The organism is Paenibacillus sp. RS8 (assembly GCF_041956825.1).
In the GTDB taxonomy this organism is placed as follows: Bacteria; Bacillota; Bacilli; order Paenibacillales; family Paenibacillaceae; genus Paenibacillus_AQ.
This window is the reverse complement of record NZ_CP168131.1, coordinates 230,687-288,357: the sequence shown is the minus strand read 5'-3', so window position 1 is coordinate 288,357 and position 57,671 is coordinate 230,687. Positions and strand designations below refer to the sequence as shown.

Genomic DNA, 57,671 nt, shown 5'->3' with positions numbered 1-57,671 from the left:
CCTTTTCTTCTATATTTCTCATCAATCACGTAACCTATAGTAACCTCGCCTTTTTCATTCGGATACCCTTTAAGAATAATGAACCCGATAATGCATTGATCTTTCTGATGAATGATTGCCCAATTGGTCAACCATAGGTAATGCTCTGGTTCCTGCCGCACTTTTTTGAGCCGTATCTTCATTGCATATTGCATGTCATCGTCAAGCTCGGCACTAATGGCGTTTAAACCCAAATGTTGCTGAAGTTCCGCGTAGTTATCTGTGGCTAGTGAAAGCTCTGCAGCATTTAAAGGCGCCAAATCGATCCGTTGGCTTCCAAGCTTCATAGTTCCCCCTCCAATCTTTGTGAATGATAGAATGCGCATTTCACATTTTAATCCATTTATAAGCAGGCAGCAATTATTAACATTTTCTATTCAAATATAAGAAAGTTTAAGTTTCACACCATACTTTATGCCTTATAATTCCCGCTGAAATGCTTGGCGGCCTCTTATATCCCCGGCACCGTCCCGGCTTCTGCCGCATATGCTGTAGCAGGGCGTTTGAGCAAAGGAGACATGAAGGTGCAGAATAAAATAACTAAAGTCCTGCAGCACATGGCCCATACGCACGAACAGATGGCGCGGATTCTAGACGCAGAGCGCCACGTGGCTGTCCGTATGTCGCAAATTGTCCACGATCTGCCAGATGCAGATCCCGATTTTGACGGTATCAGCGGGATGATCGAAAGCTCAACTCAGGTAAACAAGAATATTATTGCTTACTTGAACGCACTTGCAGATCTGGAAGAAGCGATGGCTGAAGGGGTAGGCAGAGTAATTAAGGAACTGAACGGTCAAGACGAAGAGTAACGCTATAGGAGCAGGAGGCGGATGATGAGCAGAGAACAAGCATATCTGCAAATGCTGGAGTCGACCGCCACTATCCAGTGGAACATTGCAATGATTCTGGAAGCTAAGGCGGTTGAAGCTGAAAAGGTAAAGCAGTGGGCACAGCATCATATCCATGCTAGAGCTTTCGAATCCCACGGTGAGCAGCTAAAGGAATCCCTCTCTATTCACGAAGTCATCGTGGAGATGGTTGAAGGGCTGACCAAACTGGAGAATGGACTCTACAGCAATTTAAAAGCAGTGTTGGGCAGTGGTGAAGATGATGGCGGCGGAGAAGGTTTTGGTGACATGTCAGGTGATGGGTTTAGTTTTGGGGAAGACAGCAAATGAGCGGGGACCGTCTCTCTGAACATGCCGTCAAGCTGGAGATGATCCGCTCCATTTCGCGCAGTCAGGCTGCATTGGCGGCCATCTTGGAGAGCATCGCCGAATTGACGGGGCAATCTGAGCTGACGGCCCGTAAATTGAGCGACAATATTAGAATCCTAAGTGGGTATCAGAGCGCGATGTGCCGGATGATGTCCGGGATTTCACTGCATCAACCGAAACGGGGAATTCCTGCTGCGCCCTGGCTGAGCAAGGCATACGCCGTAGGAACCTCCAGAGATCATGGAGCACAGGAGGAATAGAAGCATGAAGAAAAAAAGCCTTAGAACATTACGTTCGGGCAGAACCCGCAGACGTACATTGCTGCTCTCGCGTAAAACGAAAGTTCGTAGAGGTCTAGCCCGCAAACCTCGCAGAGGGCATGCTCGGAAAATCGTTCGTTACGGTAAGACGAAGAAAGGCCTTTTGGTACGTAAGAAAAGAAGGCTCCGCCGAAAGCTTGTTCGAAAGGTAAGAGTTATTCACGCACCGGTACATGTAGTGCCGGCTGTCGAGGCTCCACCTGCTCCACAGGTTATTCCGCTCCCCCCGGACCTGGGCGTTTCGCCGGAAACGCCACCGGCAGACGCCTATCAGCAGGGCTACACCGAAGCATACAACGTGGGGTTCGACGCCGGTTTCGCCAAGGGCTTCGAGGACGGGCATAAACTGGAGTTTAATTAAGCAGCAGGTGAATTAAGAGGAAGGGACCCGGAGATCTAATCTATGACGCGTTATACTGATCTTTCGTGTCCCTCAACTTAGAGGGACTGCTTCCTCTCTGGAATCATCCTACTATCGGAATTTGTCTCCGAATATGATAGACTTCTAAAACGAGAATCTATTTAAACGGTTTTCAGATGTCGATAAGAAAGAGGGGATAGCAGGATGCAAGTAGGAAATGGGATCAGAAAAGCTAGACAGGAAGAGATAGAAGAGATTATGGAATTGATCTCAAAATGTGTACAAGTTATGCAGGCCGCTGGAAGCGACCAGTGGGATGAGCGCTATCCGAATAGAGAGATTATCGAACTGGATATCGCGCAGGGTACCTTATATGTATGTGAAGAGGATCAGGCTATCGCAGGTATTCTTGTATTGGATGAGAATGCTTCTGAGGAATATAAGAAGATCGAGTGGAAGCAAAATCAAGGGCCACATCTGATTATGCATCGTTTAGCAGTCCATCCACAGATTCAGGGTAAAGGGATTGCGACTAGGTTAATTGCTTTTGCAGAGGATTACGCAGCACGTAATGGTTACACAAGTATTCGGTTAGATACTTATGCCAAGAATACTAGAGCACTTGAAATTTATCCTCGCCTTGGTTATGACCATAGAGGTGAAGTGGATTTTCCAAACCGCACGGCGAACTTTCCAGTATTCGAGAAGGTGCTGAAACCGGAACAGCGTCCGGATTCTTCAACATAAACAAGCTGGTTGTGTACTAGAACGATGACTGCGTCTAGGATAGCTGGCGGTAAATAGATGCACAAAGAAAATGCTCCTATGGAGATGGTTGGGTGATCCCTCCATTTCTACATAGGAGCGTTTTTGTGTTTATAAGATTATGGAGATTTTCATTAACGGCAGGTCTGGTATCGTGGGTCAGTATTTTTTTGATCTCGGTTAAGGATGAGCAGTCTATTTCCTGATACGCCGATTAGATAACGAACGTTAACGATATCTTCATCGCTCATATCATCTATCGACAGAACTGCTGTAAGGCGTATTCTTGTTGATGTGCGACCCGTAACGGTGAGTCTTCTTGGGATAAAAGCAATGGTTCCTGTATCTCCCGATATTACGTAGAGTCTGTTGTTTCTAGAAACGGTTTGTAAATTACAGAACATGGTGTTGCTCATTGTAATACCCCAGTATTTTCTAAAATATGAAATGACCTTCGCTCTGGTGCTGAATCTAACCGGCAGACGATAATAATCAGCACCGTCAACGCGGATCACTCTACGGGAATCGGCAGAATCGTAGACCTCGAACCATGCTTTTTCAGCAGCGGTAATGAATGCTTGCAACTCACTTGGGGTTTGAGAAATTGTTGGCATTTGATCTCCTCCTCGCTATTACTTTATTAAAAGCGCGGCTATCGGTTCGGGTAATAGGACGAGTATAAAAAGCGGAATTAATGAGTTATTAGAATAATAGTGCGGAAAACCAAAGTTTGAGTTAGGTTTTATAACATAAACAAGGGGTGAATTATTTATATTTACGTAAAAACATCTAAATTTAAGTTTTGTGTTATTTTAAATAACTTGTGTTGACACTAAACCTGTCTTTGTTTTATGATTGTTTTATTCAAATTTGGAATAGAATAGTTTCTTTTCGTATATCCTTAATAATTGGTTTAAGGGTCTCTACCGGGAACCGTAAATTTCTGGCTACGAAAATATGCTAAGGCATATTTTTGTGGCCTTTTTCTGTTACATCGTGGAGCGGCAAACGAATGAATAATGAGGGGGAGAAGCACAATGGGGAACATCCTAATTAAAAATGCTGAAATCATTACCATGAATAAGCAGGAGGATATGCTTGTCGGGGATGTTCGAATTAAGGACGATATCATCGTAGAGATCGGCACTGACCTGATCCCGAAGGGAGAGGAAAAGGTAATCAATGCCACAAACCGGACCTTAATCCCCGGTTTTGTTCAGACACATATTCATTTATGCCAGACGTTATTCCGTGGGAAGGGAGATGATCTGGAGCTTATGGATTGGCTGCGTAAACGGATTTGGCCGTTAGAAGCTGCGCATGATGAAGAATCCCTTTATTATTCGGCGATGCTTGGTATTGGGGAACTGATCTCCAGCGGAACCACTACGATTGTTGATATGGAGACTGTCCATCATACGGACTATGCTTTTCAGGCTATTGCTAAAAGTGGAATTCGGGCATTGTCCGGCAAGGTGATGATGGATCAAAAAGGAGGAGATGTGCCTGAAGCACTGCAAGAAGACACTGCTTCTTCTTTGCAGGAAAGTGTGGATTTGCTTGAAAAATGGAATGGCTATGGCAATGGCCGAATTCAATATGCGTTCTCTCCGCGTTTTGTAATATCCTGCACCGAGCCCTTATTAACCGAGGTACGAGTTCTCTCCGCAAGGTATGATGTGAAGGTCCATACCCATGCTTCTGAGAACTTAGGGGAAATTGAGATTGTGCAGGCGATGACCGGAATGCGTAACATCGTCTACCTGGACCATCTAGGATTAGCTAATGAGCGCTTAATACTGGCGCACTGTGTTTGGCTGGATGCTGAGGAGCGGCGCATATTGCGAGATCGCGGAGTCCATGTAAGTCATTGCCCCGGTTCAAATCTGAAACTAGCCTCTGGAATTGCAGATACACCGGGGATGCTCCATGATCATGTGTCACTAAGTCTAGGTGCTGACGGTGCACCGTGCAATAATAATCTAGATATGTTTAATGAAATGCGCCTTGCGGCAATTATTCAGAAGCCTCAACATGGACCTACGACGATGGATGCGAGAAGTGTATTTCGTATGGCAACTATAGGCGGGGCAAAAGCGGTAGGAATGGAAGAGAAGATCGGTAGTATTGAGGTAGGTAAAAAGGCAGACCTAGTGCTTTTGAATCTCTTCAATTTCCACACCTTCCCCTCCTACGACGTTGATCCTATCTCTAGAATTGTATATTCCGCTACCCGGGCGGATGTGGAAACTACGATTATCGATGGGGAGATCGTGATGGAAAGAGGTCTGTTGAAGACTGTAGATAAAGAAATTGTTCTGAATGAAGCGAACCGTTCTATTAAAAGATTGCTTAAGCATACTTCAATCGTCTAAAGATTGATCAACTCAGAGTTAACAGGGATGTTCCAAAGCCGAAGGGCGGTGGGGCATCTCTTTTTTTAGTGGTAAATAATTCTACCATTTTGATAAAAAAAGTAAGTATTGTTATACTAGAACAGCCTGATATTTTACAAAATAATAGAATATATTTAATATTTCGAACAAATGAACATGTAAGAGGGGATTATTCGTGAAAAAGCAAGGGCAGGATCGTGCCCATTTCTTTATCGTTGTTATATTGTTATGGTTAAAGCTGTTGTTTTTGAGAGTGTTGTTCTTTGATAGAATTGCTTGGGAATGGATTGCAGCGGATGTAGCGCCAGTCCTTTTTATCATGGGGATTTTAACAGTGCTTACGCCATCTAGGGTGAGAACAACCGTCTATTGGATATTTAATGGTTTTTTATCGCTGTTGCTGTTCGCAGCTAGTGTGTATTTTAATCACTTTGGTTCTGTTCCAACCTATCTAGCCTTATCCGAAATTAATCAGGTATTTCAAGTGAAGGCAAGCGTAGAATCTACTATAAAGAGTATTGATTACTTATTCTTCGCGGATTTTGTTATCTTCGCCATCTACGGCTTGATTCGCAGATGGAGACAAGGAAAAGCCTACCCGCGTGAACGCTATAGTTACCGGAAGACAGGATTAGTACAGGTGCTGGTGATTCTGGTATCCATTATTGGAGGTTTTTCTTTATCGGCATATTCTGTTCACTCTGCTCGGGGGATTACGAATGAGCTTGTACAGGCAGAAACTGCCGGATTTATAAATTATGAGGTCGTTGCAGCGATTAAGATTAAAGAAGATAACAATCTTATTGGAACGGGAGATATTAAGGATACGATCGCGAAGGTTGATGCGCTGCAATCTTCCTATCCATATAGTGACAAGCCAGCGGGTACGACTCCTGATTATTTTGGCTCACAAAAGGGTAAAAATGTAATTGTGCTACAATTAGAAGCTTTTCAAAATTTCCCATTGCATCAATCCCTGGATGGGCAAGAATTGACGCCAGTCATGAATAAGTTAGCAGATGAGGGCTTTTATTTCCCTCATGTCTATCAGCAGATTGGTCCAGGGAATACATCTGATGCGGAATTCATGAGCAATACGTCAATTTATCCGATTGGTACGTTGGCCATGTCTACCGGATTCGGGGACAGAGAATTGCCAAGCTTACCACGTCTGCTAAGGGATAAAGGATATGAGGCGTACACCTTTCATGTGAATAAAGTAGGCTTTTGGAATCGGAATGAGCTTTACCCGGCGCTTGGTTTTAACGGCTATTATGATAAAGATTATTTTACGAATGATCATTTTAATGCGTTCGGTGCTTCCGATGAACAGCTGTATATTACGGGTGTCGAGAAATTGGCAGAGCTAAAGAAGAAAGGTACTCCTTTTTACGCGCAGATGGTGACAGCATCGAGTCATCATCCTTTCAAAATCCCTGATTCCTTTAAGAAAATCACTGTGCCTGATAATTTGAAGGATACGATGCTTGGTGATTATTTGACTGCTATAAACTATACTGATTATGCCATAGGTACTTTAATAGAAGGTTTGAAAGAAAATGGATTGTGGGATAACACTGTTCTGGTTATGTATGGTGATCACTTTGGCCTTCAGCCTCAGGATGTTCCGCCGGAGCAAGTGGAAAGCGCACTTGGTGTTCCATATGATTCCCGGATCAGCCGCTTTAATATTCCACTCATTGTGCGTGTGCCGGGAATGGAGCAAGGGAAGGTAGTAGAGCGTACGGGAGGACAACTAGATATCCTTCCTACGATAGCTAATTTAATGGGCGTTTCACTACAACAAGAAGGATTTACAGCATTTGGTCATGACCTGCTCAACATTGATCGTAATGTGTTAGGCATGAGGTATTATTTGCCTTCCGGCTCCTTCTTTAATGATGACATTCTCTATGTCCCTGGAAAAGGATTTGCAGATGGTGAAGCTGTGTCGCTGGATACGCTCAAGCCGGTAACGGATTTCTCGAAATATCAGAGCGATTATGAGTATGTATTGAAGCTAATGAATTTGTCCGACGAATATGTGAAGCTGTTACCACAGAGATAGGGGGAATCATGAAAAAGTTCTGGAAACCGGAGTATCTCGTAAGCCTTACCGGCTGCGGTCTCATTATTTATCTGCTATTCGTAGGACCTTTTATTGGGGTTGCCGATAATGGAGATTTCCTGCGTATGATGAATACCATCGGTCTGAACTACTATGATACTGCAGCATCGTATACCGACCAGTTTTTTAATTTTAGCCATTCTCGTTTTGCGTATGAGAATTTGTTTAGGGGCTTCTATCCTTCTTCACAGATTTTGGTTGTGCTTGTACCGAGGTTGATCGGCGGTCTCATCCATGGCAGCTTTTTTGATGTTAGATTGCTCGGTGCAGTTTACGGTCTTCTTTTACTGGTGGCGACCTGGCTGCTGGTGAAGTACAATGCTCGCGGCTCTTATGTTACGGGGCTGCTGCTAGGTGCAGCTATTTTGTTTGTATTTTACGATATTGGGTATTTGGCATACTTCAACTCCTTGTTTGGAGAACCGGTATCGATGGTGTTTATGCTGCTGACCTTTGCGCTGGGGTTAAGATTAACTAGCCAAGAAAAGCCTACGACAAAGGGGTTAACCTTATTTTTTATTGCGATACTGTTTCTGGTCACCTCCAAAATTCAGAATGCGCCGATTGGGATTGCCTTTGCATTGATCTTCCTGCGGTTTATGACGCTTGATGGTGAACGAAAATGGAGAAAGCTGGCCTTACGCTTTTCGATTGCGATATTTCTGGTATCCATCGTTATGTACGTGACGGCGCCAAAAGAGCTGAAGCATATTAACCTGTATCAGACTGTGTTTTTTGGGATATTAAACGAATCACCGGATGTGAAGGGAGATTTGCAGGATCTCGGATTGCCGGAGCGGTTGGAGGTACTTGCGGGCACGAATTATTTTCAGACCGATACAGTGATCAAACAGGATGATCCTTCGCTGGTACCGGATTTCTACGACCGGGTATCCCATAAGGATGTATTGTTCTTCTACTTAAAACATCCAGGACGGTTAATAGATAATATGGAATATGCTGCGAGTAACAGTATGGCGATTCGCCCTTATTATTTAGGGAACTATGAGAAGAGTGAAAATAAGCCAGCAGGCGCATTATCGTATACTTATAGCGGATGGAGCGAATTCAAGAACAAGCATATTCCGCATACGCTTGGATTCCTCTCCCTATTTTATCTGCTGTATTTTGCCGGGGCATTGTTCCAATACTTCCGCAGTAGGGATGTTCGTGGTAGAGTTGCCGGTGAACTGCTGATGTTATTAGGGCTGATAGGGATTTTCTCCTTCTTGGTTCCGATTCTTGGGGACGGAAGGGCTGATATCGGTAAGCATTTATTCCTGTTTAATGTGTGCTTCGATATGATGGTTGTAGTCATGTTCGGATGGGTTGTACACAAGCTCGTAGGGATTGTAAGACGTTAAGTTAAGGAACAAATCAAACAGCAAGTTTCCGATTATGGAGACTTGCTGTTTTTATTTGTTTATCTATTCATTCATCCTCTAAAAGCTCACGCAGCATGCCCTGACGGTCATTCATAAATGCTTTGGTCACGGTATAGTGCTCCGTCTCCTCCAAGGCGACAGAACGGATGCCCTCACCCTCTAGAAGAAAAATTTCAGCTTCCGGATAGGACATCAGAATAGGTGAATGGGTTGCGATAATAAACTGTGAGTCCTGCTGAACAAGCTCATGCATACGCACCAGCAGAGACATTTGCCGCAGCGGAGATAGAGCCGCTTCAGGTTCATCAAGGATATAAAGTCCACGGCCAGCGAAACGATGAACGAACGCTGCGAAAAAAGACTCTCCATGTGATTGCTCGTGCAGGGATTTCCCTCCGTAGGAGTTCTTGATCGGTGGGGTGAAGCCAGGCTGTTCATCTAATTCATCAATGTAGGAAGCCACATTATAATAGCTCTCCGCGCGTAGAAAAAAGCCGTCCTTCGGACGTCTAACCCCTCTAGCAATTCTAAAATACTCATAGAGACTCGAATGCGAGGAACGAGTGTTAAAAGAGAAGTTAAGTGTTCCACCTTCAGGGTTAAAGCCCCACGCAGCAGCAATTCCCTCTAACAAGGTAGATTTCCCTGTGCCGTTCTCCCCGACAAGAAAGGTTACTGGCTTTTGAAAAATAAGCCGATCCAGTGTTCTTACGGCTGGCAGATAAAATGGATAGGTTTGGAATGATGGAACCTGATCACGCAGCAGTTCTGCATGACGCAAGTAAAGCGTGGTGTTATTCATAGTGCCCCCCTGTGAATGCCAGAAAATAATCTATTCCGGACAGATATGACGAGATTAGAGCTTCGAGCTAGACCATTATAGTGCGTGTTCAAAAAGTACGGTTTTCAGCACCGAGAAGATTGAAAGAAGGAAGAAACTGAGGAGCGGAGCGTAGTGGAAGCTACGTGAGCACCGGAAGTTTCGCCTGAATTCAATATTCGATGTCGAGTAATCTTCTTGGGGTACTTCGTGATCAAAAGCGGACTTTTTGAACTACCTCTTATAGTATACCAGCATCCTGTGAGTGGATGAAATCATCTAAGGTTCGGGCAAGCCGGGCAAAAGACAGGGGACATCTGCCAATTTAGTTCTAGTAAAGACAGATGTCCATGAGGCGAGTGCTGACTCCGCATATAGTTATACTGTCTTGAGAATACGACGGGGCAGGGTGAAGGCCGTGAAAGCGAGAAAAAGAAAAAAACACAAGCGTCCGCGAGAATATCGCGACGGTTATCACGAAGGATATCGTCTTGGCATGTGTGAAGCTGTGCAGCGTCTGAATACTCCAGGGGTCGAAGCCTGCCGACCATTTAAGTTAATGTATGTTCCTCAAGGATTTCAGGCGATCGACACTGGCGTAACGGAGGCACTGCAGCAGCTTGTAAGTGAGCTTGTAATAAGCACTCCTGAAACGATGCTGGAAACCGCGGCACGGGAAATGCCTGGAGCAGTATTAGTAATGAATGGGCTTCACGTATTCCCGGAAAATCATTTAGAGCAGATTTCAGAGATAAGAAAGCTAGGCATCCCCACCGCCATCTGGTTTGTGGATGATCCTTATTTTACAGAGGACACTTCAGTCATTTGTAGGCACTATGATCACGTATTTACACATGAGCTGGGTTGTGTGGAGTTTTATCAATCCCTTGGAGTGTCATCGGTTCATTATTTGCCACTATGTGTCAATCCAAAGATGTTCTACCCACGCCGTACCGGCCCGCAATATCAGTATGACATTGTATTTATTGGTAATGCATTTCGTAACCGGACAGAGCTGTTCGATGAACTGGCACCTTATCTAAAGGGGAAGAAGGTGCTTATCGCCGGGGGATTTTGGGAACGCCTCGCCACCTATGATCAGCTTACGCCTTTTATTAGCAACGGCTTTATTCCGCCTGAGGAAACAGCGAACTACTACAGTGGTGCGAAAATAGTCATTAATATTCACCGCCCGTGGGAAGAAGGACAGGATAACCGGAATAGCTACCGCCTTCCTTCACGTTCCATTAATCCGCGGACCTATGAGATCAGCGCCTGCGGTACTATGCAGCTTACGGATGTACGTGAGGACCTGGGCAATTATTATCGGCCTGGTTATGATCTGGATACTTTTGGATCCGCAAAGGAATTGCAGCAGAAGATTGAGTACTATCTGAAGCATGAAAAAGAGCGTCGAATCTACGCCTTACGGGGATTACGGACTACAATGCGCAACCATACATTCACTGCGCGTTTGCCTCATCTGTTGAATGTGATTGCTTCACGTGTATGAAATCTATAACGGGATAAAGGAGCGAGGATTATGAATAATAATGAATTTATTATGCCTACACCACCATTACCTCTGACACCTCCAGAGGAAGAAAAGCTGCGTGGTCGCCTGAGTGGTTTCAAAGGCGGTTATGATGAGGGCTATTTACGGGGGCGTCTTGCGATTCTGAATGGTCGTCCTGAAGAAGTATTTCCTGTACGGAATATTCATGTCATGTATGTCGCTTCTGGCAAAGGATACCCTTACTCCCCTTTAGATGATGCGGTTCTTTGCGCTCTGCAAAAATTAACAGCTCAAGTTACGATAACGGACGTGCGTCAAAATCTAGTAGAGTTGGCTGCAGCGCAAAGACCGGATCTTGTACTGGTATTGGACGGTATGGATTTGCCGCTTGAGCAGATCGATGCGATTCGCACTAGTGGCGTCCGGACAGCGATTTGGCTTACAGATGATCCTTATTACACTGACTTTACGATCAAGATTGTAGCACACTACGATTTTGTATTCACACTTGAACGTAATTGTATTGATTTCTACCGGGGACTCGGTTGCCCTGAGGTCCATTATCTCCCCTTTGCTGCTCATCTAGAGCATTACCGTCCTACTACAACACGTTCGTCATTGAATCGGGAAGTTAGCTTTATTGGCTCCGCCTATTGGAACCGGGTCAACTTCTTCCGTGAGATTCTTCCTGACCTGATGAACTATAACACGGTGATTAACGGAATCTGGTGGGATCGTCTGCCTGAGGCCCCGCTGTACGGTGACCGTATTGAAATTGGTAAGTGGATGTCGCCACAAGAAACAGCGGTAGCTTACAGTGGCTCTAAAATCGTCATTAACCTCCACCGCTCGCACATTGATGAAGTAGTTAACAACAATACGCTCTCGATTCCAGCTGTTTCTCCTAATCCGCGTACCTTTGAAATTGCAGCAACAGGCACATTGCAATTAGTGGATGCCAGAGATGATATGGGATCTTTCTACAAACCGGGTGAAGAAATTGAGACCTTTGCAAGCCCTCAGGAAATGATGGATAAAATCCGTTATTACCTAACCCATGAGGAGGAACGCCGGGCGATCGCACTGCGCGCTTTTGAACGGACGCTTAAGGATCACACCTACGCAAAACGTATTTACCAGATGTTAGCGGTAATTTACGGCTAGGCTTGTTTCTGAACTGGATATGGAAATGTGCGTTTAGCAGGGGACAGGTGTCGTGCCGGCATCTGTTTTTCCTCGATATACTGTAGAACCGGCCTCAGCGTATGCCTGTAACCTATGATAAGAAATTGCAGCTGGAGCGGCTTGAATAGCTGAGTGGCTGGGCTCGGGAAAAGCGACTGCTTTCGAAGCGAATTTTACTGCGAAGTAAGAAACTTGAGCAACGCTTCGTAAAACTTTTAGGGAGGTGAATGGCTGCTCCAGGCCCTCGTTAGGGAGCGCCGAAACGCCATGGCTGATAAAGCTACAATCGTCCTCTTTTCACATGTATCCAATACACGCAGTATTACCGGAGCGGAGAAGCTGTTGTTGTTTTTCGCTCAGGAGCTTTCTCCGTACTTTAATTGTATTCTCGTTGCACCTCAGGACGGCAAGCTTACTGCTCAGGCTCGAAGCTGCGGAATAAGTGTACAGTTGCTCTCGATTCCTCTTTTATACGGAATGTACACTCCTTATGCAGGGCTCGAGGCAGATGCTCGTAAATTTCAGGAAGGCAGGGAGTATCACGAATTAACAGACTGGCTAGCCTCTCTGCGCCCGTCGTTTATAATTACAAGTACCTGTGTGCATGCTTTGCCGGCAATGGCTGCCAAGTCACTGGGCATTCCGGTGGTATGGAAAATATCAGAGACGATAACTGACAATGAATATACACCCATTAGTGTAGGGCTGATTCATCGGAATAGTGATGAGATTCTGTCTATTTCACAGACGGCAGCAGCTTGCTTTCCAGAGGAAGTGAGAGCGGAGAAAGTAATCCAGCTACCCCCTTCTTGGAATGACAAAGAGATGATGATTGAGGCTTGGAGCAAGCTTCGGGGCGAACACCGGCGAGAGCTAAGGATTAAACCGCAGGAGCAGCTGGTCGGTTATATTTCTTCCTTTATTAATAAGGAAAAAGGATTGGAACATTTTGTGAAAATGGCTGTGCTTGTGTACGCAGTCCATCCCAATACGAAATTTGTTGTCATAGGCTCAGCCGGTGACAAAAGCTACTATGATCGCTGTGTCCGCAAGGTAAAGCTTGAGGGACTGTATACCCGCTTTAAATTTGTTGGTTATGCTGAATGTCTTCCATCTGCTTATTGCGCGATGGATGTACTGGTTGTTCCCAGTCTGATCCGTGAAGGCTTTGGAATGACCGCTTTGGAAGGAATGGCTTTTGGAAAGCCCGTAGTCGCTTACGACTCCGGGGGCTTGCGGGAGATTCTGCACGCAGCAGGCTGCAGCGAAAATCTCGTCCCAGCGTCGGACATTTCCGCGCTGGCCGAAAGAGTCAACGTCATGCTGGCGCAGCCGGGACTGGCGATAACCATAGGCGCCCAAGCGCGGGAGCGCGTCGACGCCGTTTATGGCCCAGCGGCTTATCGGAGCCGCCTGCAGGGTCTTGCGGAGATGTGGAGCCTCCGCTATTGCAGCGCACCGCCGGTGCGCGAGGCAGACAGCGTGGTGGAATCACCCGCTGTCCTGCCTGAACTGCCCGCAGCATCGCCGGCTTTGCCGCCGCGAAGCAAGGGCCTGCCGAGCCGCGTCGCCCGCAAGCGGCGCGGCAAAGTCCGGGCGCGCCGGCGAAGCGGTCGCCCGTTGGTTTTGCGCCGCGCTGCTCGCAAGCGGCGTAAGGGTTCTGCCCGGCGGCGGAGCACCGCCGGGGGCAAGCGCCGCCGGGCCCGCCGGAGTGGGCGGCGGCGCGCGGCGTAAATGCTCCGCTTGCCGCGAAGGTGGCTAGCGGAGCAAGAGGGGAAAAATCCCCCAGATTGCCGCGAATCCGGCCAAATGAGCAAAAAGAGGTGTATAAATCCCCCAGATTGCTACGAATCCGGCCGAATGAGCGAAAAGAGGTGTATAAATCCCCCAGATTGCTACGAATTCGGCCGAATGAGCAAACAGAGGGGTAAAAATCCCCCAGATTGCCGCGAATCCGGCCAAATGAGCAAAAAGAAGGGTAAAAATCCCCCAGATTGCCGCGAATCCGGCCGAATGAGCAAAAAGAGGTGTATTAATCCCCCATATTGCCGCGAATCCGGCCAAATGAGCGGAAAGAGGGGTAAAAATCCCCCAGATTGCTACGAATCCGGCCAAATGAGCGGAAAGAAGGGTAAAAATCCCCCGGTTGCCCGCGAATCCGGCCGGAAACGCGCAATAAACAGTATAACTCTCGTAGATTATCCGAGTCCAGATAAGAGCCCTATTCTTTTCACACTCAGTCCACCCGACTGAGCCAAGACAGACCATCATCAAACAGGCAGGGGAGTGAACTCATGAAGATCATGACGATTTTGGGCACGAGGCCTGAAATCATCCGCCTCAGTGTTATCATTCCGCTTCTCGACGAACATGCTGAGCGGCACATTCTGGTGCATACCGGTCAGAACTTCACCGCCAGTCTCAGTGGCATTTTCTTTGCGGAGCTGGGACTGCGAGCGCCGGATTATGTGCTGCAGGATAAGCAAGCAGGACTCGGCGGCCAGCTTGCCGCTATGTTCGGAGGGCTAGAAAGCATTTTACAGAAAGAACAGCCAGACCGTGTCTTGCTTCTGGGGGATACGAATAGCGCGCTATGCGCGATTTTGGCGGAACGAATGGGTATTCCGGTGGTGCATATGGAAGCGGGGAACCGCTGCTATGACCTAAAAGTGCCCGAAGAGAAAAACCGCCGTGTCATAGATGCCGTTTCAACCATTAATATGCCATATACACAGCAGAGTAAAAGACATCTAATTAGCGAAGGCTTCCCTAGCAGACGTATTGTGTTAACTGGAAATCCGATTCATGAGGTCATGACTCATTTTGAAGCAAGGATCCAGTCTAGCAGCATTCTGGAGCAGCTGAAGCTTACCTCAGGGCAGTATTTCCTTGTAACAGCACACCGTGCAGAGAATGTAGATGATCCAGAGTCCCTTGTACAAATTATGTCAGGTCTTAACGCTGTGGCTGAGCATTTTGGAATTCGTTTAATATGCAGCATTCATCCTCGCACTCGCTCCAAACTAACCGAGCAATTCTCTCTTCCAATGAACCCTCTCGTTGAATTTCATGAGCCCTTCGGATTTTTTGATTTTGTTTATTTGGAACAGCATGCCTTGTGTGCCATCACCGACAGCGGGACCGTACAGGAGGAATGCTGCTTGATGAAAGTGCCAACCGTGACGATTCGCAGAACAACGGAGCGTCCAGAAACGGTGGATTGCGGAAGTAATGTGGTGTCAGGTGTAGATCAGAACAATATTCTGCGCAGCGTCAAGCTGATGACGGCGCTTCGCCGGGATTGGGTGGCTCCGGAAGGTTACTTGACTCCGGATGTTTCGGTAAAGGTAGTTAAATTTTTGCTTGGAGGGAACCTGCATGTTCAATAATAAACGGATTGTGGTCACAGGCGGCACCGGTTCCTGGGGCATGAACTGATTAGGCAACTTCTGCCTCAAAATCCTAAGGAAATCATCGTATTCTCCCGCAGCGAATCTGCACAAGTGGCAATGAGCCGGGAGTTCGAGGATCACCGTCTCAGTTTTATCATTGGCGATATCCGTGACAAGGATGCGCTGATCGCCGCCTGCCGCGGCGTGGATTACATCTTCCATTTGGCGGCACTTAAGCATGTTCCGGTCTGTGAAGATCAGCCCTATGAAGCACTTAAAACCAATGTAGTCGGTACCCAGAATGTGATTGAAGCTGCCATTGTGAATGGTGTTGAGAAAGCCATTTACATCTCTACTGATAAGGCAGCGAACCCGTCGAACTTCTATGGGATGACCAAAGCGATTGGGGAAAAATTGTTCGTCTACGCCAACCTAATTGGCTCAAACACCCGTTTTGTAACCGTGCGTGGAGGTAATGTGCTCGGAACGAACGGCAGCGTAGTGCACTTGTTCATGAAGCAGATCAAGGACAAGGGACAGGTACGCATTACTGATATGAAAATGACCCGCTTCTTTTTCACATTACGCGATGCGATAACCTTGTTATTTAAAGCCTCTGAGGTTAGCTTAGGTGGAGAAATCTTTGTCATGACGATGCCGACCTGCCGGATTATCGATTTGGCAGAGGTGTTAATCGAAGCCTCTGGAGAGTCCAATGTAAGTATTGTTGAGACCGGAATTCGTCCTGGGGAGAAAATACACGAGATTCTAATGAGTGATTTCGAAAGCTTAACCACTGTCGTCTACGATGAACAGTATCTAGTAATTCTCCCTACGCTGAACATGCCGGAATTAAAGGCACATTATAGCGCTTATCCTCATGTCTCCTTTAATAGCTTCAGTTCAGAGACAAATCTAATGGATCAGGAAGAGATCAAAAGCATCCTGATTCGGGGAGGGTTTCTGCAATGAAGCTGCTTATCCTTGGTGGAAACGGTATGGCGGGGCATATGCTGGCGGATTATTTTCGCCGCCAGGGCAAGCATCACGTCTTCCATACAACCCGGGATAAGAGCGATCTTGGCGGGCTGTATGTAGATGCGAACGATATAGCCGGAGTAGAGAAGCTGGTCGATATCGTCTCCCCTCATTGCATCATTAATGCGATGGGGGTACTCAATCAATTCGCAGAACGTGACAGAATTGGAGCTTACCACGTGAATGGATTTCTTCCTCACCACTTGTGGCGAATGGCGGAAGCTGTTCACGCAAGACTTATTCATATCAGTACCGACTGCGTGTTTGAAGGAACACGCGGGGGGTACACAGAAGAGGATGTACCTGATGGCACGTCATCTTATGCGATTTCAAAAAGTCTTGGCGAGGTGCGGCAACCTGGACATCTTACAATCCGCACTTCGATTATTGGTCCGGAAATCCGTTCAGGCGGTATTGGTCTGATGGATTGGTTCCTGTCACAGAGTGGTCAAGTGTCAGGATACCGCCGGGTGATGTGGAATGGGGTCACTACACTCCAATTAGCCAAAGCAGTAGATACACTGCTGGATTCCACGGTATCGGGGCTGATCCATTTAGCGCATCCGAAGCCGGTGAGCAAGTATGAGCTGCTTCAGTATATTCAGGCTGCTTTTCATAAAGAGGATGTGGAAATCATTCCTGAGGATGAACATGTCCAAGATCGTACATTAGTGAATACAAGAACGGATGTTAACTTTCCGTTGCCTTCGTACCCCCTGATGCTGCAAGAACTGGCTGACTGGATGAAACAGTCAGAGATGTCCCCATGAAAGGGCAAAAACTACTAATCACCGGGGCGGCCGGATTCACCGGTCGACATGCTGTTCATTTGTTCTCGGCAGGAGGCGCTGAGGTTACCGCTGTGGTACGTCCGTCATCAACAGCGGGTGTCCTGGCTTCCGCTGTGTTTCCAGAAGGAGTTAAGGTTTATCACTGTGATTTAAGCAATCGGAAGGCCGTAGCTGAGATGATCAAGGAAACTTCACCGGAGGCTGTCCTTCATTTGGCAGGAAACAATTCGGTGCCTGAGTCTTGGCGCAACCCTTTGCTCTTTATGGAGACGAATGTGATGGCTACGTTATATTTGCTAGAAGCGATGCGAAGTTTACCTGCCAGTCGGATTCTTGTAGCAGGCTCACGGCTTAAATTCAAACCGGGTGTGGTGGCAGGACCACCACATCCATATAGCCTTAGCAAAACAATAGAAGAGCTGGTGTCCCTAGCTTGGGGCACCTTGTTTAAACAGCCCGTTCTACTGGCTGAGCCCTGCAACCTGATCGGTCCCGGTCCTTCTACCGGCTTCTGCTCATTATTGGCACAGCATATTGTTCGTAGTGAAGTGTATGCAGGCGAAGAAATCCCTCCCTTTAAACTTTCCTCTCGCTATGCCTTACGTGATTTTTTGGATGTACGCGATGCTGTAAGAGCTTATGACCTTATATTGCGCGAAGGTACTAATGGAACCATCTATCGAATTGATTCAGGAATACAGCGGCCACTTGGAGATATCTCGGAACAGCTGATAAGCCTTTCCACAACTTCGGTTCCAATGGACTGGGGACCAGAACTAGCTGCACCCTCTATTCTAGAAAACGGAATGGCGGGGGATAGACTAATCCTTTCAGATGCTTCTGCAACACCGGAGGAAGATGTATCTTCCCTGGGCTGGAAGCCAGAAATTGAGTTTAGTCAGTCCTTAACAGATATTTTGGACTATTGCCGTGCGAACTGGGAAGGACGGATGTTATGAGACCGAAAGTATCGGTAGTGATTCCTTTTTATAACTGCCCTTATATAGAGCATGCTTTACAAAGTGTGCTATCACAGTCTTGGGAGCCTTACGAGATCATTGTCGTTGATGACGGCTCGACCGTTCATTCAGAACTGATAAGACCGTATTTTCCGCGAATTCATTATTTGGGAAAAAGCAACGGAGGAACCGCCTCCGCACTGAATCACGGCATCTTGCATGCAACTGGAGATTATGTGGCATGGCTCAGCTCAGATGACTTATTCTACCGTGACAAAATCAATAATCAGGTGCTGTTCATGGAGCAGAACCACCTGTTCATCTCTTATACCAACTTCAATTATATTAACGGTCAATCTCAGTTACTTCAGATGAACGCCTCACTTCTGTTTCCGAATCAGTTGGAGTATTTACGTTGCTTTCTGCACGGTAACCCTATTAATGGCTGTACGGTGATGTTCAAAAGAGAGGTGTTTGGAGCGATTGGGCTTTTTAATGAATCACTTCCCTATACACATGACTATGATTTATGGTACCGTGCGATTCTGAATGGTTATGCACCCGCGATGCTGAATCAGTCACTCACTGCTTACCGTAATCATGAAGGGATGGGGACGCTTAAATATTACGATGTCATTATGGCAGAGGCTGCTGCAACTAACGCTCGCTACAAGGCTCCGCTCCAGCACTTGATCTCTTCTATGGGGGGGTAAGAAAGTTATGTACCGGGAAATTGAAGTGAATGACTTTCTACCAATCTTATTGGAGCAGTTAAAATTCTGTGAAAGTATACTGGATATCGGCAGTGGCACCGGTACCCTGCTTGAACGGTATGAAGCCGCAGTAGTCCTTGGACTAGAAATTCACAGACCTTACCTGCTGCATCGTGAATATAAAGCACCTCATATTATTCCTGTGCACGGGGATGCTTGTCATATGGATAAATTATTCCTTCCAAAGACGTTCTCAGCGGTCACTTTTATCGATTCAATTGAACACTTTGAAAGGAAGGAAGGACAAAGATTACTCGGGATGGCAGAGAGAATCGCCTATAATCGTGTAGTCGTATTTACACCTCGGGGTTTTTTTCCGCAGGAGGGAATGGATCATTATCACTTGCAAGGAGAATATTATCAAAAGCACCGGAGCGGATGGGAGCCAGAGGACTTTATAGAGCTGGGGTATGCTGTAACAGTACTTAAAGGTTTTCATCATGCTCAAAACCCATCGTTTCGTGAGGCGTTTGGTGAAGGTCATGCTCCGGTAGATGCCTTATTGGCTTGCAAAACAGTATAAAGGCCGAGCTTCAGGTGAAGGAGGTGAGCGCATGAGTGAAGAACCTAAAGTGTCGGTGGTCATTCCTTTTTATAACTGTCCATATGTGGATCTCGCCATCCAAAGCGTTTTGGAACAAAGCTATTCGAACATAGAGATCATTGTAATTGATGATGGGTCTACGCTTTGGATGGAGAAGCTTGAACCTTTCAGGGATAAGATTGTTTATATACGAAAAAACAATGGAGGAACCGCCTCCGCGTTAAATAAAGGAATAGATGCGGCTACCGGAACTTATTTTGCCTGGCTGAGCGCTGATGATTTATTTCATCCGAATAAAATCAAACACCAGATGCAAATGCTCAAGAGGACAGGTACTTCGTTTAATTATACAGCCTATTATTATATAAACGAGCAGGGTGAGCGGATTTCCGAGACGATAAGTATGATTTTTGACAGCAGGGCAAAGTTTATTGAGACCATGATGTTAGGCTGCCCGGTGAATGGAAGTACGGTCCTTCTTCATATGGGTATCTTCCGCGCAGTTGGGAAATTTAATGAGAGATTATTATATACACAAGATTATGATCTTTGGCTGCGTATTTTACCGTATTATACATGGTCTTAAATAGAGGAACCGCTGCTTGATTACCGAGTTCATAATGAGATGGGCTCAGTCATTCACAAAGAGGAGCAGAAAAAGGAGATTGAACAAGTACAAGCAAAACATCACAGGGTTCTATCGCGGTTGTTGCAAAAGGAGAGAGGGAGATGAAGTTAATATTTCCTGTTCTAACTCTTACCAGGGGCGGGGCCCAGCGTATGCTAGCGGAATTGGCCAATCGTTTGACAGAGATTGGTCATGAAGTAACGATTCTTTTACCCAGCGATGGTGTTGTAGAATACGAGACGGAATGTGAACTGCTCTATGCAAAAGAAGGTGAACTGGCAGCAAGCGATTTTCCTGTAGGAGATGTGATTATTTCCAACTTCTATACCACAGTTGAAGTATCGCAGCGGGCAAGTGAAGAGGGTAAAGGTGTTCATGTTCGATTGGCGCTTTGTTATGAGCCGGCCTTTTTACCTGACAATAGCCGTTCTTTTTCATCATATAATATTGCGACTAACCTACTCGTTCTATCACGCTGGCAACAAGGAATTGTCCAAATGAATCATGGCATTAAAGGGAGAATTGTACCGATCGGAGTAGGTCCCGTTTTTAAAAATATGCAAGTCCGTGATCCTAAAAAAAGGCTGGTAGTTTCTGCGATTATGCGCAAGCCAGAGGGTGGATTCTCAGCTCACCGTGAGCAGGATTATTTACTTCAGCAATTAAACAAGGTTAAAGCCTACCACCCGGAGGTTGAACTGTATTTGATTTCTCCTCCCGGAGAACAAGCGGAATCTGCAACGCTGCAAACTCTGGTGAACGATGAACGTTACCAAATAAGGACTCCAGCGGATGATACAGAACTCTGTTTCCATTATAGTGAGAGCGACATTTTTGTGAGTTCGAGTACGTATGATACAGGTTCGTTGCCAGGGATTGAGGCTATGCGTTGTGGTGCAGCGCTCGTTACGGTTTACTCAGGTGGGAATATGGAATATTGCACGCATGGCCATAACTGCTTAATGTCCTACCGATTTCAGAATAGGCTCGCAGATGATATTATAACCTTAATCAGAGATCCGGCTTTACGCCAACGATTAGCTCGTAAGGGTGAACAGGTTTCACAGAATTTCACTTGGGAAAAAAGCACACAAATATTTCAAAATGTGTTGTTTGAGATTGTATCAAGAAATCCATCTTAGTATGTCCCACAATTATAAAAGAACCTTCAAATCCACAAATAAAGTGGTTTGAAGGTTCTTTTGCAGTTAGAAGTTAGAAGATGGCAAAGGAGTTCATCATTTCACGAAATGACTGCGCATATTTTTCCGTACCGTAACGTGTAACCATATAATTCCTTCCTTGCTGGCGGAGTGCATTTCGCAGTGGCAGATTGTTCATTAGCTCTAACCCTTCATTGACGGCCGTTTCGATGTTGCCAAGAGGATAAAATTTGCCTGAGATATTATGCACAATAAAAGATCTAACACCGTCAGAATCCGTACTAAGTACAGGACAAGTGCAGCAAATGGCTTCTGCAACAGCATATCCAAAACCCTCTGTAATAGAAGTGGATAACAGAAACCCTCCAGAATTAGCTATGGAGGAATAATAAATCGGCATTACATGGTTAGGAATATTGGTGAAGGTACTTAGACGATCGTTCAGACCTAAGTTTTGCAATTCTTCTTGGAAGGGCTGCTTTTGATCCTCTGTGGCTAATTCAGGGTCATGAAACATCCATAAATGAAGGTTTGGTTTGTGAAGGCGAAGTTGATGGGCAATTCTCAAATATTCGCGCCAATTTTTATTGCTTTCCAGACGCCCGACCCAAGCGATGACCGGATCAGCCGGAGGCTCGGCAGGGATGTGCTGAAAGGACTGGACATCAACAATATTGGGAATGACATATCGATGTAGCCATGGACAGATTTCAATAAACAGCTCCAGTAAATGATCCGTTGGTGGAATTAGGACAGCATTACAATAGGAGCGGAAATATGGGACAGCGTCTTTGATTAGTTCTTTTGCATGACTACGTTTTCCAAGTCCTTGGGATTCGTATATCAAAATACCGCTGTAACCAAGCTCACGCAGACGCTTCAGCAATAAATAATCTGATGTAACAATAATGGCATCATAGTTATGGGTCTCAAGTACTTCTTTAATCTCCTCATCTATAGAGGAAATAAACACCGGAAAGTTAGCCTTATTCTGGCTTCCTGAACCAGGCATTAGATATAAAACATGACATTCGATCCCATCACGCTGGAGACTTTCACACCGCAGCTTATTTAAAGTCTCCACCCCGCCACTCGGTACATAAAACGTGAATAAAACTTTCATGCACGCGCCTCCTAACTTTTGCGGAGCACTACCGACTCGTTGAAATACGGCTTACTGTTTATAAGATACGCCGATATGCATTGGCAGGTGACGGTCAAACGGGCACAGTTCCAAATCCTTTCAGGATAGCTTGTTCGCCGGAAGGTCATCCTAACGACTGTTATGCTGCACACATACAACAATAGAGATGGAGGATGAATTCATGATGCGATCCAAGATCAGCATGTCAGTCTCAGCCGCATTACTTCTAGGCTTGGTGAGTATTACAGGGTGTGGGACGAATACGGCAGAGAAGACTAATGTGCAAACTAATAGTGTCCGGGGGGTAAATGACGGACGTATCGGTGTAAACTCCGTACGCGGAGGAACGATGGGGACGCATAATATTACTAAAATGGAGGTCAGTCAGGAGCTCGCTGATCGTATTGCTGCTATGCCTGAAGTTCGCACAGCGAACGTAATGCTTGCAGGTAAGAATGCGTATGTCGCCGTAACGTTACATGATACAACTACTGGTCTGCGGGCTAAAGGAACTACATCCTATCGAGCAAAATCGTCTACAGTGCCTCACAATTATGGACCGACAGGGGTCATGTCGGGTACTGGAAGAGTGAAAATAGGACGCGATGGAATGAATGATACAGGGGCGGTAACGAATGGGACGAACGGAACCCTAAGAGGTACTGTGAATACAGTTCCTGGTACAACAAGTACTGGACCTGCAACCAGAAACGGAACACTTGGCATGGGGACTCTGGGTACGGGGACGACAGGTGTGGGCACTCACAGAAATGGAACAACCGGAATGGGAAGTTTGGGGACAGGAACAGGGACGACCGGAACTAGAACCCATACTTATAATAATGGGCCTCTGCTGAACAGCAACGGTTCGAAACATGATGTCAATATGGGAATGGGCATTGGTAACGGAATGGGTATGGGAACTAGAAACAGCACCGGGATGACGGATGGCTTGGGAACTGGAATGGGCATTCGCAGCACCACTCCAAACTACACTAATAGTACCCATGGTACGAATTACAGAAGTAATTCTACCCACATGAACAGTACTCATTCGACTCACATGAACAACACAAATAACACTATTCATACAAAAGCAGCAGATACAGTTACAAAAGAAATTAAAGCGAAAATCGCTGCTGAAATTAAAAAACATGATGCAACCATTAAGGATGTATACGTATCAGCAAATCCAGACTTTGTAGATCGTGTCAATGTCTACGCAGAAGAGGCTCGTGCGGGTCATCCGATCAAAGGTTTTGTGGATGAATTCAGAACGATGGTTGAGCGAATTTTCCCGACTCGTAATTATTAATAAATAGTTTGATTTTTAAATAAAAAAGCAACAGTCCTCACCTTTATGGCGAGAATTGTTGCTTTTTTATTATACATCATTCTTATTGGACGGTAATTTGGCGCCCGCCAATCCATACACTTTGCAGATTTAATTCAGCATCAAGTCGCAGAATATCACCGCGTTTTCCGGGTTCCAAGGTACCGATGGAGCGTTCCATTCCAATGGATATTGCCGGAGTAAGGCTTGCAGCGCGGGAGGCTTCTTCTAGGCTGAGCCCTACTTCTTGTATGAGATAACGGAAGCCGCGGATCATGGTAAGTGTACTACCCGCTAAAGCGGCAGGGTTATCTTTAAGTGTGGCAATGCCATCTTGAACCAGTACAGGTAAATCACCGATCGTATATTCACCATCGCTAAGTCCAGTAGCAGACATGGCATCTGTAATTAATAACAAATTGTTATCTTTTTTTAGATTAGCCACTAGAGAAATGGCTGCAGGATGAACATGTATGCCATCGGCGATGATCTCAGCACGTATGCGTTTATCGAACATTACAGCACCAGCAGCACCAGGCTTGCGGTGATGTAGCGGTGTCATCGCATTAAACATATGCACGGCTTGATTTAATCCGGCATCTGCCGCAGCAATGACCTCTTCAAAGGATGCATCCGTATGACCGAGCGCGGCGGTAATTCCATGCTTACGAAGCCATAGGATAGCCTCTAATGCACCTTCGCGTTCCGGAGCCAATGTGACTTGCCGGATCATGCCCGGATAGTCGTTCTCCCATTGTTCCAGCCACTCAATATTAGCCAGAACAATATGCTCAGGATTCTGAGCACCGGACCATTTCGGGCTGATGAACGGCCCTTCCAAATGCATGCCCGCGATTTGTGTGTATGGCATCTCAGTGGCGCGATATGCATTTATTTCAGTAAATACTTGGTCAATAGCTGGCTTGGAAGCCGTCATAGTCGTAGCCAGCATAGTAGTAGTTCCTTGGGAGCTGTGAAATTTAGTGATGGCATTTAAAGATTCAGCATCACTATACATAAAGTCGTGGCCAGCCCCACCATGTACATGAACATCTACGAATCCAGGGATGAGCAGGTCTTCCGATGTTTGACCATCAGCTGGCCAGTGCGCGTAAGCTTCTGGAAGCCATGTTGCCTCACCGGCGTAATGAATTTGCTCACTCGATACGGCAATTACGCCACGCTCAATTAATCCTTGGGGAGTCAGCACCTTACCAAACAGTAATTTACCTTGTTCTTTATTTATTTCAGCCATTTTCCTGCTCCTTCATCTACAAGGACGATAACATTCGGATGGCTCTGCAGTAGAGATGCAGGGCATTGGGTAGTAATCGGGCCTTCAACGGCATTACGGATAGCTTCAGCTTTGCCAGCACCGCGTACTAACAAAAGAATTTGGCGTGCTTTCAGAATGCCGCCGATGCCCATAGTTATCGCTTGCCGTGGTACATCGTCCAAAGAGTCGAAGAATCTGGCATTAGCTTCTCGTGTGTCTTCAAGCAAATCAACGACATGGGTTTTGCTGCTCAGATTAGCATCTGGTTCATTGAATCCGATATGGCCGTTGCTTCCAATCCCGAGAATCTGCAAGTCAACCGGTCCGTATTCTTCCAGCATTTTGTCGTAAGCGAGGCATTCCGCTTCCATATCTGCTGCGTTGCCGTTAGGGATATGTGTCTGTGCGGGGTCAATATCTATATGATTGAATAATTGCTCATTCATGAAGCTGCGATAGCTCTGCGGGTGATCGACAGGCAATCCGATATACTCATCAAGATTGAAAGAAGTGGCCTTCGAGAAGCTTACAAGCCCTTTTTGGTTCATTTCAACCAATTTAGCATAAACACCCACTGGGGAACTTCCGGTCGCAAGACCGAGCACCGCTTTAGGATTGCTTTGAAGCAGACTGGCGATAAGATTCGCACCAGTTTGTACGAAATCCTCATCACTATTGAACTTAAGAATATTCATTAAGATTGACCTCCTCGTTTGTTTCGGTAATGTTGGACATTCAAATAAGATTGCTCCAGTCTAGGAATAAAATCCCCAAAACGGGTGCTGACCATTCCAGTAAACAAAATATCAATGATGTGTAACTGGGCAATACGTGAAGCCATATCGCCTCGTCGCATTCCTTTTTCCAAGGAGGAGGAGAACAGTGGGATATCAGCTAGAGTGGCCAAGGTACTGCTGCCGTAAGAGGTTAGAGCAATAGTGCTTGCTCCACTGGCTTTGGCACATGTTAAAGCATCAATGGTCTCTGGGGTTTCTCCGGAATACGATACTGCGAACACGACATCACCTTCAGATAGCGATGAGGCAGAGGTGATCTGCATATGGGAATCTGCGAAAGCAGTACAATTCACGCCAATACGGATCAACTTTTGATAGAAATCCTGAGCGACAATGGAGGAGGTAGCCATTCCATATAGATCCACTCGCCGTGCTTGGCATAATAAATTAACGGCTTCCTGTAGTCGTTCCAGATCTAGAAGTGAAGTTGTATCCCGAATGGATGTCAGATGGTTCATTTGCATTGCTTCCACAATAACGGAGAGTGGATTACCTGCAACAATATCTTGATAAGAAGAACCGCCATCCTGAGGAGCTGCATCGCTATGAGCAATCTCAGCAGCCAGCTTTACTTTGAAATCTGGAAAACCCTTGAAATGCAGAACCTTACAAAAACGTGTAATCGTAGCAGGACTAATACCGCATTGTTCTGCGAGTTCTGTGATGCCCATATGAACAATTTCACCTGGTGATGACAGGATCCGTTCCGCCAGCTTCCGCTCCATTTGAGAGAGCTTGGACTTTTCATGCTCAAGTGCATACAAAATTGGGGACATCCATTCACCTCGACATCTAATGTAACTTATTGAAATTATTTTTAAAATTATTTATTAAAATAAGAAAATTATTTTCATATTCAGAATAAAACAAAATCAATCCGGATGCAAGGGGTAAAAATGAATACAAAAAGGATATTATGCAATCACGCATAAACTCATAGATTTAAATCAAAACGGCCCACTTGCAGATGACTGCGAAGTGGACCGTTTTTGAACAGCGCCTGAATTGAGCTATACCGTTGAACGTTCAATAATGCGATATTCAAGCTTATAGTGGACCGGAAGCCTATCATTATTCTGAATCTGATCATAAATGATCCGAAAAGCTGTCGTACCCATTTCGGACAATTGGTTATCTATGGTGGTCAGACCCAGCGTTCGGCCGATAGGCTGGTTGTCAAATCCAATGACGGCCAAATCCTCAGGAATTCGAATACCATTCTTCCAGGCTTCGATGATTAGACCAGCCGCAACATGATCGCCAGATATAATTAGCGCGTCAGGCCGTTCCTTCATTTGGAGCAGATGGTGAAGCACACGAACCCCATCCTCTTCCGTTACACAGTCGTATATCATCCACTCTTCAGGATAAGGCTGACCAGTTGTGTCTAGAAAGTCCCGGAAGGCGATTTGCCGGATAGAGCTGCTACTGCCATGTTGTCTGCCTTCACAATAACCGATCCTGCGGTATCCTTTATCATTCAAGTATTGAAGACCGCTTCGAAAAGCGGAATAGTGCTCAATATAAACGGAAGAGAACTGGCAATTCCCTCTATCTTGGCAGACCACGATGGGACCATATGCTGTATATTCTTCAATAACTTCTGAGCTCATGCTTGTAGAGACAATAACCACGCCGTCAATTTCTTTATTGCGTAGCATCTCCAGTACTTTTATTTCTTCATCAGGTTGGTAATCGGTCTGGCATAAAATTAGTCGGTATTGTGCTAAAAGTGCCTCTTGGGCTAGTCCTTCGATGATCACAGAGAAATAAAATAAGTTTATGTAAGGAATAATAACTGCAATGGCTTGCGTACGACCGGTAATTAGATGAACGGCGTTCATATTACGTGAGTAATTTAACTTTTCAATCGTATTTAGGACTGCGGTTCTTTTGGCTTCACTTACATAAGGATGATTATTAAGTACTCGCGAGACCGTTGTCACGGAAACACCAGCCATACGGGCGATTTCTTTAATATTAGCCATTCGAGAACAACAGCCTCCTTTTGGTGCTTGTGTATAGTGTATAGTCTTTTTATTCTATCATATCGTCCGTAAATTACCTCCCAAATAAAAAAGCTTGCTATGGAATCCATTTCATAAATTAGACTGTATTTGCAAGGGATTACCGGACTAAACCGGCGTAACCTAACGGGCGTGACGGACCGGTAAATCTAACCTCATTTCTAAATGTAATGGTCATCGGATTAGCTTCTTTTAAATGCTAAGAAAAACGGTTGTCATCGTTAACGATGACAACCGTTTTTCTTATGGCTATGCTATGCCGTTCGTGAAGCTCTTGGTGCTCTATTGCGCAACATTTCCCACACAATAAACGCAAGGACAAGCAGTTGAGGCACTAAAGTTTCCCAAGTCGGATACATCCCGAGCCAGCTTATAGAAGGCAACCCATCCTGTACATGTGCTGGAAGTTTTCCAGCGACTTGAAGGGAGTGAATGCTTTCTCCAAGAAAGCGGAACACTAAATAGTAAATAAGAAGTGTAGCTGTACGGAAGAAGGCGGCAATTGGCAATTTTGCACTTAAGGCAATAATCGCGTATCCTACAATCCCTAGAATCACTAGAGCACTTCCGATTCCTAGCAGTAACTGAGACAGTTTAATGGAGGGCGCCATCCCTACATAAAAAATAGTGGTTTCTGCACCTTCACGTAAAATCGCGAGCGCTGCTACGGAGGACAATGACCATAGATTACCCTTGGCTAACGCTCCATCCACTTGTCGACCAACATAGTTGTTCCAATTCGCAGTATTTGATTTACTATGCAACCAGCGTCCAATGGTAAGCATCATAATGACGGCAACAAGACCCGTGATACCCTCAATCATCTCACGTGCTCCACCGGATGCCGCGCGGGAAATGGTATAGGTGAGTAGAACAGCTAATCCGATACTCGCTACAAGTCCTACAGCTGCGCCAGACCAAATCCATTTTTGTGCTTTGGCATTTCCATCGCGCTTCAGGTAAGCAAGAAGGGCAGATAATACGAGGATTGCCTCTAGTCCTTCACGAAGAAGAATAAGTGCAGCATCCCAAGCATTATAGGTTGTTTCACCTGCCAAGGGATTCAACTCAGAGACCATATTATCCATGATCTTCAAAGCCTGATCTAGCTTAGGCGGATTAGAGAGCAGATAGCCGGTGACCGCTGCGCTTTCGTTCTCGATATTGGTATAGACCGCTGGAGAAGCGATCTGCACTTGTCCTTCAGCAGAGGGCCAATCTACGATGAATTGCTCCATGATATTAGCCGCTTCTGCGCTATTGCCTGCTTTTGCGGTGGAAGAAGCTTTATTGAGGTGGATGATCAGTCCTTCAATAGATGCTGGTTTGCTGGAAGTATCCCCAGCATCTATTGCTTTGCCTTCACTGTAATCGGCAAGCAGCTGATACAAGGCCTCGGCTTCTGATTTCGCCGACTCCTCGCGGAGCGGCTCTGCCTGCAGCGCGATGCGCAGCAGGCTTATCTTCGTCTCCAGCAAGCTGTAGACGGCGGAATTGTCGGCCCGGATGTTGCGCTCTGCCGGCTTCCATCCGCTGACGATGTCGCGGTACGCTGCCGCTGCCGCGCTCCAGTCGGCGCTGCGCACCGCATCCCGCGTGCGCTCTGCCGCGGGCAACAGCTTCGCCGCCGTCTCGCGACCGGCGGCTCCAGTGTCACCGCCGTCCGTGCCGGAGGCGGCGGTGACATACGCGTCCACGCTTCTTGCAAGCGTGGACAGTGCGGTTTTGGCGGGCGCACCATCGCCCGCCGCAAGGGCCGCCGCCGCGTCTGCAAGCGCGGCGTCAACGGCGGCAGCCGGACCGGCGAGTGCCGGGTCCGGCGTGTTCGCGTTCGCGGTGCGCCACAGCGCAGCGAACGCTTCTACATCGGCGGCGGCCGCGTCCCAGCGGCTCTGGCCGGCTTCGACGAGCGCGCTGCCGACAGGTGGCAGCAGCTCGTCGACCGAGCCATCGCCCTCCGCCCCTGCCGCCGGGTTAGATAGCATCAGTATACATACGATGCTAAACAGAATCAGTACGGCTGCCTTCGATAGCAGCCGTTTATTAAGAGAGTACATCGGGATAATCCCCTTTCAATAATGGACAGGAACATTCGATTGAGAAACTTAGGGGCAAGCTTAGCCTAAAAGCGCTTCCCCGATGTAGCCGCCTTTGCGGATACCTGGGAAGCAGGCAAACACTGCGCTGCCGGTGTGCGTCATATATTCATTTAGCCGATCACTCTTGGAGAGACGCTGCTGGATCGCAACAAATTGCTTCATTAAATCCCGTTGAAAACTAATGAATAATAATCCTGCATCGAGCTGACCTGTTGCGGCATCTAATCCGCTGGAAATGGAGTAGGAGCGGCGCAGCATCTTGACTGTACCGTCACCATGCGCTAAAGCAGAATGTGAATCCGGCGGGATGACAGGCTTCCCGGATACATCAGCCGCATTAAGATTCAAATCATCGAATTCATCCTTTGCACCGATAGGTGCTCCGTTATGACGATAACGGCCGAAGGTGGCTTCTTGATCGCTTAAAGAAGAACGATCCCAGACCTCAATTCGGAAACGTACACGGCGAACTGCCATATAAGTGCCGCCGCTCATCCATGAAGGACCGTCACTGCTGCTGTTCCAGACCACTTCGTTCATTTCTGCTTCATTCTTAGTGTCTGGATTTCCCGTACCGTCTTTGAAACCCAGAAGATTACGCGGCGTCGTTCCTTTAGGGTCGGCTGTGCCTGTGCGCTGGAAGCCTTCCTGAGTCCAGCGGAGTACAGCTGTGCCGCGAGCGATACGTGCCAGATTTCGGATGGCATGGAAGGCTACCTGCAGATCATCAGCGCATGCTTGGACACAAATGTCTCCACCACACCACTTTGGATCTAGGTTGTCTCCCGTAAATGCCGGAAGATCGGCTAATAGGGTTGGACGCTTGGAAGATAATCCGAATCTGCTGTCAAAAAAAGAAGGTCCGACACCAAAGGTAAGCGTACAGCGTGAAGGGTTTAAACCATCTACTTCACCTGTATCGGAGGGTGGGAGATTAGGATTGTCATTGACATCGCCTATGAGGCTGCCAGTAGTAAGAGAAGCTGCGGCAGTTGTCCATGCTTTCATTAGCTTTTTAACATCGGATAGCCTTGTTGTGGTGAGATCAAAGGCTGCGAAGTAAATAAAATTCTGTGAAGGGGTTAGAATGCCGGCCTGATGACTCCCGTAAAAAGGAATGGAATCAGCATCGGAGGCTACTGTTGGCTCAGCTACGGCATTACGCGCAGCCATAATTCCACCAACACCTCCACCACCTAATAATAGACCAAGGCTAGTGGCGCCAGTAAGCCGCAGCATATCGCGGCGGCTTAGTTTTTTATCTAATATAAGATTGCTCTTGGATTCTTCATTGAGAGGGGCACCCTCTGCATTCGCTGGTAAACCGGTAGATCTATTTTGCTTATTCATGATGATCACACTCCTAGAATAGTTCCCATGTTGGACAATGGCTCAGCCAAGGCATCCAAATTCTGACTCAATTTACGCACATCTTCTTCCTTCAGCTCTTCATAGGAAACATATCCCTCTCCAGATTTGAAAGGAGCAAGCTCAGCTTGCAAGGCTGCAAACCGTTCACCAATCGTTTTTTCCAGCTCAGCGTCTTTTTTCGCCAGTTCTGGCTTTAACAGCTCGTATATCTTTTGGGCGCCTTCAACATTAGCTACGAAATCATAAAGATCTGTATGGGAGTAACGTTCTTCCTCACCTGTTACTTTGGAAGAAGAAACCTCATTAAGCAGTTCTACAGCACCAGTAACGAGCAGATTAGCATCGATCTCTACGGTCTCTACTTTTGCACGCAGAAGCTGGGCATCTTTCAATAATTGGTCAGCAACCTCGGTCATATCTTTAGTTGTATTGTCCTGCCAGAGCGCTTTCTCAAGCTTGTGGAAGCCGCGCCATTCAGCAGCATCTACGTCATTCTCGCGGGCATCAATATTCGGATCCAAATCACCAAGTGCTTCTGCAATCGGCTCAATTCGCTCGTAATACATGCGGGCCGGCGCATAAAGTGCCTTCGCATCCTCAATCTTTGCTTCTTTAACTGCGTTTGTGAAATTTTCTGTTTGCTTTACAAATTCATCACATTGCTCGATGACGTATGTACGATATTGCTCAACCGCTGATGTAAAGTCGGCAGTGGTTGCTGCAGAAGTATCAGATGTATTCGTTGCTGCGGTACTGTTAGCAGCGGCATTTGTAGAGTTATTGTTGCTTGTGTTGCTATTACTGTTATCGTTGTTGCTGGTACACCCGGTAAATAGTATGGAGGCTGCAAGTAGACCTGCAGGCACGGCATATGTGAATTTCATTGAATGAAGCACCCCTTTTTTATATGTGAATGATAATCGTTATCATTTATGCTGGATTTATCATAAGTCCGTATACATTTACTGTCAATATAAAATTGTGATGTATTTCATAGTTATATTTTGCAAGACAAACTCAACTCCCGGGACTGGGAGTTGAGTTTGTAGAAAAATATCTAATTACATCCGGGTATTAGCAAGTTAACACTTCCTTTGATTTGATCATTTATTTGCGCGTAAGCAACTGCTATTGGACACATCTGCTCTTAAATGCAGCATATTTTGAGTTTGGATCGCTAACGGACCTCATACTCGCCCTTGGCTTAAAAGTCACCCAACATTGACCGCTTCCTTAGCAGGAATAGCTGCACTGGGGTCCGAAACTCTGCTAAAAAGGCAATGAATTTACTAATAACGTCATCGGGGTCCTTTCTGTAACCCTCAGAAGGAGAAGATGAATACACTGTTGAAGCGGGCAGTTAACGACCAACAACACAAACAGCGATTCTTCCATTAATGGCTGAATCGCTGCTCTGTGTTCTTTACGATTTTTATAATTAACTGGACCGTCTCACTTATAGAAAAAAGCTACTTATCGACAGCCCCATTCTGTGTCGTCTTTAATTTATTGTTCATTATGGGATTCATGTTCCGCAGAGGGGTGATTTTTGAATACTTCTGCGGCTTCCTCAGCAGAGAATTCCGGTTCAAACTTACCCACTAGTGGCAATTTGTTTAATTTCGTAGTTTGTACCTCTGCTTTAGTAGGTTGATTATTTTTCGAGTTACTCATATTTACACCTCCTTTAATAAGAAACAACAAGTTGTAGTTTGCCCTGTAAGGAGATAATTTTATCCAAGAAAATTTCAACGTTTTGCAGGTGAAAGCCCTCACTAAAGCCATGTAATAAGCCCCGGATGGTTAAGCCCATTTTGTAGTTATGACAGCACCATTAACTTCATCAATACATAATATGTTTTGACTGTATCCCTTTACCTTGTTATACCAAACAAACCCAGGGCAAGGAGGGGTGACACCATTGAAGGGGAACGAACACCACAGCAAATTTCTGTTGACTCATCGTGAGCGCGAAGTTTTCGAGCTTCTCGTGCAGGACAAAACGACTCGTGATATCGCTGGTTTATTATTTATCAGCGAAAAAACAGTTCGGAACCACATCTCCAATGTAATGCAAAAACTAAACGTTAAAGGCCGTTCACAAGCGGTTGTCGAGCTGATCAAGCTTGGGGAGCTGAAAATATAGCTGGCCATGTCTTCGGAAGTGACGCGTTTAAGCCTTCTCCACCTTTAGGGGTGTGGGGAGGTTTTTTGTTGTGGTTCTTGAATTAATAATAAGCGATTATATCCTGCGGAAAGACATTGCTATTCCCGACGATTTAAATTCGGAAATATTAATTTTGGCTGCAGTTTATGGATTGACGGATATTGGGAATGGTTGTAAAATCATGTTAAAGTTAAAACCTTTATACTTTCGAAAAAGTTCTAATACTTTCTATAAAGGGGGAACTGACATTAAATGTTCGATTCTCAGTCAGGACGTAGTTGTGACGAGTTGAGTTAATCTTTTTTATTTCCCCTAAAAGTTATAACGTTTAAACTATTGAACTTGGAGGCATAGAAGCTTAGATGAATATACATGATGTAGCCAAAAAGTCGGGACTTTCTGTAGTGACCGTATCCAGGGTGCTTAACAATTTACCATCTGTACGTGAAGCTAATAGACAGAAAGTGCTCGAAGCAATGGAGGAATTGAATTATCAGCCTAATTCAGCAGCGCGAAGTCTTGTGAGGGGCAAAACGGGAGTCATTGGTATGTCGATTACCAACTTTAACGATTCTTTCTATGACCGCGTGATTCGCGTGGTGAACCGGAAGCTGGCAGAACATGGTTACTTCTTGGCCCTGTCCATAGCCGAGAATGAGGATGAAGGTGTTAACTTCCTGTTTCAGAAGGACCGCGTTGACGGGATTATCCTGTTGTCTCCGATTGAGGAAAAAGAATATGTGGATGAGCTGAAAAGAAAAAACATTCCGTTTGTCTTGCTGGATAACCAGCTCCAGCATGAGGATGTTCCCAGTGTTGTCGTCGATAACTATCAAGGGGGGTATGAAGCAACCAAACACTTGATTGGTCTTGGACACACCCAGATCGCCTACATCGGTGGCCCTTCGGTGTTCCTGAGTGTAGCGGAGCGTAAGCGGGGTTATGTACAGGCGCTGGGTGAAGCGGGGCTAACGCCTTTTGGTACGGAATATTGCGGATTTACGGTAAGTAGCGGTTATGAGGTAGCTAAGAGATGGATTCGTGAAGATAAGCTGCCCACAGCCATTTTTTCTGGAGACGATTTTATTGCTCTAGGTGTTGTTCAAGCCCTGCGTGAGGAGGGAATTCTGGTACCTCAGGATATCTCAGTGGTTGGTTTTGATGATCAGCAGTTCGTAGGTGAATTTTATCCCCGATTGACGACAGTCAGACAGCCTGAGGCGCAAATGGGCAGCATTGGTGTTGATTTGCTGATGAAATTAATTAATGGGGAGGTGATGCCAGCTGTTGTAACGAAGCTCGCTCCTCAGCTTCTCGTGCGTGAATCCACCGCATCTGTAAGGTTAACCTAAATATTAGGAGTGAAACGAATTGTGAAGTACTTTTTGGGAGTCGATGCAGGGGGCAGCAAAACCTACGCAATGATTGCAAATGAACAGGGAGCGGTCATCGGTGTAGGCAGGGGAGAGAACGGAAATCATCAAAATAATCGTGAGCAGGCGGAGAATAGTTTGCAACAGGCCGTATCGGGAGCGATTATGGCGTCAGGGCTGACAAAGGACCAGTTGGAGTATTCCTGGTTCGGTCTGGCTGGAGCGGACAGAGAATCCGATTTTCGAATTTTACGGCCAATCATCAGCAGACTTGGCCTTCCCCGAACTGAGATTTCCTGCGATACCTGGATTGCCTTGCGATCAGGTACAGAGAGTAATCATGGGGTCGTACTGATCTGTGGCTCGGGAGTGAACTGCGCCGGTAAAAATCAGCGAGGTGTTACGTACCAATGTGGTGGATTTGGTTACCGGTTCGGTGATTACGGCGGAGGCTATGATCTAAGTATTGAGGTATTCCGTAGCGTTCTTCGGGCGGATGAAGGAAGAGAGAAAGAGACTGTCTTAAGCGAACGTTTAATTCATTTGTTGGGCTATTCCAGTGTTTCGGAGCTAAGAGAGGATCACCTGGATCATTCCAGAGACTTGCCTCCCCATATTGCTGAGCTGCTGTTTCAAGCGGCAGATGAAGGAGACCAGGTTGCTATCGGACTGCTGACCAAGCAAGGGGATGAGCTGGGTTTGGCAGCGGCATCGACAATCCGCCATTTGGCTATGGAGGAGGATTCCTTTGACATCGTACTTGCAGGCAGCCTATTGACCAAGGGAGATCGCTCAGGCATCATCCGGCGGGCCATTGAACAGAGAGTGAAGCATTCGGCTCCAAATGGCACTCTAAGGATTCTAACTCGGGAGCCGGTTGTAGGCTCGGTCGTTCTGGCGATGGAAAGCTGCGGTATGCGTGTAAATCAGGAGGTTCTTGGTCGTCTATCACTGGGTAAGGAGGGGCTGTTATTATGAAGGATACTTTGAAGCTCGTTGTTATCGGAGCGGGTTCATCATATACGCCTGAGCTTATTGAAGGCATCATCTTGCATTACAAAGAGCTTCCGGTCCGCGAAATATGGCTGGTGGATATTGAGGCGGGAAGGGAGAAGCTACATACGATTGCGGAACTGAGCAAGCGCATGATTGCTGAGTCCGGATTGCCGATTACCGTGGCCCAGACGCTTGAGCGCAGGGAGGCCATCGCCGGAGCAGACTTTATCTGCACCCAAATCCGGGTGGGCATGCTGGAAGCGCGAAAATGGGACGAATTAATTCCGCTTCAATACAATGTCATCGGTCAGGAGACGACGGGTCCCGGAGGGATGATGAAAGGACTACGGACTATTCCGGTCATTCTGGATATTTGCAAGGACATTGAGGAGCTGGCTCCGGATGCCTGGTTGCTGAATTTTACGAATCCGGCCGGTATGGTGACTGAAGCTGTTCACAAATATTCATCCGTAAAAAGCGTAGGCCTCTGCAACTCGCCTATCGGTTTTCAAAAGTGGCTCTCCGAGTTCTTCGGACTTCCTATGGAGAAGATCTACGCGGAGTTTGTCGGCATCAACCATCTGCATTGGGTATCCGATGTCGTGATTGACGGTGAGAGCAAGCTGCAGGATCTCATTGATTACCCTCAGAGCTACAAGGCGAGCAATGTGCCGTTTGATTCCTGGAACCACCGGTTTCTGAATGCTTTGAAAGCCATCCCCTCTTATTACCTGAGCTATTACTATCTGACGGACACAATGCTTGCGGAACAGAAGGAAGCAGCAGTAACGACCGGGTCGCGCGCTGAGGTAGTGAAGAAGGTGGAGGAGGAGCTGTTTGAGCTGTACCGGAACGTAGAGCTGAAGGAGAAGCCAAAGCAGCTGGAGCAGCGCGGCGGAGCCTATTACTCGGAAGCGGCAGTGCTGCTAATGTGCTCCATTTATAATGATTCCCGCGATATCCAGACGTTGAATGTAAGGAATAACGGAATGATTGACTTCTTGCCGGACGATGCCTCCATTGAGGTGAACTGTTTGGTAACTAGACAAGGTCCGCTGCCGATTCCGATGCGCACAATTCCTCAGTCCATCAAAGGCCTGCTAGCCGCGGTCAAGCAATACGAGAGCCTCACCATCGAGGCGGCTGTGCACGGAGACAGGGATATGGCCCTGCAGGCTATGGTACATCATCCGCTCGTGCCTTCGGTCACCGTAGCAGAACAACTGCTGGATGAAATGCTAGAGAAGAACAAAGCGTTTTTGCCGTTGTTTCACTAGAATCGTCCAGAGGAGGAAAAACGGATGAACACGGCCGAGAAACCAAGTAGATGGAAGAAATTCACCAGTCAATTGGATTTGCAGTCCATGGTTTGGCCGGGAATTATCTTTGTATTCATTTTTAGCTACATTCCGATGTATGGTGTGGTTATGGCATTCCAGCAATACGATATTTTTGGCGGCATTATGAAGAGTCCTTGGGTTGGATTTATGCATTTCAGAATGTTCTTCGAGGCACCGGAGTTCTGGAATGTGATGCGAAATACCATTGTGATCAGCTTGCTTAAATTGATTATCTCTTTTCCTGCCCCGATTCTTCTTGCACTGATGCTGAATGAGATCGGGAATATGGGCTTTAAACGCGTTATCCAGACCGTCAGCTATTTACCTTATTTTTTGTCCTGGGTTATTGTATCTGGTTTTGTATTTTCGCTGTTATCCGTTGACAACGGAACGGTGAACTATGTGCTGGAGCGATTCAATCTAGTCGGGGAGCCGGTTAACTTCCTGGCGTTACCCAAATACTTCTGGTCCATTCTAGTAAGTGTAAATGTATGGAAGGAGGTCGGATTTGGGAGCATTGTTTATCTGGCTGCAATTGCAGGCATTGATCCGACCCTATATGAGGCCGCTTCTATAGACGGAGCAAGCCGTTTTAAGCAAATTCACTTAATTACACTCCCCAGCATTACCCCCATTATCATCATCTTTATGATTCTTGCTATCGGCAGTCTGCTCAGTGCGGGCTTCGAGGATATTTTGCTGCTGGCAACCAATCCAATTCTGCGACCCTACTCCGATGTTATCGACACCTATGTGTACCGTGTTGGGATTTTGAATGCCAGATTCTCTTATGCGACAGCGGTAGGACTATTTAAAGCAGTCATCAGTGTCATTCTGCTGGTGATGGCCAACAAAATCGCGCGCCGGGCAGATGTTAGTCTCTGGTAGGTACTACTACTCATAGCGAATGCTTCCGATGCAAGTTTTATTGGGATGTATCGACTGTAAGTAATGCTCCATAAACCTTTTAGGAGAGGTGAACAATGAGACTAAGCCTGGGCGACAAAATCATGCAGCGGACTATTTATATCCTTTTGACGCTGCTGGCGCTACTTATGCTGTACCCATTTTGGAACGCGCTGGTCATTTCCTTTAATCTAGGGAGCGATACGGCGCTCGGCGGTGTAACCTTGTTGCCGAGAGCATTTACCCTGGAAAATTATTATATTGTGTTTCAGGATCATCGCCTGCTGAATTCTTTTCTGATCACCATTCTTAGAACATTGAGCGGCACGGCATTGTCCGTCTTCTTCACGGCCCTGTTAGCTTACGGAATGTCCAAGAAAACATTGCTTTTTCGAAAACAATATATGGTGTTCTTCATGATTACGATGTTCTTCAGTGGAGGGCTCATCCCTAGTTATTTACTAGTTCGCTCTTTGGGTATGCTGGACACCTTTTGGGTTCTGATTATCCCCGGCATCATCAGCGTCTGGAACATGATTGTCATTCGCACCTTCTTCAACGCTTTGCCGGAGGGGCTTGAGGAATCGGCCAAAATCGACGGCTGCAGTAACTACGGCATTTTCTTCCGAATCGTTATTCCCGTCTCCGGCCCGGTGCTGGCCACGATTGCTTTATTTACTGCGGTTGGTTACTGGAACGACTGGTTTACGGGAGCGATCTATATTACGAAGGACGAACTGCTTCCCATACAGACTCTGCTGCGGCAGGTTATGAACTCCAACATTATGACCCAAATTGGTTCATCGAATGCCATCGCGCTGGATCATATGAACCGAAATCGGACGATTACTACGAAGTCACTGACCATGGCTACGATGATGATCGCTACTATTCCGATTATCCTGACGTACCCTTTTCTCCAAAAGTACTTTGTTAAGGGCGTAATGATCGGTTCATTGAAAGAATAGAAGCAGTCTCCATATTATGTAGAAAGAAGGGAAAAGAATGGGCAATCGTATGAAATGGGTATCGCTTCTGCTGACTTCGCTGGTGCTTCTTCTCGCTGCCTGTAGCGGAGGGGGGAATTCTAACACTTCACCAAACACAAGCGAGAAAAATCTGAATACCGAGGTCGCTACTGATGACGGCAGCGGGATTAAGCCCGTCACCTTCAGCTTCTATGGAAATTACGACTGGCTTACGACATCACCCTGGGGGGATAATGAGGCGACAAAATGGATTCAGGAGAACCGTAAGGTTACTGTTGAACCGATTCAATCGGGAGGTGCGGCCGGAGAAAAACTCAACACGATGATCGTCGGTGGTGATTTACCGGATGTCATTTTTACTGACCGGGGATCCTCAGTGGAACGGCTGGTGCAGGCAGGGCAACTTGTTGCGCTGGATGATTACTATGACAAGTATCCGAACTTCAAGAAATATGTGAAGGAATCCACCCTGAATTTGCTCCGTTCAGATGACGGAAAAATCTATCAAATCCCCAACTGGTATACATCCGGGCAATTCGGCAACGGCGGATGGATGGTGAATAAAGATATTTATAATGAGCTCGGCAGACCGGCGCTGGAGACCTTTGATGATTTGTATCAATATTTACGCTTGGTACAAGAGAAGTATCCGGATGTTGTACCTCTGGAGGTTGGCGAGAAGGGGGCAGGTCTGGAAATTATGTATGGCGGTTTTAAGGAGAACTCCACCAGTAAGTTCATTTCACTCATGGGATATCCGGAAGGCGACAAGCTGTCATCTATCTTGGACGATCCTGCCTACGAGGAGATGGTGCTGTATATCAATAAGCTGTATCGTGAACGGCTGATTACGCAGGATGCACTGCAACAAACCCAGGATGCGGTCAAAGAAAAGGTCAATACCAGCCGGGTAGCGGTCATGGTCGAATCCAATATCACTACGTATGGAGCCGAGGGACACCGTGCACTGACTGCGAACAATCCGGACAGCGGTTATGAAATTATATGGCCGATTCATAAAGCCGGACTAGACAAAACACAAGTGTTTGTAAGCGGTTTCGAGACACTGGGTTGGAACGTCAATGTCATTACGAAAAAGGCCAAGGATCCGGAGGCCATCTTCGCTTACTTTGACTGGATTACGGGTCCGGAGGGACAGAAGGTGCTTTTCTTCGGTCCTAAAGGCTTGTACTGGGATGAGGAGGACGCAGACGGAGCACCAATTCCGAACGAGAAATACAAGACGACTCCTGCTAACGAGCGTACGGAAACGATGAGAAAATTCGAGGACTTTAACTGGGCAGGAAATACGACCTTTATTGATACGGCAAAAATGAGCCTCGAGGCGCTGCTTTCTGCGAACCAGAAATCATGGGAGACGGTGGCGCAGTCCACGGTCACCTGGAAAACCGCGCTGGACATTACGGAATTTGTGAATACCGATCCGCTTCCAGATACGGAGATCGGCATCATCGCACAGAATGTAGGGGATATTTATACCCTTGCTTACGCACAAATGGTTCAGGCGAAGTCGGATGAAGAGGTATTGTCGGCACTGGAGACAGCCAAAAAGAACACCCAAAAAGCGGGCCTGGATAAGCTGCTTGAGTTCAGAACCGAAAAATGGCAGGAGAATGTCAAGAAAATCAACGCGACGAAATAAGACTTTTATCAAATCTTATACTTGTGGAGGCGATATTATGGCATTTGCGCTTAGGTCGAAATTCATAGCAATGTTAAGCTTCGTATTGGTTTCTTCGATAGCAGGTGGTTCCGTGCCGGCTAAGGCCGATGAGGAGAGTAATCCCCCTTTTGAAACGGAAGTGATTGTACGGACCGTAAACCAGTTTAAGAATACGGCGGATGTCCATAATTTCATCCAGCTGTCCACAAGCTACGGTGTCGATGTCATCAGCATGAACGTGAAGCAGGATGAAGATGATGAGGTTCCGTCTGGAAGTGTATTTTATCAGAGCGATATCGCTCCGATCGCGCAAGGCTATGAGAATTTCGATGCCCTGCAGGCTGTCATTACAGCAGCCCATGCTGCAGGAATCAAGGTTCATGCCTGGATTCCTCAGTTCCATGATCAGCAAGCCTTCCTTGCTCACGATGAATGGCAGATGCAAGCACTGGTTGACGGGGTTCAGACTCCTTTCACAGGTTCTAACGGCAATGAATACTTCGTCAATCCGATTCACCACGAAGTGCAGCAGTATGAGCGTTCCATCATTCAGGAAGTGATCGAGAATTATGCTGTTGACGGTGTTGTGCTAGACTGGATTCGTTTCGACAATTACAACATGGACGTCAGTGATTACACGGTTGCGAAGTATCAGGCGCAGTTCGGCTATTCCCCGCTCAGCATTGACTTCGATACGGATTCCCCTCAGCGTGAGCAGTGGAATGAATGGAGAACTGAACAAATTGGACAGTATGTAGGCGATATCCGTGAGGATATTTCCGCATCCTCAAATCCGGATGTGCAGCTCGGTGTGTATATTTTGCCGCCGGAATTTACAGAGGTTGGACAGAATGTAGCCAAATTCAAGGATGATATCGACTTTGTCGCACCGATGGCGTACTTTGATGACTGGGAGTTCAATAGTGATTGGGTATACAGCACTTCCTACGGCATTCTGAAGGATACGAGCGACCGGATCAGTGGCAGTGATGTGGAGATTGTAGCCACACTGGATAATGACTGGACTGATGATCAATATCAGGAGATTTACAAGGGAATCCGCGAGAATTATCCGGACGTGAAGCGCCTGTCGTTCTTTGCCTACGGGGCCTGGCCAGAAGATGAATTGGCCAATATTAAGGAACGTGAAACCTGGCCGACGCCGGGCTGGACGCCTCCGGTAGAACAAGACTATCCGGCTCAATTACCAGTAGGATGGAAGGCTCGGAATATCGGTTCCATGCCGGGGAACGTTACCTACAATTCATCCAATAAGCAATTTACACTCAGCAGCACCTCTACGGATATTTGGGGAAATGGAGATCAACTGAATTATATATATAAATCCGTGAGTGGCAATGCGGAGATTATTGTAAAAGTACAGTCCACTAGCCGATTGGACGGCTGGGCTAAGGCCGGTATTATGATTCGCGAGTCGCTGGGGCATAATTCGAAGCACGCGGATATGATGCTTACCCCTGAGAATGGGGCAACCTTCCAGTATCGTGCAGAGACAGCGGGCAATATGGTCGACCATACTGCGGCTGCCTCGGCTCCAAGATGGCTAAAGCTGACCAGAAGCGGAAATACCTTCAAAGGGGCTATTTCGGCGAATGGGAATAACTGGCAAACGGTCGGAACTGTTCAGATCCCGATGAATCGCAAGGTGTATATTGGCATAGCGCTTAGCAATCCGGGGGATGATTCGAGGAATAAGGCCGTGTTTGGAAATGTGAAGATTACGGATTAAGTCTAATACAATAGCTTGGGGAGCTGAAAATATAGCTGGCGATGTATTCGGAAGTGACGCGTTTAAGCCTTCTCCACCTCTAGGGGTGAGGGAAGGCTTTTTGTTGATGATGTGTATTTACGGACTTTGCCAAATCCCTTTCTTGCATGGTTTTAAGCTGTTCTGCGGTCTTCTGTCACGTCAAGGAAAGCTCGGCCAGTCAACATGAAAAGGAATTAACTGGTTATTCTCCGGCTGGGCGCGGAAACTCCTGTATTGTATTGAATTGAATTAGAGGTGTAATTTCCTCATAGTGTTCTGAAAATGTCATTTATCGTGTAATACAAAGCATTAAGTTCTTCCATATAAACTGTTTTTATTTTAGTTTTATCAGGATTGTCACTTACCATTTCCATAAAAACATCCAGATCATTAATGATACCGTTAAGGCTTGCGCGCTTTAACAATTCTGAATCGGAAATATCATCTTTAAACGATAGTCTTAAGATTTCCATAGTGTCGTTTACAATATCCTTGAAATTTTCTTCTTCCCCATAGAAAGTTGCAATCTTTTTTAAGAAGTCTGCATATTTATCTGGTATTTTTGAATTTTCTGAAAAAATAATCATATATATCTTCTCCCTATATTCATTGAATTTTTAAACAGTTTAAGTCTTGGCCAGCTGTGAAATCACCTAATTGTAGTCAGGGATATTATAATTAGTTTTGGAACAATTGGCGGTTAAAAATGATACAGTAGTTCAGTTATAGTTGACCACTTCGAAAGCGGGTGCTGGTAATGCTAAAGACAGTATCAGTTATTTTTAATGAGCGGCCAAAAAGTTGGGGATTAAGAGGGGATCCATATCTTTGGGATGAGCTAGAGAATTACTTTCAAGAAGTGACTTATCCATGTACAGGTGAGGCGTTTGCACAGAGATTCAAATACGCGTTTGAGGAATTAACAGGAGGTAACTTAGATGATTTAGACAAACAAATCTATTGTGAGAAATACAGTCATGGTGGTATGTCCAGTGGGTACGTTTCTCTGGAGTTTTGGGTTGAAGTAGTGATTCCAATGCTAATTGAACGATTGGAGGAATTAGCAAATTAAATTGGTGAACAATAAAGCGTTAAAGACCGTTCACAAGCGGTTGTCGAGCTAATCAAGCTTAGGGAGCTGAAACTATAGCTGGCCATGTCTTCAGAAGTGATGTGTTTAAGACTTCTTCACCTTTAGGGGGGAAGTTTTTTTGTTGTGTATGCGTATTTGCTAAAAGAACATTCAATTGATAATCATTCTCAATACATATATAATGAATCCAAAGTACGGGGAAGCAGGGATGAGCATGGAGCGTAGCGATGGTCTGAATGCAGCAGAAACAATTGATGCCCATAAGACGCTTATATGCGAGGGGTTTAATTTTACTTACCAGCTGGATGGGAGTCACTTTGAGATAAAACCACCGGTCGAACTAGGGGGAGGCAGCTGCCGGAGCCTGCTTACGCATGGGTATCTTCAGATGACGGATTTTGATCTCCGATTTAACCGGGATATTGAAGCGAAGGGCGAGTTTAGAACACCGCGTACGGAGCTTGTATTCTGCATGGGCCATGGAATTGAATGGGGTACCTCGCTGAAGCAGGACTATTTTGCCATAGATACAGGAGAAAGTGCGCTGCTTCACGGTGGAGTAAGAAGTGAGAATTGCACGTACCTTAGCGGAGCAGGCTACCGATTCCTAAGCATAGATATGAGTCCGGCACAATTTGAGCGGATGACCAGTGGATTGACTGAGGATACACGGCTCCGAGCCGGAGGAGGAACGGGTTTGTTTTTTGGTAAAAGTGGTATCACGCCATCTATCCGGCTCATTCTGTCGCAAATTGCGGATTGTTCCTATGGTCAGGGTATGCGGGAACTCTATCTGGAGGGAAAAATGCTGGAGCTGATGGCGGTCTATCTCAATGAATCTTTATATGAAGCGGAGCGGATTCCAGGTTCGGTTAAGCTGTCTAAAGATGATATGGAGAGCCTGCGACTAGCCAAAGAAATTCTGCAGCGTGATTATTTACACCCACCGACACTGGCTGGCCTCTCTCGCATCATTTGCCTCAATGAGTTCAAATTGAAAAAGGGTTTTAAGGAAATGTTCGGTTATACCGTCCATGCCTATGTTATCGAACAACGTATGCAAAGGGCGCAGCAGCTGCTGGAACAAGGAAATATGACTGTAAGTGAAGCAGCTTCCAGGGTTGGATACGGGAATGTCAGCCATTTCTCAGCAGCCTTTCGCAAAAAGTTCGGTGTGCGTCCCGGAGAATATTTGATCAGCAGCAGACAGCGTTCTGTAGGAACTTGGATGTAAGCGCGTATCGAATAGAGATGCTCCTGATTTGATTAGTTATAATCCGGGAAGCGGTAGCAACCGTGAACAGCATTCTTATACACTAGTGCACAGAGAATCATTCTCAGTGCACTTTTTTTGTGCGTAATTATCAAGAGTGGGGGAACAGCTGTGAGTAAAACCAAAACTGGCATGTCGAGACTGCTAGAGATTGCCGGAGAGAAGCGGGGCCTGCTGATCCTGTCTGGCGTATTGTCATCTGTCAGCGCCGTGCTAATGCTGGTACCGTTTTTATCTGTTTATTTCATATTGGCTGAGCTACTGCGGCATGCCGCGTCTCCTGGACAGGTCGATGGTGATGCCATGATTCGCTGGGGATGGATTGCACTCGGCGGATTGATTGGAGGTCTGGTGACCTCGTATTGCGGTATTATGTGCTCGCATATTGCGGCTTTTCGTATTCAGTATAATCTGCGTGTGCGAATGACCGAACATTTGGGCAGACTGCCGCTTGGTTTCCTGAACGGAACTTCGACCGGCGCAGTGAAGAAGACGCTGGAACAGAATGTCGACAAGGTGGAAAATTTCGTAGCGCATCAGCTCCCTGATCTGGTCAGTGCGCTGGCGTCTACGGTGCTGATGATTGTGGCGATGTTCTGGCTGAGTCCGCCGTTAGCTGTTGCCTGTCTTCTACCGATCCTCATAGGAATGGTTGTACAGTCGGCACTTATGATGAGCGGCAAGGGAAAAACCAGTGTGAAGCAGTATCATGATTCTTTGGAGCAGATTAATGCTTCGGCGGTGCAGTATGTACGGGGGATGCCGGCGGTGAAGGTGTTCGGGCAGACGGTGCATTCCTTCCGTAAGTTCTACAGTGATATGACCAGATACCGTGATTATTGTCTAGAGTTTACGGACCGTTATCAATCAGGGTATATCCTGTTCAAAACATTGCTGGCTTCCTCGTTTACCTTTATTTTACCGGTGGGTGTCTTTATGCTAAGCGGCCAGCCGGACTCCATGTCTTTTGCGCTTGTGCTGCTGTTTTTTCTAATTATGGCACCTGGCGTATCCTCTCCGCTCTATAAGCTGCTTATGCTGGCTTCAAGCACACGGGATATCGGAGAAGGTGTAGAGCGGATGGATCGTCTTTTGGCACAGCAGCCTGTACCAGAGATAACAATGCCGCTGTCACCGTATGCTTTCGACGTTGAATTCACGGACGTAACTTTTTCCTACAGTGAAGAAGAGGGGGCTGCGGCTGCGCTCAGTAAGGTATCCTTCCGGGCAGAACAAGGGAAGGTTACAGCGTTGGTTGGACCGTCAGGTTCAGGGAAATCGACGGTGGCCAGCCTGGTGCCGCGGTTCTGGGACCCGCAAGAGGGTGCGATCCGTATCGGTGGCGTGGATATTCGCCATATGGCGATTCATGAACTGATGAATACAGTTGCCTTTGTATTTCAGGAGACCTTCCTGTTCTATGACACTTTGTATGAGAATATTGCCGTCGGCAAACCGGGAGCGACGCTGGATGAAGTCCAGGCTGCAGCCAGAGCTGCGCAATGCGACGAGTTCATCTCTCGGCTTCCGCAGGGGTACGAAACGTTAATCGGTGAAGGTGGTGTCTATCTCTCCGGCGGTGAAGAGCAGCGTATTGCGGTAGCCCGGGCCATCCTCAAAAATGCGCCGGTACTTGTGCTCGATGAAGCGACTGCTTTTGCCGACCCGGAGAATGAGCATCACATGCAGCTGGCACTAACGGAGCTTATGCGCGGGAAGACGGTTATTGTCATTGCCCACCGCCTGTCTTCTATTCGTGAAGCTGCACAAATTTTGGTACTGAGAGACGGGGAAATCGTGGAGCGCGGAGATCATGATCGTTTGATTGATCTCAATGGACTTTACACTCAAATGTGGCATGCCTACAGTGACACTGGAGATTGGCATATGGAAAAGGGAGGGGATCAGCTATGAAGGTATTGCATAATATTACCGCAGGTAAACCTCAACAGCTGCTAAGGCCTGTGCTTTTTTCTTTGCTAGCCAATCTAGTCAGTGTGCTTCCGTTCGCGCTTGTCATTGAGGCGGTGAGGTTAATTTTTGCTCCTTATATTACGGTGGGGGCAGAGCTTCAGATAGAACGGCTTTGGTGGATTTGTGCGGGACTAGCTGCTGTCATGATACTGATGTTCCTGAGCGAAATTCCGGCATACCGCTCGGCATACCGCGGGGCTTACAATGTTGCGGCGCAGGGACGGGCGGAATTAGCAGAGCATCTGCGAAAGCTTCCGCTAGGTTACCTGACTCGCCGGGACCCTGGTGATCTGGCCAATATGATGATGGGCGATTTCACATTGGTGGAGACAGGGATTTCTCATCTGCTGCCACAGCTTGCAGGGGCTTTTGTGCTGCCGATATTCGCACTTGCGGGGTTGCTGTTCCTAGACTGGCGGATGGCAATCTCCATGTTCGTAGCGCTGCCGATTGCCCTCCTGATCATGTATTTATCGGGCAGACTGCGGCGAAGACTCGGAGCAGATCATATGAAGGCTAAATTGAACGCTGCGAACCGGCTGCAGGAATATTTAAACGGTATACGGGTGATGAAAGCCTACAACCTGACGGGAGAACGATTTGTTCGTCTGGATAACTCTTTTAGAACTTTGATGAAGGAAAGTGTAAAGCTTGAGGGGATGTTCGGTCCAGTCATTCTAACGGCTATGGCTCTTCTTCGTGCGGGTCTGACCTTAATGGTATACGTTGGTGTTCATCTATTGTTAGGCGGGGAGCTCGGTATTTTGCAGCTGGCTGTGTTCCTTATTGTCGGTACACGCATTTATGATCCACTGACCACGGCGCTCGCCAACTATGCCGAATTCCGGTACAACGAACAAGCGGGTGAACGCATCGTAGACCTGCTTCGCCAGCCGGTAATGACGGGTACTACAGCCTCGCTTCCCGAGTGCAGTACCATCCGCTTTGACAATGTTACCTTCAGTTATGGAGGTGACCCAGTTCTCAAACAATTAAGCATAGAAATGCCGCAAGGCTCATTAACTGCAATCGTGGGTCCCTCCGGCAGCGGAAAGAGTACAGTGCTGCGTTTGATCTCACGTTTCTATGATCCTGAGGAAGGAAGTGTTCTGCTAGGCGGACGCAATATTAAAGAGATTGATCCAGAACATTTGCTAGGGTCTGTGTCGGTTGTGTTTCAGGATGTGTACCTGTTCCAAGATACCATCGGAAACAACATTGCCTTTGGACGGCCGGGCGCGTCACAGCAGGATATTCAACAAGCAGCAGAAATGGCCCGTTGCCATGATTTCATTATGAAATTGCCGCTTGGTTATGACACGCCAGTAGGAGAAGGTGGCAGTACGCTTTCCGGAGGGGAAAAGCAGCGGATTTCCATTGCACGCGCAATTCTCAAGAACGCTCCAATCGTATTGCTGGATGAAGCTACTGCATCGCTTGACCCGCAAAATGAAGCCGAAATCCAGAAGGGAATTGATGCACTGATTACGGGAAGAACCGTTATTGTTATCGCCCATCGCCTGAAAACTATACGCGGTGCAGACAACATTATCGTGCTGGAAGATGGCCGATTGGTCGAGCAAGGACGACATGAAGACCTACTACGACGCAGAGGATTGTACGACCGTCTCTGGAAGCTGCAGCAGCAGTCCGTCGGATTCCGCATCACATCATAGGAAACCCCAATCACACTTTTAGGAGGACAAAGCTATGGCGATCACAAAGGATGAATCCAACTGGCCGATTATAAGCCTAAGTCTGAGAGTGATAAGGAAATGAGCTGTGCGGAGAAAATATCGAAGCTGGCTTCAGCTAAATAAACTACAAAAGACGAAGCCCATTATGGCTTCGTCTTTTGTAGTTTTGCATCCCCTTTTCATCCTAGAGAATAATGTCCTTTTTACAAATGAACTATTGCACCGAAAGTACAGTCCCCAGCTCAGGAATATATTCCTTGAACATATTATTGTCTTCCCACTGTCCTTTAGTCCCAGCTGGGGCTTGACCTTCGGAAACGACTAAGTACGGTTTGATGGTTACGGTACTCGGTATAGTCTTGAAGGGTTCAAAACGAACATTATAAGATTCGCTTAAGGGGTGAGCACCGATGGGCTTCAGTTGAACGCCATGTTCATCCACAATGTCAAACTGAAGAGCGATGATGCCTCCGTTAGCACCCTTGTATTTCGAAGGGATAGAAGCGAGCATTTCTTCTATGCTCTGGCCTGGTTTAGTTTTGTACTCAACGGATATCTGTGTTGTAATTGGGGTGATTTCTACCTTACTGATCTGCAAGTTAATGTTATCGTGATGCTTGGTCTCCTCTGAAGTTAGTGCGGTAACGGGCGTTGATTTTGTAACAGGCAGAACGAATTCGAACGGGACATCGTAACCCTTTAACGTTACATTTACAGTCAAGTCAAACTGATCAGGGAACTGGACAGTCTGTGTTGTTGTACTCGGCTCATAATAAGTGTTCAAAACCTGAACCATTATACTGGAAGCAGTCTCACCGTCCATATGTTCGTAACTCCAGAGCAGAGGTTGGCCTTTATAGAGAACCTCAAACTTATCCACCGCTCCTTTATTGGCATCTGAAGGCGGTGAATTGGGCTCCGAAGCCAGACTGTTTCCAGGAGTGGTTATGTTCATAAGAATTCGGGTTCCGTCAAATAACAACGTTGGGATATTCATGGTCACATCGCCATGGGTCACGCTTTGGTTTACGTTTGTGATGAAATCCTCGGCTTGTTGAACACCGGGATCTCCATTGTTTTCGCCCCATAATGAATAGATTTCTCCCAGAACCGGAATTTGCTTGAGTGCATCAGCCATTACGGGCGATACAAAGCCGGAAGCAAGGACTGTAACTCCAAGAATTGCAGCGGCTGCAGTGGAAATCCACCATTTATTAAAAGTTTTTGATACATTTTTCTTTTTCTGAACGGGGGAAATGGAATTATCGGTTTCCCTGATGATTTGGTAAGTCTCATTCAGTTTGGAGCGGGCAATATCCGATAACTGATCGGGAAGTAGGCTTTGGCAGTTTTTTAATTGTTCTTCTAACTTAGTGTTTACCATGTCGCAACTCCATTTCTTGATTGAATTGAGATAAATGCTTTAGCTTTTTGCGGGCGCGATGCAGCCGGGTCTTCACGGCTACCGTAGAAATTTCGAGAATGTCGGAAATTTGACTGATCGGCATGTCCTGTAGGTAATGAAGGTGAATGACAATCCGTAGATTCTCCTCAAGATGTTGAACGGCATCCCATATTTCGATTTTCTCATAATCCTTGGAAATGGAAGGGACTTCGGGAAGCTCTCCATAAGGGAGGGCTCTTGAGTTGTTTTTGATCATTTTGTTGCATTCATTAATCAGAATCCGGAAGATCCACGTTTTGAAAAAAGCGGGCTCTCTGAGTGTATGGATGGACCTAAAGGCTTTAAGCATCGTCTCTTGCAGGGCATCTGCACAATCTTCTTCTTTGTTGACGATGGACCTTGCAGTTCTATACAGAGGTAACTCTATCTCTTGCATCAACTGCACGAATGCTTCAGAGTCCCCAGCTTTGGCTTTGACGACAATAGGATTAATATGCAAAGATTTACCTGCTTTCTTGACTAAAAGTCTTAGGATGTTCGTAACGTTACTTAAATATTAGATCGGGTAGGTAGCTAGAAGGTTACAACGAAAGTAAACCTAAGATATCCGGAGACTGCACCGCTTGGGTAAAATCAGCACACACGGGTTTCTGTAAGCATTCTTGTTCACAAAATAATGTAGTATCTGGTGGGGCAGTTTTGTTTACTGAAAGCAAAAGCCCTTCCGCCGTTTTGGCGGAAAGGGCCAGTCGAACTTGCTATTTGGTATTTTAATAATGTTAGGTTTATTTATTCAACATTATCTTTAAATTTTCTATTTCTCTCTTATAAAAATCAACGGTCTTACCCTCTGTGACTTTCCAGTCCTTTTCTAGTGATTCGGTACGAAATTCTTATACTACTCAATGAGTTTATGGTGATTTGAAAAGTTTCAATCAAAAATGATTCCATTCTCCGCATCCCGCAAAACATTATGATTGCTTTTACTGTCGTGTTTTCCCATTTGGACAACCTCCAAGTAGTCTAAACCCATTGGAAGATGAGAATTATGTAAAAAATTCCCTTGTAATCTCGATTTTCTTTCCCAAGGTTGCAGAGGATATCTTGTTATGACATACTCGTCAGCAAATGGTTCGCTAAGTTAAACGATTGAACGAGATGAAAGCGGTGAGAATCATAAATAAACAGCAACAAGTTGAAGTCATCAAAGAAGATTTCAAATTATGCCAGAAGGTCTTTTTGGCCATTGGTAATGAGACACGGCAATCTATTATTACTGTACTTATGGAGACTACTTGTACGAACGGACTACGCCTAGGTGAGATTACTGAACAAACTCATCTCTCACGACCTGCTGTTTCACATCATCAGAGGATCTTAAGAGAAGCTGGAATCATTATGGTGCGGGAAGAAGGCGCTAAAAATTATTATTTTATGGATGTTAGAACAAAATTAGGAGTGTTAAAAAATCTTATAAACCATCTAGATGAATTCATGGAACAATATTACTAGAAAATACAGACGAAGTAGACTAACAATTACATGCTTCGCATCTCGATAATGAAAAGGAGGATTCTTGTGAAAGCAATGATCATTGAAAAATACGGAAAAAGTCCTCTTCTATTGGCAGACATTCTAACGCCTTCAGTGGGTGATTATGATGTATTGGCGGAAATCCATGCGGCGAGTATTAATCCTATCGATTTCAAGGTGCGGGATGGCAAAACTCGTATGCTGTTGAAATACGATCTGCCGCTTGTTTTAGGAAATGATTTTTCAGGTATAGTCACCAAAGTAGGAAACAAAGTAACAAAATTCAAAATAGGTGATGCAATATACGGACGGCCAAGAAAGAATAGAATTGGAACCTTCGCTGAATATATATCCGTACATGAGGACGATATAGCCTTAAAGCCTCACAACCTTTCCTTTGAGGAAGCGGCGTCAATCCCACTAGTCGGGCTTACATCCTATCAAACATTACATGATATATTACAGCTGTCGGCAGGGCAAAAAGTATTGATTCAAGCTGGCTCGGGCGGCGTTGGAACCTTTGCTATCCAGCTTGCCAAAGCAATGGGGCTTTATGTGGGTACAACTACTAGTGATGCCGGAGCTAAACTGGTCAAGTCTCTTGGAGCCGATCAAATAATTAATTATAAAACAGAACAATTTGATGAGGTTTTACAAAATTATGATGGAGTATTCGATACGATTGGCGGAGAAACATTAGAAAAGGCTTTTAAAATAGTCAAACCAGGTGGACAAATTGTATCGGTTTCTGGGCTGCCCAATGCGCGCTTCGGAGAAGAATATGGGTCTGGCTTTATAAAAACGAGTCTTTTTCGATTGGTTACCCGTAAGCTCACAAAATTAGAGAAGCAATACCATGTTAAATACAACTTCCTGTTCATGAAACCAAGCGGGAGACAATTAGAGATCATTTCAGAGTTTATAGAGGCAGGGAAAATAAAGCCTGTAATTGATCAAATATTTTCTTTTGAAGAAGCTCAAAAGGCAATGGAGTATTCCGAATCGGGAAGGGCAAAAGGAAAAATCATATTAAAGTTAAAGTGATAGGGAATTTAACCCAACTCATAGAATATAACTACTTGTGCCAAGAAAGGAGAATTTCTATGTGTTTTCACTGTTATAGGAAGATAAGAATCCGCCACCTCTCCGAAACCGACGTGTTAAAGTAAGATACTACACAAATCATATGGGGTGTATCGGATGAAGATAAATGATAATTATTTGAAGGAACAATTAAAACATGTTTATTGGCTTAATGGTGGACCTTGTGCCGGAAAGACTACTATGACCAAAAAATTCGTAGAGGAACTAGGCTTTCAAACATTAGGTGATGATGTCTTAAAATATAGACCATTCACTAGTCCTGTTGATTACCCTGCTCTTCAATTTCCTAATCCAGATTTGGATTGGAATAAGTGGTTCAATAAACCCGTAGATGAGCACTGCCAATGGCTATTTCAAATCGTCGAAGAGATGATGGACTTCTTTATCATTGACTTGTTAACAATGCCTAATGACAAACCAATAATTATTGATTTAGGCATAATGCCTGAACGTATATTACCTTTTATACCAGAAGAGAGAATGATTTGTTTGTACACGTCTGAAGAAGAGATAGAGCGATTATATTACTTTAGAGAAGATCATAAGATGATTTTGGATTGCATCAACGCCTATACGATAAACCCAGAGGAAACGATTAAGCAAGGGAACAAATCTATGGTTAAGTTTTCTAATGAGATTAAGCACGCCTGTACTGCTATAGGGATTAAAACCGTTGAAAGAATACCAAGTATGAGCGTGGAGGAACAATTTAAGTTAGTTAAAGAACATTTTGGATTGTAGAGATGACCTAAAGGTAAGTTTTGTACTGACTTTTTCGTGCAGTAAATGCACGGCTTTCATTTGTTAACTACACTAAAATTTATCTCGAAGGGAGGGAATACGATGGATTGGTTGCAGAGGATGAACAGCGCGATGGAATATATAGAAACAAATCTAACGGATAAAATCTCATATGATGACATAGCGCAGATCGCCTGTTGTTCTACTTATCATTTTCAACGAATGTTTCCGTTTATTACTGGAATAACGTTATCTGAGTACATTCGACGTCGACGGTTGACATTGGCGGCTTTTGAGCTGCAGACAACAAATGCAAAGGTTATTGATATAGCTATGAAATATGGGTATGATTCGCCGGAAGCGTTTGCGCGAGCGTTTAAGAATCTTCATGGGATAATACCGATATCTGCACGCGATAAGGGCGTTTCTCTAAAAGCCTATCCTCGGATGTCCTTTCATATTTCTATAAAAGGAGATGTCGAGATGAATTATCGAATTGAACAAAGAGGGCCTTTTGAGATGTTCGGAGTATATGGTCTAATAAATTTGGACATGAAAACAGCGTTCTCTGAAGTTCCTCAATTCCGTGTAAAATGTGATGATGATGGTAGTGTTGATCTTATGAATGAATTACTGGGACGTTTTGGTGATACCGTATTGCACGCTGCCTTATATGATCACACGGGAGAATCTTTCAAGTATATGATTTGTTACAATTTACCAAAGGGGCTTGAAATTCCAGAAAGATTTACAAAGCTCTCTGTCCAGGCTTTAACATGGGCTATTTTCCCGGAGCCGCAATGTGATTTGCAAAAACTGTGGGAACGAATATACTCCGAATGGTTTCCGACCTCTGAATACGAACAGGTTGATGGTCCTAGTTTCGAAATGTATTATGGTATGGCAGTGAATGTTACAGGGGAAATATGGATACCCGTAAAGAAAAAATAACATTTACTCAAGTGAAATGCAGGGATGCGTAAGCGAAGATGATAGCTGAACAAAGTAAATCTATTTAAAGAAACCACTCCTTTGTCGGGAGTGGTTTTGTCTTATATATTTTGTATGATAAAACTACCTGCAGTTTATGAGCTGGAAAAAAATTTTAGTATAAGTGCAACCATTTCTACGAACTTTCTACTATATAGATAAGAGTGTTGAAAAGGAGAACAGCGGATGGAAGACCAAGGAATAGTTCACTTATATCTACAGCGTTCACAGCAAGCTATTTTAGAGACTAAGAAAAAATATGGGGCTTACTGCAGAGTGATTGCAAGAAACATTATTTCAAATTTGTCTGATGTTGAAGAGTGTGAGAACGATACATATTTAGCAGCATGGAATGCAATACCGCCTAATCTGCCTAGAAATTTTCCGGTATTTCTGGGGAGGATCACCCGTAATATTGCGCTTGATAAATATGGTTATAATACAGCGCAAAAGCGTAATCGTGAGTTTGAAGTCATTCTAACTGAACTAGAAGAATGTTTAGCTTCCCCTGATACGGTAGAAACAGAGTATGAAGAAGGTGAGATAGCGAGCTTAATAAATCAATTTTTATATGGCATAGATGAGCAAGCCAGAAACATATTTATTGGAAGGTACTGGTATTCGTATTCGATAGAGGAGCTTTCCATGAGATTTAATATGAGTAGTAGCAAAGTGAAATCTATATTATTTAGGACAAGAAAAAAACTTAGAATTCATCTAAATCAAGAGGGGGTTAACCTATGAAAAAAGAAGATTTATTTAAGGAGATCGGATTCATTGATGAGAACTTAATTGAAGCGGCTAAGCACAATGGGAAAGAGAAAAGAAAAAAAGGTATCTCTAAAAAGTGGGTTGTTTTGGTCGCCTGTCTTATCCTGTATAGTTCAACTGCTTCAGCTTTATTAGCAACAGAATATTATAAAAATCAAAATTCTGAGCCTTACATACGTTACCTAAAAGCTGAAGATATGGAGTTAGAGCCTGCTACTAAATATGATGCCGAAAAATTTCTACATGCTTTGAAAAGTGATAATAATGAATATGTATATATTGCTATTAATAGGCTGGTAGAAAGCTTTAATGATCAAAAGTTGAGAGTAAAAGCTTTAAAAGAACTTCAACCATTTTTAAAAAATGAGAATCAAAAAATCGCCGATGCGGCTGCTTTTGCCGTCGATATTTTGTCAAAAAGTTATAAGAGCCCTTATATTGTTAAATTAGCAGACGGAAGTATGATATTTACGTTGTTTAATAATTATTCGGATTATGGAAGTCAAAATGTCATTTGGAGAATAAAAGACAATGTGCTTGAAGAGTATCTAAGTTTTTCAACACCATCAATGTATGTTAAAAAAATTATTCCTTCACCAAATCATAACTTAGTTGCAATACTAACATGCTCTAATAAAAGTAATTTCGTCCAAATTAATAATATTGAAGAGGGAAGGGTAAGTCCAGAATTAATAGAATCTGCAAGAGTTAAATATGGTGTGCAAAAAAAATTAGATACATGGATTCGCACAGATCATGAAAATTATAGCTATGCAGATAAGATAGTGTGGAAAGACAATGATACTTTAGCATTTGAGGGGTCTCTTGCCTACCAGAATACTGAGATTATTGAGAATGTTACTGTAAAGTATCAGTTTAGTAAAAAGATCATAGAAGTAAAAGAGCTTAATTCTAGATGAGAGTATGTTCCGGCGGCTCCTGTTATAGTTTTCGCCCCCCCTTGTGATACGGTTTACTGTATCATAAGGAGGGGTATTTTTGCGCTGGAATTTCTTGAAATAAGAGTGATTAATTATGAAAAGAACTCCAAATATCCATATGGAGCATGAAGTCACTTTTGAATAAACAAGGTCATTTGCAAGAGAGAATTCGTTTCTGTTCTTCTACTATAATGAATCCATCCAGATTAAGTAGAGTGAGGTTCGAACCTATGACAAACCCTGCAACGAAAGCTGTAACCAAGCCGTCCTATACGCAGTCAATGGGCCGCATTGACCGGCTGCTGCGCAATATCGTGAAGTACCGGGTGCTGCTGCTTATGCTGCTGCCCACCTCCATTATCTTCTTCATCAATTGCTACATCCCAATGTTCGGATTATTCATTGCGTTCAAGAACATCAACTACGTGGATGGTATTATGGGCAGTCCATGGGCGGGGCTAGACAACTTCCGTTTCCTGTTCGCTACCTCCGATGCCCTGCGGGTGACCATCAACACCGTTGCCTACAACGTGGTCTTTATTATCTCAGGCCTCATTCTCTCCGTCTCCCTGGCGATTGCGATCAATGAGGTCCGCAGCAAGCTTTCCTCCCGTTTCTTCCAGACCGTTATGATTATGCCGAATTTCTTGTCCATGGTGGTCGTCAGCTTCATCGTCTATGCCTTCCTGCACCCGGAGTATGGCTTCCTGGTCAAGCATATTCTGCCGATGTTCGGCTATTCCTCAGTCAATGCTTACATGCATCCTAATGCATGGCCCTACATTCTATGGGCTACCAAGATGTGGCATTCCATCGGTATAGGGAGCGTCATCTATCTCGCCGCCATCACGGGTATCAGCGAGGAACTGTACGAGGCCGCCGTCATGGACGGCGCCAGCAAGTGGCAACAGATCACCCGGATTACCCTGCCGTTGCTCACGCCGATCATGGTCATTCTTACTATTCTCAACCTGGGCGGCATTTTTCGCTCGGACTTCGGGCTGTTCTACCACGTTACACTCGACTCCGGTGCGCTGCGTTCGACAACGGATGTCATCGACACCTATGTGTACCGGGGCTTGATCCAGCTCAATGACCTAGGCATGTCCTCGGCGGCGAACTTCTATCAATCTGTCATCGGCTTCTTTCTTGTCATTGGAGCGAACAGTCTGGCCCGTAAGCTGAACCGCGATACGGCACTTTTCTAGAACGGAGGATCATAATGAATACTGCATCCCATATCAGTTCTTACTCCAAGGGGCCAAAGACCGCCCAGATTATTCTTCACCTGTTCTTCATTGCTTTCAGCATGGCCTGCATCCTGCCCATTGTGCTGATTGTGGCCATTTCCTTAACCAATGAGAAAACGTTAACTCTAGAGGGGTATAAATTCTTTCCCGACAAGGTTGATTTATCCGCTTACCAGTATTTGTTCAACCATTCGGAGACCCTG

Annotated in this window: 55 protein-coding genes, 1 pseudogene and 1 riboswitch (2 of these 57 running past the window's edge); of the genes and pseudogenes, 40 read left to right on the top strand and 16 right to left on the bottom strand. The window is 45.6% G+C overall.

Annotation, left to right across the window (positions count from 1 at the left end; translation table 11 throughout):
- On the bottom strand, positions 1 to 326 hold the 5' portion of the coding sequence (locus tag ACDZ28_RS02350; protein ID WP_375103942.1) for a GNAT family N-acetyltransferase. It extends 187 nt beyond the left edge of the window; the window shows 326 of its 513 coding nt (coding positions 1–326); it begins with the start codon at positions 324 to 326; its stop codon lies beyond the left edge, outside the window.
- 231 nt (positions 327 to 557) lie between these two features.
- Between ACDZ28_RS02350 and ACDZ28_RS02345 the strand changes: the two genes are divergently transcribed.
- From ACDZ28_RS02345 to ACDZ28_RS02325, 5 genes are all read left to right on the top strand, one after another.
- Entirely contained in the window at positions 558 to 851 is a 294-nt protein-coding gene (locus ACDZ28_RS02345; RefSeq protein WP_081389864.1) for a nucleoside-diphosphate sugar epimerase, read from the top strand.
- Between the two features lie 21 nt (positions 852 to 872).
- Positions 873 to 1,220: a restriction endonuclease subunit S gene (locus ACDZ28_RS02340; protein WP_313641147.1), complete on the top strand. Its 348-nt coding sequence runs from the start codon at positions 873 to 875 to the stop codon at positions 1,218 to 1,220.
- Positions 1,217 to 1,519 carry a hypothetical protein gene (locus tag ACDZ28_RS02335; protein WP_042130853.1) on the top strand — a complete coding sequence of 101 codons (303 nt, stop codon included), beginning with the start codon at positions 1,217 to 1,219 and terminating at the stop codon, positions 1,517 to 1,519. Before ACDZ28_RS02340 ends, ACDZ28_RS02335 begins: the two co-directional genes overlap by 4 nt.
- 4 nt (positions 1,520 to 1,523) lie before the next feature.
- Entirely contained in the window at positions 1,524 to 1,940 is a 417-nt protein-coding gene (locus ACDZ28_RS02330; protein ID WP_076119484.1) for a hypothetical protein, read from the top strand.
- A 204-nt stretch (positions 1,941 to 2,144) separates the two neighbouring features.
- On the top strand, positions 2,145 to 2,687 hold the full coding sequence (locus ACDZ28_RS02325) for a GNAT family N-acetyltransferase (RefSeq protein WP_042130851.1): 543 nt from the start codon (positions 2,145 to 2,147) through the stop codon (positions 2,685 to 2,687).
- Positions 2,688 to 2,839: 152 nt separating this feature from the next.
- Here the strand turns inward: ACDZ28_RS02325 and ACDZ28_RS02320 are convergent, their stop codons facing one another.
- Positions 2,840 to 3,319: a DL-endopeptidase inhibitor IseA family protein gene (locus ACDZ28_RS02320; RefSeq protein WP_375103941.1), complete on the bottom strand. Its 480-nt coding sequence runs from the start codon at positions 3,317 to 3,319 to the stop codon at positions 2,840 to 2,842.
- 257 nt (positions 3,320 to 3,576) lie between these two features.
- A riboswitch (purine riboswitch) is annotated at positions 3,577 to 3,675 on the top strand.
- 67 nt (positions 3,676 to 3,742) lie between these two features.
- Between ACDZ28_RS02320 and ACDZ28_RS02315 the strand changes: the two genes are divergently transcribed.
- The 3 genes from ACDZ28_RS02315 to ACDZ28_RS02305 all read left to right on the top strand — a co-directional run bounded on the left by ACDZ28_RS02315 (position 3,743) and on the right by ACDZ28_RS02305 (position 8,593).
- Positions 3,743 to 5,080, top strand: coding sequence for a 5'-deoxyadenosine deaminase (locus ACDZ28_RS02315; protein WP_375103940.1), 1,338 nt, complete (start codon positions 3,743 to 3,745; stop codon positions 5,078 to 5,080).
- 196 nt (positions 5,081 to 5,276) lie between these two features.
- Entirely contained in the window at positions 5,277 to 7,169 is a 1,893-nt protein-coding gene (locus ACDZ28_RS02310; protein WP_076119480.1) for an LTA synthase family protein, read from the top strand.
- 8 nt (positions 7,170 to 7,177) lie between these two features.
- Positions 7,178 to 8,593, top strand: coding sequence for a hypothetical protein (locus ACDZ28_RS02305; RefSeq protein WP_375103939.1), 1,416 nt, complete (start codon positions 7,178 to 7,180; stop codon positions 8,591 to 8,593).
- A 67-nt stretch (positions 8,594 to 8,660) separates the two neighbouring features.
- Here ACDZ28_RS02305 and ACDZ28_RS02300 read toward each other — a convergent pair whose 3' ends face one another.
- A complete protein-coding gene (locus ACDZ28_RS02300; RefSeq protein WP_375103938.1) occupies positions 8,661 to 9,416 on the bottom strand; it encodes an AAA family ATPase in 756 nt (251 codons plus the stop codon).
- A gap of 514 nt (positions 9,417 to 9,930) precedes the next feature.
- Between ACDZ28_RS02300 and ACDZ28_RS02295 the strand changes: the two genes are divergently transcribed.
- The 3 genes from ACDZ28_RS02295 to ACDZ28_RS02285 all read left to right on the top strand — a co-directional run bounded on the left by ACDZ28_RS02295 (position 9,931) and on the right by ACDZ28_RS02285 (position 13,869).
- Positions 9,931 to 10,947, top strand: coding sequence for a DUF3880 domain-containing protein (locus tag ACDZ28_RS02295; protein WP_375105297.1), 1,017 nt, complete (start codon positions 9,931 to 9,933; stop codon positions 10,945 to 10,947).
- Between the two features lie 51 nt (positions 10,948 to 10,998).
- Positions 10,999 to 12,114, top strand: coding sequence for a glycosyltransferase (locus ACDZ28_RS02290; RefSeq protein WP_042132451.1), 1,116 nt, complete (start codon positions 10,999 to 11,001; stop codon positions 12,112 to 12,114).
- 288 nt (positions 12,115 to 12,402) lie between these two features.
- The gene (locus ACDZ28_RS02285; RefSeq protein ID WP_375103937.1) at positions 12,403 to 13,869 is read left to right on the top strand and encodes a glycosyltransferase family 4 protein; all 1,467 of its coding nucleotides are present in this window, start codon (positions 12,403 to 12,405) and stop codon (positions 13,867 to 13,869) included.
- Between the two features lie 24 nt (positions 13,870 to 13,893).
- Here ACDZ28_RS02285 and ACDZ28_RS02280 read toward each other — a convergent pair whose 3' ends face one another.
- Complete coding sequence (locus ACDZ28_RS02280; protein WP_375103936.1) at positions 13,894 to 14,250, bottom strand: hypothetical protein; 357 nt, start codon at positions 14,248 to 14,250, stop codon at positions 13,894 to 13,896.
- A 179-nt stretch (positions 14,251 to 14,429) separates the two neighbouring features.
- On the opposite strand from ACDZ28_RS02280, the gene wecB reads away from it, so the two are divergent.
- The 8 genes and pseudogenes from wecB to ACDZ28_RS02240 all read left to right on the top strand — a co-directional run bounded on the left by wecB (position 14,430) and on the right by ACDZ28_RS02240 (position 21,402).
- Positions 14,430 to 15,524 carry a non-hydrolyzing UDP-N-acetylglucosamine 2-epimerase gene (gene wecB, locus ACDZ28_RS02275; RefSeq protein ID WP_042130843.1) on the top strand — a complete coding sequence of 365 codons (1,095 nt, stop codon included), beginning with the start codon at positions 14,430 to 14,432 and terminating at the stop codon, positions 15,522 to 15,524.
- Positions 15,514 to 16,499: pseudogene (locus tag ACDZ28_RS02270) on the top strand (polysaccharide biosynthesis protein). Before wecB ends, ACDZ28_RS02270 begins: the two are co-directional and overlap by 11 nt.
- Positions 16,496 to 17,335: an SDR family oxidoreductase gene (locus tag ACDZ28_RS02265; RefSeq protein WP_042130841.1), complete on the top strand. Its 840-nt coding sequence runs from the start codon at positions 16,496 to 16,498 to the stop codon at positions 17,333 to 17,335. The pseudogene ACDZ28_RS02270 and the gene ACDZ28_RS02265 overlap by 4 nt, the downstream one beginning before the upstream one ends.
- On the top strand, positions 17,332 to 18,315 hold the full coding sequence (locus ACDZ28_RS02260) for an NAD-dependent epimerase/dehydratase family protein (RefSeq protein WP_339287966.1): 984 nt from the start codon (positions 17,332 to 17,334) through the stop codon (positions 18,313 to 18,315). The genes ACDZ28_RS02265 and ACDZ28_RS02260 overlap by 4 nt, the downstream gene beginning before the upstream one ends.
- The gene (locus tag ACDZ28_RS02255; RefSeq protein WP_076119473.1) at positions 18,312 to 19,028 is read left to right on the top strand and encodes a glycosyltransferase; all 717 of its coding nucleotides are present in this window, start codon (positions 18,312 to 18,314) and stop codon (positions 19,026 to 19,028) included. Before ACDZ28_RS02260 ends, ACDZ28_RS02255 begins: the two co-directional genes overlap by 4 nt.
- 7 nt (positions 19,029 to 19,035) lie before the next feature.
- Positions 19,036 to 19,611, top strand: coding sequence for a class I SAM-dependent methyltransferase (locus tag ACDZ28_RS02250; RefSeq protein ID WP_076119472.1), 576 nt, complete (start codon positions 19,036 to 19,038; stop codon positions 19,609 to 19,611).
- A 31-nt stretch (positions 19,612 to 19,642) separates the two neighbouring features.
- A complete protein-coding gene (locus ACDZ28_RS02245) occupies positions 19,643 to 20,218 on the top strand; it encodes a glycosyltransferase (protein WP_339287965.1) in 576 nt (191 codons plus the stop codon).
- Positions 20,219 to 20,361: 143 nt separating this feature from the next.
- Positions 20,362 to 21,402 carry a glycosyltransferase family 4 protein gene (locus tag ACDZ28_RS02240; protein WP_339287964.1) on the top strand — a complete coding sequence of 347 codons (1,041 nt, stop codon included), beginning with the start codon at positions 20,362 to 20,364 and terminating at the stop codon, positions 21,400 to 21,402.
- A gap of 73 nt (positions 21,403 to 21,475) precedes the next feature.
- Here the strand turns inward: ACDZ28_RS02240 and ACDZ28_RS02235 are convergent, their stop codons facing one another.
- Complete coding sequence (locus ACDZ28_RS02235; protein ID WP_042130835.1) at positions 21,476 to 22,546, bottom strand: glycosyltransferase family 4 protein; 1,071 nt, start codon at positions 22,544 to 22,546, stop codon at positions 21,476 to 21,478.
- Between the two features lie 202 nt (positions 22,547 to 22,748).
- On the opposite strand from ACDZ28_RS02235, the gene ACDZ28_RS02230 reads away from it, so the two are divergent.
- Complete coding sequence (locus ACDZ28_RS02230) at positions 22,749 to 23,882, top strand: YhcN/YlaJ family sporulation lipoprotein (protein ID WP_375103935.1); 1,134 nt, start codon at positions 22,749 to 22,751, stop codon at positions 23,880 to 23,882.
- A gap of 82 nt (positions 23,883 to 23,964) precedes the next feature.
- Here ACDZ28_RS02230 and nagA read toward each other — a convergent pair whose 3' ends face one another.
- From nagA to ACDZ28_RS02190, 8 genes are all read right to left on the bottom strand, one after another.
- Positions 23,965 to 25,155, bottom strand: a complete 1,191-nt coding sequence (gene nagA / locus ACDZ28_RS02225; RefSeq protein WP_375103934.1) for an N-acetylglucosamine-6-phosphate deacetylase — start codon at positions 25,153 to 25,155, stop codon at positions 23,965 to 23,967.
- Positions 25,143 to 25,871: a glucosamine-6-phosphate deaminase gene (gene nagB / locus ACDZ28_RS02220; RefSeq protein ID WP_042130833.1), complete on the bottom strand. Its 729-nt coding sequence runs from the start codon at positions 25,869 to 25,871 to the stop codon at positions 25,143 to 25,145. The genes nagA and nagB overlap by 13 nt, the downstream gene beginning before the upstream one ends.
- The gene (locus tag ACDZ28_RS02215; RefSeq protein WP_042130832.1) at positions 25,871 to 26,749 is read right to left on the bottom strand and encodes a MurR/RpiR family transcriptional regulator; all 879 of its coding nucleotides are present in this window, start codon (positions 26,747 to 26,749) and stop codon (positions 25,871 to 25,873) included. The genes nagB and ACDZ28_RS02215 overlap by 1 nt, the downstream gene beginning before the upstream one ends.
- A gap of 234 nt (positions 26,750 to 26,983) precedes the next feature.
- Positions 26,984 to 27,961, bottom strand: coding sequence for a LacI family DNA-binding transcriptional regulator (locus tag ACDZ28_RS02210; protein ID WP_042130831.1), 978 nt, complete (start codon positions 27,959 to 27,961; stop codon positions 26,984 to 26,986).
- A gap of 293 nt (positions 27,962 to 28,254) precedes the next feature.
- Entirely contained in the window at positions 28,255 to 30,057 is a 1,803-nt protein-coding gene (locus ACDZ28_RS02205) for an FTR1 family protein (protein WP_375103933.1), read from the bottom strand.
- A 60-nt stretch (positions 30,058 to 30,117) separates the two neighbouring features.
- Positions 30,118 to 31,449: an iron uptake transporter deferrochelatase/peroxidase subunit gene (gene efeB / locus ACDZ28_RS02200; protein WP_375103932.1), complete on the bottom strand. Its 1,332-nt coding sequence runs from the start codon at positions 31,447 to 31,449 to the stop codon at positions 30,118 to 30,120.
- Between the two features lie 5 nt (positions 31,450 to 31,454).
- Positions 31,455 to 32,354: an iron uptake system protein EfeO gene (gene efeO / locus ACDZ28_RS02195; RefSeq protein WP_375103931.1), complete on the bottom strand. Its 900-nt coding sequence runs from the start codon at positions 32,352 to 32,354 to the stop codon at positions 31,455 to 31,457.
- A gap of 622 nt (positions 32,355 to 32,976) precedes the next feature.
- Complete coding sequence (locus ACDZ28_RS02190) at positions 32,977 to 33,144, bottom strand: hypothetical protein (RefSeq protein WP_167348515.1); 168 nt, start codon at positions 33,142 to 33,144, stop codon at positions 32,977 to 32,979.
- 247 nt (positions 33,145 to 33,391) lie between these two features.
- On the opposite strand from ACDZ28_RS02190, the gene ACDZ28_RS02185 reads away from it, so the two are divergent.
- From ACDZ28_RS02185 to ACDZ28_RS02150, 8 genes are all read left to right on the top strand, one after another.
- On the top strand, positions 33,392 to 33,616 hold the full coding sequence (locus ACDZ28_RS02185; protein WP_019908812.1) for a LuxR C-terminal-related transcriptional regulator: 225 nt from the start codon (positions 33,392 to 33,394) through the stop codon (positions 33,614 to 33,616).
- 383 nt (positions 33,617 to 33,999) lie between these two features.
- On the top strand, positions 34,000 to 34,989 hold the full coding sequence (locus ACDZ28_RS02180; RefSeq protein ID WP_375103930.1) for a LacI family DNA-binding transcriptional regulator: 990 nt from the start codon (positions 34,000 to 34,002) through the stop codon (positions 34,987 to 34,989).
- A gap of 21 nt (positions 34,990 to 35,010) precedes the next feature.
- Positions 35,011 to 35,988, top strand: coding sequence for an N-acetylglucosamine kinase (locus ACDZ28_RS02175; RefSeq protein WP_375103929.1), 978 nt, complete (start codon positions 35,011 to 35,013; stop codon positions 35,986 to 35,988).
- Positions 35,985 to 37,283: a 6-phospho-beta-glucosidase gene (locus tag ACDZ28_RS02170; protein ID WP_375103928.1), complete on the top strand. Its 1,299-nt coding sequence runs from the start codon at positions 35,985 to 35,987 to the stop codon at positions 37,281 to 37,283. The genes ACDZ28_RS02175 and ACDZ28_RS02170 overlap by 4 nt, the downstream gene beginning before the upstream one ends.
- A gap of 24 nt (positions 37,284 to 37,307) precedes the next feature.
- Entirely contained in the window at positions 37,308 to 38,234 is a 927-nt protein-coding gene (locus ACDZ28_RS02165) for a sugar ABC transporter permease (protein WP_042191444.1), read from the top strand.
- 95 nt (positions 38,235 to 38,329) lie between these two features.
- Positions 38,330 to 39,220: a carbohydrate ABC transporter permease gene (locus ACDZ28_RS02160; protein WP_042130810.1), complete on the top strand. Its 891-nt coding sequence runs from the start codon at positions 38,330 to 38,332 to the stop codon at positions 39,218 to 39,220.
- A 37-nt stretch (positions 39,221 to 39,257) separates the two neighbouring features.
- The gene (locus tag ACDZ28_RS02155; protein WP_375103927.1) at positions 39,258 to 40,904 is read left to right on the top strand and encodes an extracellular solute-binding protein; all 1,647 of its coding nucleotides are present in this window, start codon (positions 39,258 to 39,260) and stop codon (positions 40,902 to 40,904) included.
- Positions 40,905 to 40,941: 37 nt separating this feature from the next.
- Positions 40,942 to 42,675 carry a family 10 glycosylhydrolase gene (locus ACDZ28_RS02150; protein WP_375103926.1) on the top strand — a complete coding sequence of 578 codons (1,734 nt, stop codon included), beginning with the start codon at positions 40,942 to 40,944 and terminating at the stop codon, positions 42,673 to 42,675.
- A gap of 287 nt (positions 42,676 to 42,962) precedes the next feature.
- Here ACDZ28_RS02150 and ACDZ28_RS02145 read toward each other — a convergent pair whose 3' ends face one another.
- Positions 42,963 to 43,283 (bottom strand): hypothetical protein, encoded by a 321-nt coding sequence (locus ACDZ28_RS02145; protein ID WP_042130807.1) that lies wholly within the window; start codon positions 43,281 to 43,283, stop codon positions 42,963 to 42,965.
- A gap of 170 nt (positions 43,284 to 43,453) precedes the next feature.
- On the opposite strand from ACDZ28_RS02145, the gene ACDZ28_RS02140 reads away from it, so the two are divergent.
- The 4 genes from ACDZ28_RS02140 (at position 43,454) to ACDZ28_RS02125 (ending at position 48,712) form a co-directional block, all read left to right on the top strand.
- The gene (locus tag ACDZ28_RS02140) at positions 43,454 to 43,768 is read left to right on the top strand and encodes a hypothetical protein (RefSeq protein WP_375103925.1); all 315 of its coding nucleotides are present in this window, start codon (positions 43,454 to 43,456) and stop codon (positions 43,766 to 43,768) included.
- A gap of 229 nt (positions 43,769 to 43,997) precedes the next feature.
- Positions 43,998 to 45,023, top strand: coding sequence for a helix-turn-helix transcriptional regulator (locus ACDZ28_RS02135; protein WP_375103924.1), 1,026 nt, complete (start codon positions 43,998 to 44,000; stop codon positions 45,021 to 45,023).
- Positions 45,024 to 45,194: 171 nt separating this feature from the next.
- Complete coding sequence (locus ACDZ28_RS02130) at positions 45,195 to 46,976, top strand: ABC transporter ATP-binding protein (protein ID WP_375105296.1); 1,782 nt, start codon at positions 45,195 to 45,197, stop codon at positions 46,974 to 46,976.
- Entirely contained in the window at positions 46,973 to 48,712 is a 1,740-nt protein-coding gene (locus ACDZ28_RS02125; protein ID WP_375103923.1) for an ABC transporter ATP-binding protein, read from the top strand. The genes ACDZ28_RS02130 and ACDZ28_RS02125 overlap by 4 nt, the downstream gene beginning before the upstream one ends.
- Positions 48,713 to 48,947: 235 nt before the next feature.
- On the opposite strand, the gene ACDZ28_RS02120 is transcribed toward ACDZ28_RS02125, so the two are convergent.
- Positions 48,948 to 50,117 carry a DUF4179 domain-containing protein gene (locus tag ACDZ28_RS02120; protein ID WP_375103922.1) on the bottom strand — a complete coding sequence of 390 codons (1,170 nt, stop codon included), beginning with the start codon at positions 50,115 to 50,117 and terminating at the stop codon, positions 48,948 to 48,950.
- On the bottom strand, positions 50,104 to 50,637 hold the full coding sequence (locus tag ACDZ28_RS02115; RefSeq protein ID WP_076119439.1) for an RNA polymerase sigma factor: 534 nt from the start codon (positions 50,635 to 50,637) through the stop codon (positions 50,104 to 50,106). The genes ACDZ28_RS02120 and ACDZ28_RS02115 overlap by 14 nt, the downstream gene beginning before the upstream one ends.
- A gap of 659 nt (positions 50,638 to 51,296) precedes the next feature.
- Between ACDZ28_RS02115 and ACDZ28_RS02110 the strand changes: the two genes are divergently transcribed.
- From ACDZ28_RS02110 to ACDZ28_RS02075, 8 genes are all read left to right on the top strand, one after another.
- Positions 51,297 to 51,650, top strand: coding sequence for an ArsR/SmtB family transcription factor (locus tag ACDZ28_RS02110; RefSeq protein ID WP_375103921.1), 354 nt, complete (start codon positions 51,297 to 51,299; stop codon positions 51,648 to 51,650).
- Positions 51,651 to 51,716: 66 nt separating this feature from the next.
- A complete protein-coding gene (locus ACDZ28_RS02105) occupies positions 51,717 to 52,715 on the top strand; it encodes an NADP-dependent oxidoreductase (RefSeq protein ID WP_375103920.1) in 999 nt (332 codons plus the stop codon).
- A gap of 156 nt (positions 52,716 to 52,871) precedes the next feature.
- A complete protein-coding gene (locus ACDZ28_RS02100) occupies positions 52,872 to 53,516 on the top strand; it encodes a hypothetical protein (RefSeq protein ID WP_375103919.1) in 645 nt (214 codons plus the stop codon).
- Between the two features lie 102 nt (positions 53,517 to 53,618).
- Complete coding sequence (locus ACDZ28_RS02095; protein ID WP_375103918.1) at positions 53,619 to 54,467, top strand: helix-turn-helix domain-containing protein; 849 nt, start codon at positions 53,619 to 53,621, stop codon at positions 54,465 to 54,467.
- A gap of 225 nt (positions 54,468 to 54,692) precedes the next feature.
- Positions 54,693 to 55,250, top strand: coding sequence for an RNA polymerase sigma factor (locus tag ACDZ28_RS02090; protein ID WP_375103917.1), 558 nt, complete (start codon positions 54,693 to 54,695; stop codon positions 55,248 to 55,250).
- Entirely contained in the window at positions 55,247 to 56,197 is a 951-nt protein-coding gene (locus ACDZ28_RS02085; protein ID WP_375103916.1) for a hypothetical protein, read from the top strand. Before ACDZ28_RS02090 ends, ACDZ28_RS02085 begins: the two co-directional genes overlap by 4 nt.
- 251 nt (positions 56,198 to 56,448) lie before the next feature.
- Entirely contained in the window at positions 56,449 to 57,426 is a 978-nt protein-coding gene (locus ACDZ28_RS02080) for a sugar ABC transporter permease (protein ID WP_231573912.1), read from the top strand.
- Between the two features lie 14 nt (positions 57,427 to 57,440).
- Positions 57,441 to 57,671: the start of a carbohydrate ABC transporter permease gene (locus tag ACDZ28_RS02075; protein WP_042130793.1), read on the top strand. The gene runs 684 nt beyond the window's last position; only the first 231 of its 915 coding nucleotides appear in the window; its start codon is at positions 57,441 to 57,443; its stop codon lies off the right edge, out of view.

Coding starts and splice junctions, on each gene's coding strand:
- ACDZ28_RS02345 (WP_081389864.1), top strand. CDS start 558: ATGAAGGTGCAGAATAAAATAACTAAAGTCCTGCAGCACATGGCCCAT.
- ACDZ28_RS02340 (WP_313641147.1), top strand. CDS start 873: ATGATGAGCAGAGAACAAGCATATCTGCAAATGCTGGAGTCGACCGCC.
- ACDZ28_RS02335 (WP_042130853.1), top strand. CDS start 1,217: ATGAGCGGGGACCGTCTCTCTGAACATGCCGTCAAGCTGGAGATGATC.
- ACDZ28_RS02330 (WP_076119484.1), top strand. CDS start 1,524: ATGAAGAAAAAAAGCCTTAGAACATTACGTTCGGGCAGAACCCGCAGA.
- ACDZ28_RS02325 (WP_042130851.1), top strand. CDS start 2,145: ATGCAAGTAGGAAATGGGATCAGAAAAGCTAGACAGGAAGAGATAGAA.
- ACDZ28_RS02320 (WP_375103941.1), bottom strand. CDS start 3,319: ATGCCAACAATTTCTCAAACCCCAAGTGAGTTGCAAGCATTCATTACC.
- ACDZ28_RS02315 (WP_375103940.1), top strand. CDS start 3,743: ATGGGGAACATCCTAATTAAAAATGCTGAAATCATTACCATGAATAAG.
- ACDZ28_RS02305 (WP_375103939.1), top strand. CDS start 7,178: ATGAAAAAGTTCTGGAAACCGGAGTATCTCGTAAGCCTTACCGGCTGC.
- ACDZ28_RS02300 (WP_375103938.1), bottom strand. CDS start 9,416: ATGAATAACACCACGCTTTACTTGCGTCATGCAGAACTGCTGCGTGAT.
- ACDZ28_RS02295 (WP_375105297.1), top strand. CDS start 9,931: ATGTGTGAAGCTGTGCAGCGTCTGAATACTCCAGGGGTCGAAGCCTGC.
- ACDZ28_RS02290 (WP_042132451.1), top strand. CDS start 10,999: ATGCCTACACCACCATTACCTCTGACACCTCCAGAGGAAGAAAAGCTG.
- ACDZ28_RS02285 (WP_375103937.1), top strand. CDS start 12,403: ATGGCTGATAAAGCTACAATCGTCCTCTTTTCACATGTATCCAATACA.
- wecB (WP_042130843.1), top strand. CDS start 14,430: ATGAAGATCATGACGATTTTGGGCACGAGGCCTGAAATCATCCGCCTC.
- ACDZ28_RS02265 (WP_042130841.1), top strand. CDS start 16,496: ATGAAGCTGCTTATCCTTGGTGGAAACGGTATGGCGGGGCATATGCTG.
- ACDZ28_RS02260 (WP_339287966.1), top strand. CDS start 17,332: ATGAAAGGGCAAAAACTACTAATCACCGGGGCGGCCGGATTCACCGGT.
- ACDZ28_RS02255 (WP_076119473.1), top strand. CDS start 18,312: ATGAGACCGAAAGTATCGGTAGTGATTCCTTTTTATAACTGCCCTTAT.
- ACDZ28_RS02250 (WP_076119472.1), top strand. CDS start 19,036: ATGTACCGGGAAATTGAAGTGAATGACTTTCTACCAATCTTATTGGAG.
- ACDZ28_RS02245 (WP_339287965.1), top strand. CDS start 19,643: ATGAGTGAAGAACCTAAAGTGTCGGTGGTCATTCCTTTTTATAACTGT.
- ACDZ28_RS02240 (WP_339287964.1), top strand. CDS start 20,362: ATGAAGTTAATATTTCCTGTTCTAACTCTTACCAGGGGCGGGGCCCAG.
- ACDZ28_RS02235 (WP_042130835.1), bottom strand. CDS start 22,546: ATGAAAGTTTTATTCACGTTTTATGTACCGAGTGGCGGGGTGGAGACT.
- ACDZ28_RS02230 (WP_375103935.1), top strand. CDS start 22,749: ATGATGCGATCCAAGATCAGCATGTCAGTCTCAGCCGCATTACTTCTA.
- nagA (WP_375103934.1), bottom strand. CDS start 25,155: ATGGCTGAAATAAATAAAGAACAAGGTAAATTACTGTTTGGTAAGGTG.
- nagB (WP_042130833.1), bottom strand. CDS start 25,871: ATGAATATTCTTAAGTTCAATAGTGATGAGGATTTCGTACAAACTGGT.
- ACDZ28_RS02215 (WP_042130832.1), bottom strand. CDS start 26,749: ATGTCCCCAATTTTGTATGCACTTGAGCATGAAAAGTCCAAGCTCTCT.
- ACDZ28_RS02210 (WP_042130831.1), bottom strand. CDS start 27,961: ATGGCTAATATTAAAGAAATCGCCCGTATGGCTGGTGTTTCCGTGACA.
- ACDZ28_RS02205 (WP_375103933.1), bottom strand. CDS start 30,057: ATGTACTCTCTTAATAAACGGCTGCTATCGAAGGCAGCCGTACTGATT.
- efeB (WP_375103932.1), bottom strand. CDS start 31,449: ATGAATAAGCAAAATAGATCTACCGGTTTACCAGCGAATGCAGAGGGT.
- efeO (WP_375103931.1), bottom strand. CDS start 32,354: ATGAAATTCACATATGCCGTGCCTGCAGGTCTACTTGCAGCCTCCATA.
- ACDZ28_RS02190 (WP_167348515.1), bottom strand. CDS start 33,144: ATGAGTAACTCGAAAAATAATCAACCTACTAAAGCAGAGGTACAAACT.
- ACDZ28_RS02180 (WP_375103930.1), top strand. CDS start 34,000: ATGAATATACATGATGTAGCCAAAAAGTCGGGACTTTCTGTAGTGACC.
- ACDZ28_RS02170 (WP_375103928.1), top strand. CDS start 35,985: ATGAAGGATACTTTGAAGCTCGTTGTTATCGGAGCGGGTTCATCATAT.
- ACDZ28_RS02165 (WP_042191444.1), top strand. CDS start 37,308: ATGAACACGGCCGAGAAACCAAGTAGATGGAAGAAATTCACCAGTCAA.
- ACDZ28_RS02160 (WP_042130810.1), top strand. CDS start 38,330: ATGAGACTAAGCCTGGGCGACAAAATCATGCAGCGGACTATTTATATC.
- ACDZ28_RS02155 (WP_375103927.1), top strand. CDS start 39,258: ATGGGCAATCGTATGAAATGGGTATCGCTTCTGCTGACTTCGCTGGTG.
- ACDZ28_RS02150 (WP_375103926.1), top strand. CDS start 40,942: ATGGCATTTGCGCTTAGGTCGAAATTCATAGCAATGTTAAGCTTCGTA.
- ACDZ28_RS02145 (WP_042130807.1), bottom strand. CDS start 43,283: ATGATTATTTTTTCAGAAAATTCAAAAATACCAGATAAATATGCAGAC.
- ACDZ28_RS02140 (WP_375103925.1), top strand. CDS start 43,454: ATGCTAAAGACAGTATCAGTTATTTTTAATGAGCGGCCAAAAAGTTGG.
- ACDZ28_RS02135 (WP_375103924.1), top strand. CDS start 43,998: ATGAGCATGGAGCGTAGCGATGGTCTGAATGCAGCAGAAACAATTGAT.
- ACDZ28_RS02130 (WP_375105296.1), top strand. CDS start 45,195: ATGTCGAGACTGCTAGAGATTGCCGGAGAGAAGCGGGGCCTGCTGATC.
- ACDZ28_RS02125 (WP_375103923.1), top strand. CDS start 46,973: ATGAAGGTATTGCATAATATTACCGCAGGTAAACCTCAACAGCTGCTA.
- ACDZ28_RS02120 (WP_375103922.1), bottom strand. CDS start 50,117: ATGGTAAACACTAAGTTAGAAGAACAATTAAAAAACTGCCAAAGCCTA.
- ACDZ28_RS02110 (WP_375103921.1), top strand. CDS start 51,297: ATGAAAGCGGTGAGAATCATAAATAAACAGCAACAAGTTGAAGTCATC.
- ACDZ28_RS02100 (WP_375103919.1), top strand. CDS start 52,872: ATGAAGATAAATGATAATTATTTGAAGGAACAATTAAAACATGTTTAT.
- ACDZ28_RS02095 (WP_375103918.1), top strand. CDS start 53,619: ATGGATTGGTTGCAGAGGATGAACAGCGCGATGGAATATATAGAAACA.
- ACDZ28_RS02090 (WP_375103917.1), top strand. CDS start 54,693: ATGGAAGACCAAGGAATAGTTCACTTATATCTACAGCGTTCACAGCAA.
- ACDZ28_RS02085 (WP_375103916.1), top strand. CDS start 55,247: ATGAAAAAAGAAGATTTATTTAAGGAGATCGGATTCATTGATGAGAAC.
- ACDZ28_RS02080 (WP_231573912.1), top strand. CDS start 56,449: ATGACAAACCCTGCAACGAAAGCTGTAACCAAGCCGTCCTATACGCAG.